Raw genomic sequence first — 53,287 nt, 5'->3', positions numbered from 1 at the left:
CGCCAACGAGGCGGGGCTGGAAAGCCGCTACATCGGCCGCCTCAGCATCCGCGGCGACTACAGCCTGGTCGACCTGCCCGAGGGCATGCCGAAGGAGATCTTCGAGCACCTGAGGAAGGTGTGGGTGAGCCAGCAGCAGCTGCGCATCCGCGAGTGGGACGGCGGGGACGACGGCGGCTCCGCGCCGCCGACGCGCAAGCCGGGCGGCTTCAAGCGCCCGGGCGGGAAGAAGGGACCACCGCGCAAGCGCTGAACGCGCGGCGCGGCCTGACGCGACGGCGCCGTTCGCCCGCGTCTTCCCCGAGGTTCCCGGTGACGCGCCGCGTGGCGTGCCTGCCCGCCGTCGGGAGGGCTTGATGCCCTGCCCGTCGTCCCGGCGAAGGCCGGGACCTGGAGTTCCTTGGCCTTCCGGGGCCGGAAGCAAGGACGCTGGATTCCCGCTTTCGCGGGAATGACGACCGGGGCGATGCGCCAGGGGCCGTCCCCCGCGCCGACGGCCGCGTGCAACGGGAAAGTCGCGCGCAGCGGGAAGAAAGCGGACGCGAGGCCAACGTCGCCAAGGCCTATCCCTGCAACGCCCGCACCCTTGCCAGCACTTCCCCGGCCAGCTGCTCGACCCGGTGGCCGTCGGCGCGCAGGTGCAGCTCCGGCCGCTGCGGCGGCTCGTAGGGCGAGTCGATGCCGGTGAAGTTGCGGATCTCGCCGGCGCGCGCCTTGCGGTAGAGGCCCTTGGGATCGCGCCGCTCGCACTCGGCCAGCGGCGTGTCCACGAACACCTCCACGAACTCGCCCTCGGCGAAGCGTCCGCGCGCGAACTCGCGCTCGCTGCGAAACGGCGAGATCACGCACACCAGCACGATCAGCCCCGCGTCCACCATCAGGCTGGCCACCTCGGCCACGCGGCGCACGTTCTCCACGCGCGCCTCGGCGGTGAAGCCCAGGTCCACGTTGAGGCCGTGACGCAGGTTGTCGCCGTCCAGCAGGTAGGTGTGGAAGCCCTGCGCGGCGAGCTGGCGCTCGACCAGGTTGGCGACGGTGGACTTGCCCGCGCCGGACAGGCCGGTGAACCACAGGCACAGCGGCTTCTGTCCCTTGGCGTGGGCGCGCATGGCCTTGTCCACGTCGGTGTGCTGCCAGTGGATGTTGGCGGCGCGGCGCAGCGCGAAGTCGATCATGCCGCAGGCCACGGTGGCGTTGCTCTGCCGGTCGACCAGCACGAAGCCGCCCAGCGTGCGGTCGTCGGCATAGCGCTCGAACGGCACCGGCTGGTCCAGGTCGATGTTGCAGTAGCCGACCTCGTTGAGCTCGAGCCGGCGCGCGGCCAGCTCGGCCTGCGTGTTCACGTCCACCTTGTGCTTGATCGCGGTGACGCGCGCGTTGACCGTGCGCGTGCCCAGCCGCAGCAGGTAGCTGCGGCTGGGCAGCAGCGGCGCCTCGTCCATCCAGATCAGGTGGCAGCCGAACTGGTCGGCCACCGGCGCGGGCTGCGCGGCGGCGCTGACGACGTCGCCGCGGCCGGCGTCCACCTCGCGGTCCAGGCACAGGGTGACCGCCTGGCCGTGCGCGGCGGCGGCGAGGTCGCCGTCGGCAGTGACGATGCGCGCCACCCGCGCCCGCTGCATGCCCGGCTGCACCACCACCTCGTCGCCGCGCGCGACGCGCCCGCCGCTCACCGTGCCGGCGTAGCCGCGGAAGTCCGCATCGGCCCGGTTCACCCACTGCACCGGCAGGCGGAACCGCGCCGGCGGCGCCCACTCGGCCTCGACCGATTCCAGCAGCTCCAGCAGGCAGGGGCCGCCGTACCAGGGCATGCGCGCCGAGCGCGCGCCCACGTTGTCGCCCGCCGGCGCCACCACCGGCAGCGCGTGCACGGCGGCGATGCCGAGCTTCGCCGCCAGCTCGCGGTAGGGCCCGACGATGGACGCATAGACGTCCGCGTCGAAGCCCGCCAGGTCCATCTTGTTCACCGCCAGGATCACCTGGCGGACGCCCATCAGCGCGCAGATGTAGCTGTGCCGCCGGGTCTGCGGCAGCAGGCCCTTGCGCGCGTCCACCAGCACCACCGCCGCCTGCGCCTGCGAGGCGCCGGTGGCCATGTTGCGGGTGTACTGCTCGTGGCCGGGGCAGTCGGCGACGATGAAGTGCCGGCGCGGCGTGTGGAAATGGCGCCAGGCCACGTCGATGGTGATGCCCTGCTCGCGCTCGGCGTCGAGGCCGTCGGTGAGCAGCGCGAAGTCCAGCGCCGCGTCACCCTCGTGCAGGCGGCGGCTGTCGCGGCGCAGCGCGGCGAGCTGGTCGTCCGGCACGCAGCCGGCGTCGTGCAGCAGGCGGCCGAGCAGCGTGCTCTTGCCGTCGTCCACGCTGCCGCAGGTGATGAAGCGCAGCAGGGAGGCCATCAGAAGTAGCCCTCCTGCTTCTTCTTCTCCATCGAGCTGGAAGCGTCGTGGTCGATGAGGCGGCCCTGCCGCTCGGAGACGCGCGAGCGCTCCATCTCGTCGATGATCTTGTCCAGCGTGTCGGCCTCGGACTCGATCGCGCCGGTGAGCGGGTAGCAACCCAGCGTGCGGAAGCGCACCCTGCGCATCTCCACGCGCTCGCCCTCGCGCAGCGTGAAGCGCCCGTCGTCCACCAGGATCAGCGCGCCGTCGCGCGCCACCACCGGGCGCTCGGCGGCGAAGTACAGCGGCACCACCTCGATGCCCTCGCGGCGGATGTAACGCCACACGTCCAGCTCGGTCCAGTTGGACAGCGGGAACACGCGCGCGTTCTCGCCCGGCGACAGGCGCGTGTTGTAGGCCCGCCACAGCTCCGGCCGCTGCCGCCTGGGGTCCCAGCGGTGCTGCGCGCTGCGGAAGGAGAACACGCGCTCCTTGGCGCGCGACTTCTCCTCGTCGCGCCGCGCGCCGCCGATCGCCGCGTCGAAGCCGTACTTGTCCAGCGCCTGCTTCAGCGCCTGCGTCTTCATCACGTCGGTGTGCAGCGCCGCGCCGTGCAGCAGCGGTGAGATGCCCCGGCGCACGCCATCCTCGTTGACGTGCACCAGCACCTCCACGTCGCCCCGCGCGGCGACGCGCTCGCGCAGCGCGATCATCTCGCGGAACTTCCACAGCGTGTCGACGTGCAGCAGCGGCACCGGCGGCTTCGCGGGGAAGCTGGCCTTGCGCAACAGGTGCAGCAGCACCTGCGAGTCCTTGCCCAGCGAGTACAGCATGACCGGGCGGCGGAAGCAGGCGAACACCTCGCGCAGGATGTGGATGCTCTCGGCTTCCAGTTCGTCGAGGTGGCCAAGGGACGGCAAAGCGCAACTCCTGGATCGGTCAACGGCCCGCCTTCCGCGGAAGCCATCGCGCAAACGTAGCAGACCCGTTCCCGGTTTACCCCTTCGGCCGCCGCGCGCCTCGCCACGCCCGGCGGGGCGACGTAGCATCGGCGGGACAGCCCCGTTGCGAGCACCGCATGTCCGAGCCTGCCGCCGCCCCGCCGCACCGCCGTGCCGAGCCCTGCCTCGACGGCCTGCCCGCCGCGGCCGTGGCGCGGCTGCAGGCCGCCGCGCGGGCGATCCGCGACGGCGACGAGCACGCGGCGCGGCAGGCGCTGGACGCGGCCCTGGGGCTGGCGCCGGAGCACCCCGAGACGCTGCGCCTGTACGGCGTCCTGCACCTGCGCCGGCAGCGGCCGGCCGAGGCGCAGGCATGGCTGCGCCGCGCGCTGGCGCGGTGGCCCGACTACGCGCTGGCGCATTCCGACCTGGGCACCGCGCTGCAGGCGACGGGCGACGGCGAGGCCGCGCTGGCGAGCTGGCGGCGCGCCTGCGCGCTGGCGCCGGACGCGCCGATGCCGTGGTTCAACCTGGGCCGCAACCTGCAGCAGGCCGGCGCCACGGCGGAGGCGGCCGAGGCGCTGCAGCGCGCCGCCGCGCTGGCGCCGGACCTGCTGCCCGCGCAGGTGCTGCTCGGCGACGCGCTGGCGCACCTGGGCCGCCTCGACGAGGCGGACGCGCGCTACCGCGCCGCGCTGGCGCTGCATCCGGCCTGCGGCGACGCCTGGCGCGGGCTGGCCAACCTGAAGACGCGCCCGCTCTCCGCCGACGAGCGCACGCGGCTCGCCGGCCTGCTCCGGCGCGACGACCTGGCGCCGCCGGACCGCATCGCCCTCGGCTTCGCGCTGGGCAAGGCGTGCGAGGACCAGGGCGACTACGCGGCGGCCTTCGCCGCGCTGGGCGAGGCCAACGCGCAGCAGCGCCGGCTGGCGCCGTGGCAGGCCGGGGCCTTCCACGCGCTGGTGGAAGCGGTGCGCGCCGCCGACGCGGCGCTGCCGGAGCCGGCCGATCCCGCGCTGGGCCGCGAGGCGATCTTCATCGTCGGCCTGCCGCGCTCGGGCTCCACCCTGTTCGAGCAGATCCTCGCCGCGCACCCGCAGGTGGAGGGCGCCAGCGAGCTGCCGGACCTTCCCGAGACGCTCGCCGAGGAATCGCGCCGGCGCGGCCAGCCGTTCCCGCAGTGGCTTGCCCGGGCCAGCGCGGCCGACTGGCTCCGGCTGGGCAAGCGCTACCTCGAGCGCACCGCGCGCTGGCGCGCGCAGCGGCCGCGCCACACCGACAAGCTGCCGGAGAACTGGCTTTACGCCGGGCTGCTGCGCGCGATGCTGCCGGGCGCGCGCATCGTCGACGCGCGGCGCGACGCGCTGGAGGCCGGCTGGTCCTGCTACAAGCAGCAGTTCTACCGGCTGCCGCACTTCGCCTGCGCGCTCACCGACATCGCCGCCTACATCCGCGACTACGAACGCGCGATGGACGCCTGGCGCGCGGCCGGTCCGGCGCGCATCCGCACGCAGTGCTACGAGGCGCTGCTGGCCGACCCGGAGCGGGAGATCCGCGCCCTGCTCGACTTCTGCGGCCTGCCGTTCGACCCGGCCTGCCTGGACTTCCACCGCGCCGAGCGCAGCGTGCGCACCGCCAGCGCCGCGCAGGTGCGCCAGCCGCTGCGCCGCGATACCGCGCGTGCGGAGCGTTACGGCGCGCTGCTCGATCCGTTGCGGCTCGGGCTCGGGTTGCCGCCGTTGGGCGGTTGAGGCGGGGTTCCATCGCGGCCCGGCTCCGCCGACGGATGCCCGGGCCCGGCTCACGACGCCAGCCGCGGCGCCGCCCAGTCCTCCGGCGTCAGCGGCGCCAGGCCGTGCGCCAGGCGCGCCCTGTCGCACTGCGGGCTGGCCGCGCCGAACTCCCACGACGGCGCCACCTCGCGGCACACCGAGGGCCGGCGCGGATAGATGCCGCAGCGCGCCGCCGTGCCCACCGTGCCTTCCAGCGCCACGCAGCGCGGGCGCGAGGCCTGCGTGCCGCGCATCGCCAGCCGGTGCGGGTCGAGCTTCTCGGCCAGCTCCGGTGGCACCACGCCGCCCAGGTCCGGCTCGGCCTCCGACCAGTGGAAGGCGACGCGGTAATGGGCGCAGCAGGCGCCGCAGCGCAGGCAGGGATGCTCCATGGGAAACCGGGCGAAGCGCACCCCAGGGCGCGCAGCGCGCGGATTCTAGAACGGCCAGGGCCCGGCCGCAGCAGGCGTCAAGGTTCGCCGGCGAAGGTGTCGCAGCTGCCGATGTCGCCGCTCTGGAAGCCGGTCTTGAACCACTTCACGCGCTGCGCCGAGGTGCCGTGGGTGAAGGAGTCGGGCATCACCGTGCCGCGCGCCTCGCGCTGCAGGGTGTCGTCGCCGATCTGGCTGGCGGCGTTGAGCGCCGATTCCACGTCGCCCTCCTGCAGCCAGTTCAGGCTCCGCTGGCTGCGGTTGGCCCACACGCCGGCGAAGCAGTCGGCCTGCAGCTCCTGGCGCACCGAGAGGCCGTCGGCCCCCTCCATCGGCGCGCCCTGGCGGCGCGCCTGCTCGACCTTGTCGAACACGCCGATCAGCTTCTGCACGTGGTGGCCGACCTCGTGCGCGATCACGTAGGCGCGGGCGAAGTCGCCGGCGGCGTGGAAGCGGTCCTGCAGTTCCTGGAAGAAGGACAGGTCCAGGTATACCTTCTGGTCGCCCGGGCAGTAGAACGGGCCCACCGCGGTGGAGGCCGCGCCGCAGGCGGTGCCCACGCTGCCGGTGAACAGGTGCAGCCTGGGCCGCGCGTACTGCGCGCCGTGCTCGGCGAAGACCTGGCCCCAGGTGTCCTCGGTGGCGCCGAGGATCTTGCACACGAACTGGGTCTGCTCGTCGCGGTCGCAGCTCACCGCCTGCGTCGGCTGCGAGCTGGCCTGGCCCGGCGCGCCGCCCTCGCCGGCGAGGAACGGCGTGATCAGGTCGCGCTTGAAGATCAGGCTGAGCACGCCGAGCAGGATCAGGCCGCCGATGCCCAGCCCGCGGCCGCCGCCGGGGATGAACCCGCCGCCACCGCCGCCGCTGCCTTCCTCCACGTTGTCGCTGGAGCGACCCTTCTGCCAGTCCATAACGGCTTCCCCGCGCGGCGACCGGCCGCGATGGGCGGACGATAGCGCCGCGCACCGCTCCCGCCAACTGCGCGCGCCGCTAGAGTAGGCGCACCGTCCGCTCCAGGAATCCCGCGCATGCTCCAGCACCTGCCCGCCATCGTCGTCCTGCTCGCCGTGCTGCTGCAGTTCGGCACCATGTACGCCGCCGGCCGCGCGCGCTACCGCTACGGCGTGAAGGCGCCGGCCACCACCGGGCACCCGGCCTTCGAGCGCGCGTTCCGTGTGCAGATGAACACGCTGGAGGCCACCCTGCTGTTCCTGCCCACGCTGTGGCTGGCGGCGCGCTACGGCTTCCCGGCCTGGGCCGGCCTGGCCGGGCTGGTCTGGATCGCCGGGCGCGTGTGGTACGCGCTGGCCTACCTCAAGGACGCCGGCAAGCGCGGCGGCGGCTACCTGCTCGGCTCGATCGGCTGGGCCGCCACGCTGCTGCTCGGCGTGGTCGGCCTGGGGCGCGCCCTGCTCGCCGGCTGAGCCGCCCGCGCGGCACGCAGGCCGCCACGCCCCTGCCGGAGGACAGGATTGCGCCCCTCCCGGGGCGCGGCTAGCGTGATCCCAGGCGGCTCGCGGGCCGTTGCAGCAGCGAGACACGACGCACCCCCAGGGGCCCCGATGAGCCAGGCCACTCCCTTTCCTCCCGCCCCGCCGCGCCTGCCCGGCATCGGCGGCGCGCTGGCGGTGATCGTGCTGTACTTCGCCCTGCAGGTGGGCATCGGCAGCGCGCTGTACCTGCTGGCGCCGCGCCTGCCGGGCATGAACGGCGCGGACCTGCGCGCGCTGCTGGTGATCCTCACCGTGCTCGCCTCCACCGGCCTGGTCGCCTGGACGGTCCGCGCGCTGTGGCCGTTCGCCTGGCGGCAGGCCGCGCCGCCCGGCTTCGGCCTCAGCCGCGCCGGCGCCGCGCCCTACTACGCGCTGGCCGTGCTGCTGGGGCTGGCGCTGCCGGTGTTCGGCAGCTGGCTGACGCAGTGGCTGGCACGCGGCCACGCGGTGAGCCAGGACATCAAGGAGCTGGGCGGCACCGTCTCGCTCGGCCTGCGCCTGCCGCTGGCGCTGCTGGTGGCCACGGTGGGGCCGCTGGTGGAGGAGCTGCTGTTCCGCGGCCTGCTGCTGTCGGCGCTGCTGCGCCGCGTGCCGGCCGGCTGGGCGGTGGCGGCCAGCTCGCTGCTGTTCGCGCTGGTGCACCTGCCGGACCTGGGCTTCCTCTGGTACGCGGTGCCCAACCTCGCCCTGCTCGCCGCGGTGCTGGCCTGGCTGCGGCTGCGCTCCAGCTCGCTGTGGCCGGCGGTGCTGGCGCACGGGGTGAACAACCTGCTGGCGCTGGCGGCCTGGTTCACCGGCTGAGCGCTCGGCCCGGGGCCAGCCCGAAGCCGCGCAGCAGGCGCGCCGTCTCGAACAGCGGCAGGCCCATCACGCCGGAGTAGCTGCCCTCCAGGTATTCGACCAGCGCCGCGCCGCGGCCCTGGATGGCGTAGCCGCCGGCCTTGCCGAACGGCTCGCCGGTGGCGACGTAGGCGGCGATGGCGGCCTCGTCCAGCGGCGCGAAGCGCACCCGCGAGACGCACAGCGCGCGCTCGGCCTGGGTCGCGCCGGCCGCCCACACCGCCGAGACCACCGCGTGGGTGCGCCCGGACAGCCGGCGCAGCATCGCCGCGGCATCCTCGTCGCCGGCCGGCTTGCCGAACACCTCGTCGTCCAGCACCACCTCGGTGTCGGCACCCAGCACCACCGCGTCGCCCCGCGCGCCGAGCGCGGCCAGGCCGGCGCGCGCCTTGTCCAGCGCCACGCGGCTCACGTAGTCCTGCGGCGGCTCGCCGGCCGCGCGCAGCTCCGGCACGTCGACGTCGACGACCTCGAAGCGGTAGCCGAGCTGGGCGAGCAGCTCGCGGCGGCGCGGCGACTGGGAGGCGAGGTAGAGCATGCGGCGGTTCCGGGCGTGGTCAGGGCTTCATGCTGCCGGTGTCGAGGTAGCGCTGGTGCCAGGACAGCGCCTCGTTCAGCAGGTGCGGCGTGTGCTTGCCGCGGCTGTCGCGCAGCGCGCGGTCGAAGTAGTCCTGCAGCAGCGGCCGGTAGTCCGGGTGCGCGCAGTGCGCGATCACCTGCCGCGCGCGCTGCTTGGGCGAGAGCCCGCGCAGGTCGGCCAGGCCCTGCTCGGTGACGAGCACCGCCACGTCGTGCTCGGTGTGGTCGACGTGGCTGACCATCGGCACGATGGTCGAGATCGCGCCGCCCTTGGCCGTGCTCGGCGTGACGAAGCAGGACAGGAAGCCGTTGCGCGCGAAGTCGCCCGAGCCGCCGATGCCGTTGATGATGCTGGTGCCGGCCACGTGGGTGGAATTGACGTTGCCGTAGAGGTCCGCCTCCACCATGCCGTTCATCGCGATGCAGCCCAGCCGCCGCACCAACTCGGCGTGGTTGGAGATCTCCTGCGGGCGCAGCACGATGCGCTTGCGGTACGTGTCGATGTCGCGCACGAAGCGCTCCACGCCCTCGGGGCTGAGCGAGAGCGCGGTGGCCGAGGCGGTCTGGATGATGCCCTCGCCGATCAGGTCGAGCATGCCGTCCTGGATCACTTCGGTGAACGCGGTGAGCCCGCCGAAGCCGCCCTCGCGCAGGCCGGCGAGCACCGCGTTGGCGATGTTGCCCACGCCGGACTGCAGCGGCAGCAGGTGCTCGTGCAGGCGCCCCGCCCGGATCTCGTGACGGAAGAACTCGACCAGGTGGCCGGCGATGCGCCGCGAGGTCTCGTCCGGCGGCGCGAAGCGGCCGAGGCGGTCGGGCCCGTCGGTCTCCACCACCGCCACCACCTTGGCCGGGTCCACCTTGAGGTACGGCTCGCCGATGCGGTCGCCCGGGTGCAGCAGCGGGATCGGCTTGCGCTCGGGCGGCAGCGCGGTGCCGTAGTAGATGTCGTGCATGCCGTCCAGGCCGGGCGGCTGGCGGCGGTTGACCTCCAGGACGACCTTGTCGGCCAGGTCCAGCCAGGTCTTGTTGTTGCCCACCGAGGTGGAGGGCACCAGCCGGCCGTCGGGCAGGATGCCGGCGACCTCGATCACCGCGACGTCGATCCTGCCGAGGAAGCCGAACCAGGCGTACTGCGCCACCTGGCCCAGGTGGATGTCCATGTACTCGATCAGCCCGGCGTTGATGCGCGCGCGCAGCTCGGGGTCGGACTGGTACGGCAGGCGGAAGTCGATGCCGCCGACCTTGGCCAGCGCGCCGTCCAGCTCCGGCGCGGTGGAGGCGCCGGTGAGGATGCGCAGGCCAAACGCCTCGCCGCGCCCGTGCGCCGCCAGGATGCGCTGCGCCAGCGCCTGCGGCACCGCCTTCGGGTAGCCCGCGCCGGTGAAGCCGCTCATGCCCACCGTCATGCCGGGCGCGATCAGCGCGGCGGCCTCGTCGGCCGGCATGCGCCGCGCGGCCAGGGCGGGATGGGCGATGCGCGCATCGGTCACGGGGCGTGCTCCACGGTCGGGGAAGGCCTCATGTTAACCGCGCGGTGCGGCGGATCGACCCGCGTCCGAACGCCGCAGCCAGGCCCTCACAGGGCCAGCGTGTACTCGCAGAACTGCCGCTCGCGCTGCCAGCCCAGCGACTCGTACAGGGCCTGCGCCGGCCGGTTGTCCAGCCCGGTGGAGAGCGACAGGCCGGCCGCGCCCAGCGCGCGCGCATGCCCGGCGGCGGCGAGCAGCAGCGCCTTCGCCACGCCCCGCCGGCGCGCCGCCGCTGCCACGAACAGGTCGTTGAGCAGATAGGTGCGCGCGGTGCGCACCGAGGAGAACAGCGGGTACAGCTGGGTGAAGCCCAGCCCCTCGCCCGCCGCGCCGCGCGCCAGCAGCAGCAGCGACTCGTGGTGCGCGAAGCGCGCGGCGAGGAAGTCGCGCGCCCGCGCCAGATCGGGCGGCTGGCCGTAGAACTGGCGGTAGCCGTCGAACAGCGGCGCCAGCGCGTCGAGGTCGTGGATGGTGGCCTGCTGGATCTGGAAGCTCATGGCGGTGCCGGCTCGCGGGGACGGGCGGCCAGCCTAAGCCAAGGCTGCCGCGCCGCGACAGTGGCCGCCCGCGCCGACGTTGCGGCAGGCGGCGGCGGGCGGCATGCTGCAAACGCCCGCCCGTCCCGCGCGACACCCGGCGGGCGGCCGCCGCTGCTGGAGCCTTTCATGCGCAATCTGGATTTCAGTTCCTGGCAGGCGCTCCTCTCGACGCTGGTCGGGCTGGCCGTGATCACCCTGATCGGCGTGGGCATCCGCCTGATCGCGATGCAGACCCTGCAGCAGCGCCGCGAGCGCGAGAACCGGCAGATCAACGAGCGCCTGCGCACGCTGATCGCCGCCTACAAGACGCTGGGCGGCTCCTTCACCGGCACCCTCGCGGTCGATCCCACCCACCTGCGCGACCTGCGGCGCCGGGCCGAGGCACCCGCCGCCCCCGCCGCGGAGGCGGACGCCGCCGCGCCCGCGTCGCCGCAGGACGGCTTCCCCGGCGGCAGCGACCGCGCGCGGCGCATGCGCGACGCGGTGGAGGCCGCGCTGTCGGACATCATCCTGCTCGGCACCGAGGAGCAGGTGCGGCTGGCGGCGCGGGCCGCCGCCGACCTCGCCGCGGGCCGCCCCACGCACACCGACGAGCTGGTGGTCTCGCTGCGCGACTTCATCCGCCGCGTACTCGACCTGGAGCCGGTGCCGGCCGGCCTGCCGATCCCGAAGCAGGGTCCGGCGCGGCCGTCCGGCAACCGGGGCAAGGGCGAGGGCGGCGCGCGCGAGGGCGGCAAGGCCGGCGGCGGCCGCGGCATGGGCGGCGGTGGCATGGCCGCCGGCGCGGGTCTTGGGCTGGGCGGCGCGCTCGGCGCCGACGACGAGCACGAGCACCACCACTAGGGTGCGCGCGTTCGACATGCCCCCGTCGGGGCATTGGCTTTCACGCCTTCCTTCCGACCTGCCCCTCCGTCATTCCGGCGCAGGCCGGAATCCAACTCCGACACGTTCCGCGCAGCGGGCCGAAACCCGGTGAGGCGTGCTCGGCCAAAAACCCGATACACGCGCCGGTCGAAACCGCCGCGGCCATCGCGCGGCTACGCTCAGGCGCGATGGTAGGGATGCCCCGCCACGATGGTCGCGGCGCGGTACAGCTGCTCGGCCAGCACCAGGCGCACCAGCATGTGCGGCAGGGTCAGCGGGCCGAGCGACCAGCGCTGGTCGGCGCGGGCCAGCACCTCGGGCGCGTGACCGTCCGGGCCGCCGATCAGGAAGGCGAGGTCGCGCCCGGCCATGCGCCAGCGGCGCAGCTGCTCGGCCAGCTCCTCGCTGGACCAGGGCTTGCCGCGCCCGTCCAGGGCGACCGCGTGGCCGTCGCGCGGCAGCGCGGCGAGGATCGCCGCGCCCTCCTCCTGCATCGCCCGCGCGTCGTCGCGGCCCTTGCCGCGCGCGCCGGGCTTGAGCTCGACGAGTTCCAGCGGCAGCTCGTGCGCCAGCCGCTTGCGGTACTCGGCGAAGCCCTCGGCCACCCAGCCGGGCATGCGCTCGCCGACGGCGATGATGCGCGCGCGCATCATCGCCGTCGAACGATGGAAACGGGCGCGCAGCGCCCACCTTCGCCTCCTCTCCCCTGCGGGGAGAGGATCGAGGTGAGGGGGCGGGGCTTGCGATGGCGCACATCGAAGCGCGCTTCGCAACGGCAAGCGCGTCGCAGGGTCGGCCCCTCACCCCGCTCTCCCCGCAGGGGAGAGGGAGAAGGCCCGGCGCTCACCCCGCGCTCGCCGCGCCCAGCTCCTGCTCGCGGTCGCCCACCGTCCACAGCCGCTCCAGGCCGTAGAACTCGCGGATGCGCGGCAGCATCACGTGCACGATCACGTCGCCGAGGTCGACCAGCACCCACTCGGCTTCCTGCTCGCCTTCCACGCCCAGCGGCATCACGCCCGCCTTCTTGGCGAACTTCACCACTTCGTCGGCAATGGATTTCACGTGGCGGGCCGAGGTGCCGGAGGCGATCACCAGCAGGTCGGCGATGGAGGTCTTGCCGCGGACGTCGATTTCGCGGATGTCCTTGGCCTTCAGTTCTTCCAGCGCGTCGATGACGGACTTGCGCAGGGCGGCCGTGCTGACGGCCTTGGCGGTACGGGTAGGGCTCAAGAGAGGGTGGCCTCGCGGCGTCGGGGCGCGCCGGACTGGCGCGGGCGCAGTATAGCGCCGCCGCGCGAAGGTCCCATCAACCCGCCAGCGCCTGCCTGGCCGCCCGGTACTCGTCCGCCAGCGTGCCCGCCAGCGCGGCCGCCGGCATCGGCCGGACCCGCGCGGCGGCCTGGCCGCACCATTCCGACAGCAGGTCGCCGCGCCCGGCCGCCGCCGCGGCGCGCCGCAGCGGGGCGGTGAGCGCGTTGAGCACGGGGTACGGCGGCAGCTCGTGCTCGAACGGCCGCATCGCCTCGACGAAGCGGTTGACCAGGCCGCGCGCGGCGCGGCCGGAGAAGCTGCGGATGGTGCCCACGCGGTGCTCGGCGGCCCGCGGCAGGTCGTCCTTCCATGCCTGCGCCGCGGCGGACTCGGGACAGACCAGGAAGGCGGTGCCGAGCTGGCTGGCCGCCGCGCCCAGCACCTCCGCGGCGAGCATGCCGCGGCCGTCCATGATGCCGCCGGCGGCGATCACCGGGATGCGCACCGCGCGCACGGCCAGCGGGACCAGCGCAAACAGGCCCACCAGCGTCTCCTCCGGCGGATGCAGGAAGCCGCCGCGGTGGCCGCCGGCCTCGGCGCCCTGCACGCACACCGCGTCGGCGCCCAGCGCCTCCCAGGCGCGCGCCTCGTCCACCGTGGTGGCGGTGCCGACCACGCGGATGTCGCGCCGGCGCAGCTCGCGCATCCGCGCCTGGTCGAGCAGGCCGAAGGCGAAGCTGGCCACCGCCGGCCGCGCCTCGCACAGCGCGGCGAACTGGTCGGCGAACGAGGGCGCCCAGCGCGCCGGCCGGGTGGTGCGCACGTCCAGCCCCTCGGCCGCCATCAGCGCGTCGAGCCGCTCGCGGATGCGCGCCACCGCCGCCTCGTCCACCGCGAAGCTCTCCGGCAGCACGAACAGGTTGAGCGCGAACGGGCGGTCGGTGCTGGCGCGGACCTGCGCGGCCCGCGCCAGCAGGTCTTCCGGCTCCAGGTAGCCGCAGCCAAGCGAGCCGAGCGCGCCGGCGCCGCTCACCGCGGCGGCCAGCGCCGGCGTGTCGGAGCCGGCCATCGGCGCCTGGACCAGCGGGTGCTCGACGCCGAGCGGAGCGAGGAAGGGGACCGGCATGGCGGGACTCCGGAAACGGCGGCCGGCGGATTTTATCCGGCCTCCCGCGCGAGGCCGGCGGGCCGCCCGATCAGTCGACCGGCGTATGCCGGTAGGCGGCCACGTCGCGCTCCTGCACCGCGCCGGCATGGTTCGACCAGGCCTGGCGGATGTAGCTCACCACCGCCGCCACCTCGCGGTCGCTGAGCTGCTGGGCGAACGGCGGCATCGAGTACGGGCGCGGGTTGTCCTTGGTGAGCGGCGCGAAGCCGCCCAGCAGCACCACGCGGATCGCGTTGACCCCGGTCGGCTCGTCCACCGAGGAATTGCCGTCCAGCGGCGGATACACGCCGGCCACGCCCTTGCCGTCCTTGCCGTGGCAGGCGGCGCAGCGGTCGGCGTAGAGCTTGCCGCCGGCATCGACCAGCGCGGAGGTGTCCAGCAGCGGCTTCTGCGCGGCCGGCGGCGGCCGCGGCGGCAGCGACCTGAGGTAGGTGGCGATGGCGCGCAGGTCGGCCTCGTCCATGTGCTGGGTGCTCTGCGTCACCACCTCGGCCATCGGGCCGAAGGCGCTGCCCCTGGCGGACCGGCCGGTCCTGAGCAGGTCCACGAGGTCCTGCTCGCTCCAGCCCTGCAGCCCGCCGTTGGCCTGCATGCCCAGGTCCGGCGCGTACCAGTTCTGCGCCGGGATCTGGCCGCCGGTGAGGGTGGCCTGCTTCGGCAGCCCGCCCAGCGCGTCGCGCGCGACGTGGCACTCGTTGCAGTGGCCCAGCCCTTCGACCAGGTAGGCGCCGCGGTTCCACTCCGGCGACTGGGCGGGATCGGGGCGGAACTCGCCCGGATTGAAGTACAGCGAGCGCCACGCCGACAGGCTGGCCCGCAGGTTGTACGGGAAGCCCACGCCCGCCGCCGCGTTGGGCTGGCGCACCGGCGGCAGCGACTGCAGGTAGGCGAAGAGCGCCAGCGCGTCGTCGCGGCTCACCTTGGTGTAGGAGGTGTACGGGAAGGCCGGGTACAGCAGGCGGCCGTCGCGGCCTTCGCCCTGGTGCAGCGCGCGCCAGAAGTCCTCGAAGCTCCACGCGCCCAGGCCGGTCTCGCGGTCCGGGGTGAGGTTGGGCGCCGGGATGTCGCCGAACGGCGTGGGCAGGCGGCGCCCGCCGGCGTAGGGCGCGCCGCCCTGCGCGGTGTGGCAGCTGGCGCAGTCGCCCACCCTGGCGAGATAGGCGCCGCGGGCGACCAGCGCGGGGTCTTGCAGGCGCGCGGCGCTCACCGCGCTGTCCGCGCGCGGCACCGGCGCGTGGCCGCGCTCGCGCAGCAGCAGCCAGCCGACGGCGAGCACGGCGACGACTGCCGCGGCGACCAGGAAACGCGACAGCAGCTTCATCGCGCGGCCTCCTTCGCGCCGAGCACGCCGCAGGCCAGCGGCGGGTTCACCGAGCCGGCCGGCTGCGCGTGCATGTCGGCCGGCAGCTCGCGGCTGGCCAGCCAGGCGGCCACCGCGGTGATGTCCTCGGCGCTCAGCCGGTTGGCGATCTCGGCCATGCAGTCCGGCGCCACGGTGGCGCGCGTCCTGGTGCGCCAGGAGCCCAGCTGCGAGCTGATGTAGTCGTACGGCAGGCCGACCAGGCCCGGGATGTCCGGCTGCACGCCGGTGAGCTGGCTGCCGTGGCAGGCCTGGCAGGCGGGCAGCTTGCGATCCGGATCGCCCTGGGTGACCAGCCGCTCGCCGCGCGCCAGCGCGTCGGCCGGCAGCCGCGGCACCGGCGAGCGCTCGTAGGGCACCTGCTGGGCGGCGAAGTAGTCGGCGATCTCGCGCATGTAGGCGGGGCTGAGGCCGCGCACGGTGTACTCCATCGGCGCGTACTTGCGCAGGCCGTTCTGGAAGTCCTGCAGCTGGCGCGCCAGGTAACCGGCGGGCTTGCCGGCCAGGCGCGGGAAGAAGCCGCTCTGCGGCGTGCCCTCGCCGTGCACGCCGTGGCAGGCGGTGCAGGCGGCGATGCGCTGCCGCAGGGTGTCCGGCACCACGGGTGCGGCCTCCTGCGCGCGCGGGGCGAAGGGGAAGGCCAGCAGCACCAGCAGGGCGCTGGCGTGCAGGGCTGGGCGCAACCGGTCGGGGGGTTTCATCCACGCATTATAGGCGGCGGAGTGTCGCGCCTTCGTCGCCGTCCCGGCTAAGCTGGGCCGTCCGCGACAACGTGTCGCATGCCCTCGGGGAAAGCCGCCGTGCCACGCCCGTGTTCCCGACTCGCCCTCGCCTTCGCCCTGCTGCTGGCCGGCCGCGCCGGCGCCGCGGACGTCCGGACGTCCGACGCCTATGCGTCCATCGCCGAGCTGCACCGGCGCATGGCCGCCGGCCAGCTGGACAGCCGCGCGCTGGCGCGGCAGTTCCTGGACCGCATCCGGCGGATCGACCAGGGCGGCCCGGCGCTGCGCTCGGTGATCGAGACCAACCCCGACGCGCTGCGCCTGGCCGGCGAGCTGGACGCCGGGCGCAAGGCCGGCGCCCGCGGCGCGCTGTACGGCATCCCGGTGCTGCTGAAGGACAACATCGACACCGGCGACCGCATGCTCACCACCGCCGGCTCGCTGGCGCTGGCCGGTGCGCCCGCGCCGCGCGACGCCTTCGTGGTGGAGCGCCTGCGCGCGGCCGGTGCGCTGGTCCTGGGCAAGACCAACCTCAGCGAGTGGGCCAACTACCGCTCCAACCACGCCAACAGCGGCTGGAGCGCGCGCGGCGGGCAAACGAAGAATCCCTACGTGCTGGACCGCAATCCGTGCGGCTCCAGCGCCGGCTCGGGCGCGGCGGTCGCCGCCGGGCTGGCCACGGTGGCGCTCGGCACGGAGACCGACGGCTCGATCATCTGCCCGGCCTCGTTCAACGGCCTGGTCGGCATCAAGCCCACGCTCGGCCTGGTCAGCCGCAGCGGCATCGTGCCGATCAGCCACGACCAGGACACCGCCGGCCCGATGGCGCGCAGCGTGGCCGACGCGGCCGCCGTGCTGGGCGTGATCGCCGGCAGCGACCCGCGCGACCCGGCCACCGCCGAGGCCGACGCGCACGCCACCGACTACACCCGTTTCCTCGACCCGGACGGCCTGAAGGGCAGGCGCATCGGCGTGGTGCGCCAGCTCGCCGGCGCCGAGCCCAACGCCGACCGCGTGCTGGAGCAGGCCATCGCGCTGATGAAGGCGCAGGGCGCGGTGATCGTCGACCCGGTGCGGATCCCGCACCTGGGCGAACTCGGCGAGCCCGAGCTCACCGTGCTGTCGTACGACTTCAAGCACGACATCGACGCCTACCTCGCCGGCCGTCCCGGCCTCGGGGTGAAGTCGCTGGCCGACCTGATCGCCTTCGACAGGCAGCACGCCGCGGAGGAGATGCCGTGGTTCGGGCAGGAGCTGTTCGAGCAGGCGCAGGCGCGCGGGCCGCTGACCGACAAGGCCTACCTCGACGCGCAGGCCAGGGCCCGGCGCCTGGCCGGCCCGGAGGGCATCGACGCCGCGCTGGCGAAGGACCACCTGGACGCCCTGCTCGCGCCGTCCTGGGGCCCGGCCTTCGTCACCGACCCGGTGCTGGGCGACCACATCGTCAGCGGCGACCCCACCGTGGGCGGCGCCTCGCAGCCGGCGGCGGTGGCCGGCTACCCGTCGATCACCGTGCCGGCCGGCTTCGCGCACGACCTGCCGGTGGGCATCGTGCTGTTCGGCGCGAAATGGAGCGAGCCCACGCTGATCGCCATCGCCTACGGCTTCGAACAGCACGCCCGGGCCTGGCAGCCGCCGCGCTTCCTCGACACGGTGGGCGGCCAGCCGGTGGCGCCGGCCGGCGCGCCCTGATGCCGCCGCCCCGGGAACGCGGGCATGGCCGAGCCGCTGCTGGCGCGCCCGCTGGCCCATGGCGACGATTCCGCCTGGAAGCCGGCTACAACGCCTTCTACGGCCGCAGCGGCCCGACCGAGGTGGCCCGCTGCACCTGGCGGCGCTTCTTCGACGGCTATGAGCCCGTGCACGCCCCGGTCGCCGCGCGCGGCGGCGCGCTGCCGGACCTGGCCCACTACCCGTTCCACCGCAGCGCCATCCCGCTGGGCCCCAGCTGCTACCTGCAGGACCTGTTCACCGCCGAGGCCGCGCGCGGCCAGGGCGTGGGCCGCGCCCTGATCGAGACGGCCTGCGCGCAGGCGCAGCGCGCGGGCGCGGAGCGGGTCTACTGGCAGACCCACGCGAGCCATGCCGCCGCCATGCGGCTGCATGGCCGGGTGGCGACGCGCTCGGGCCTCCCCGTGTACCGCCGCCCGCCCCGACCGCCCGGCGGGTCGCGCCGGCGTGCGGCGGACGGGCTCAGCCCTGCCCGCCCGCCGACTTGCGCACGATCAGCATCGCCAGTTCCAGCGACTGCTCGTAGTTGAGGCGCGGGTCCACGGTGGACTTGTAGGCGCGCTCCAGGTCGAGCTCGGACAGGTCGCGCGCGCCGCCCATGCACTCGGTGACGTTCTCGCCGGTCAGCTCCAGGTGCACGCCGCCCAGCCGGGTGCCGGCCGCGGCGTGGATGTCGAAGGCCTGGTCCAGCTCGCCGCGGATGTTGTCGAAGCGGCGGGTCTTGAAGCCGTTGGAGGTGCTCTCGGTATTGCCGTGCATCGGGTCGGCCACCCACAGCACGCGGCGGCCCTCGCGCCTGACCGCCTCCAGCAGCGGCGGCAGCGCCTGGGCGATCTTCGCGTTGCCCATGCGGGTGATCAGGGTGAGCCGGCCGGGCTCCTCGTCGGGATTCAGCGCGTCGATCAGCGGCAGCAGCTGGTCCGGCGTCACCGAGGGACCGATCTTCACCGCGACCGGGTTGCGGATGCCGCGGAAATACTCCACGTGCGCGCCGTCCAGCGCGGCGGTGCGCATGCCGATCCACGGGAAGTGCGTGGACAGGTTGAACCAGCCCTTGTGCCGCGGCACCTGCCGGGTCAGCGCCTGCTCGTAGTGCAGCAGCAGCGCCTCGTGCGAGGTGAAGAAGTCGACCCGGGTGAAGCCGGCGATCGGCCCGGCCAGGGTTTCCATGAAGCGCAACGAGTCGCCGATGCCGGCCACCATGCGACGGTACTCGGCGGCCAGCGGCGAGTGCTCCACCCAGGCCAGGTCCCAGTACTCCGGGTGGTGCAGGTCGGCGAAGCCGCCGTCGATCAGCGCGCGCACGAAGTTCATGGTCAGCGCCGAGTGCGCGTGCGCCTGGATCAGCCGCTGCGGGTCGGCGCGCCGCGCTTCCGGTGTGAACTCGGGGCTGTTGACCAGGTCGCCGCGGAAGCTCGGCAGGGTCACGCCGTCGCGCGTCTCGGTGTCGGCCGAGCGCGGCTTGGCGTACTGCCCGGCGAAGCGGCCCACGCGCAGCACTGGCTTCTTCAGGCCGTGCACCAGCACCAGGCTCATCTGCAGCAGCACCTTGAGCCGGTTGGAGATGATCGGGCTGGTGCAGTCGGCGAAGCTCTCCGCGCAGTCGCCGCCCTGCAGCAGGAAGCGCCGGCCCTCCTGCGCCTCGGCCAGCGCCTGCTTGAGCGCCAGCACCTCCCACGAGGTGACCAGCGGCGGCAGCCGGGCCAGTTGCGCGGTGGCCCGCGCCAGCTCGGCGGCGTCCGCGTACTGCGGCTGCTGCAGCGCCGTGCGCCGCTGCCACGAGTCCGGCGACCAGCCGGCGGCTTCGTGGAAAGGCGTGGAGGCGACGTTCATGACGCGGTATCCGGAAGAGGCGGGAGCCAGCATGTCACGCGCGCCTGCGCAGCGCGGCGCGGAGCGCCCAGGCGGCGAGCAGCACGTACCACAGCAGCGTCCACGCCGGCATCGGCAGGCCGAGCACCGGCTCCACCTTGGCGCACTCGCCCGAGCCGGTGAACACCAGCCGCAGCACCTTGGCCAGCGGGAAGGCGCTGAACATGTAGTCCAGCGGCGGCCCGCACGAGGGCACCTGATCGGCCGGCAGCGACTGGATCCACAGGTGCCGCGCGGCCACCGCGATGCCGCCCAGCGCGCCCAGCAGCACGCCGCCGGCGTAGACCCAGCGCCCGCCCGCGCGCGGCGCGTGCAGGCCGCCGAGCAGGAAGAACACCGCCATCACCATGAAGGCGATGCGCTGGAAGATGCACAGCGGGCACGGGATCAGCCCCCAGAAGTACTCGGTGTACAGCGCGAAGCCCAGCAGCGCCGCGCAGGCCGCGAAGCCGGCGAGGTAGCTGACACGGAACGACCAGCGGAGAGGATTCATGGCGGGCGTGTCGCGTTGCGGAACGCCGACATTACCCGCTCGCTGGCGCGCTGTCAGCCGTCTGGGGTGTTTGGACTTCCAAACGGGGTTGGCCTTGGCTCCGCCCCAGGTGCACTTGGGCCCGATGTGGCCACTGGGGGCTCGGCCATCGCGGCCGGAGGCCGCTCCCACAGGGGGCTCGGCAGGTTTTTGTGGGGAGCGGCCTCCGGCCGCGATGGCCACGATCCCCGGCCGCGCCCTCCGAAGGCGGCCGACTTCCGCGGAAACCCGGGCCGCCGAAACGAAAAACCCCGGCAGGTCGCCCTGCCGGGGTCTCGTGTCTTGCCCTGCGAGGGCGCTTACTCGGCGTCGGCCGCCTCGGCGCGCGGACGGTCCACCAGCTCGACGTAGGCCATCGGCGCGTTGTCGCCCGGGCGGAAGCCGCACTTGAGGATGCGCAGGTAGCCGCCGGGACGCTCGCGGTAGCGCGGCCCCAGCTCGACGAACAGCTTGCCCACGGCCTGCTTGTCGCGCAGGCGCGCGAAGGCCAGGCGGCGGTTGGCGACGCCGTCGGTCTTGGCCAGGGTGATCAGCGGCTCGGCCACGCGGCGAAGCTCCTTCGCCTTGGGCAGGGTGGTGCGGATCAGCTCGTGCTTGATCAGCGACGCGGCCATGTTCTTGAACATGGCTTCGCGGTGGCTGCTGGTCCGGTTGAGCTTGCGTCCGGATTTCATGTGGCGCATGGCGAATACTCTCTATGTAGGTCTGTTGTTATGAAGCGCTGGCACCTATGTCCAACGCCCCGCGGTTACCCGCTTTTATGGCCTCATCGAAGCAAGGCTCTTTTTAAAATCCCCAACCGAAGCGAAAGCTCTTGCGAGGAGTGCGGCCATGGATGGCCGCTTTTGGTGTTCGGCCAAGGCGCTATACACGCCCTGGCCGATGTCCTGCTACACGGCGATCAAGGACGATCGCACCAGTAACTCATCAACCCAACTGCATGCCGTGCGAGAGACCCGGCGGCGGCCAGTTCTCCAGCTTCATGCCCAGAGCCAGGCCGCGCGAGCCAAGGACGTCCTTGATCTCGGTGAGCGACTTCTTGCCCAGGTTCGGCGTCTTCAGCAGCTCGACCTCGGTCTTCTGCACCAGGTCGCCGATGTAGTAGATGCTCTCGGCCTTCAGGCAGTTCGCCGAACGCACGGTGAGCTCCAGGTCGTCGATCGGGCGCAGCAGCAGCGGGTCGAAGCCGCCCTTCTCGGCCTTGTCGGTGGCGCTCTCGCGGCGGGCGAAGTCGCCGAACACCGACAGCTGGTCGTTGAGGATCTCGGCGGCCTTGCGCACCGCGTCCTCGGCGCCGATGGTGCCGTTGGTCTCGATGTCCAGCACCAGCTTGTCGAGGTTGGTGCGCTGCTCCACGCGGGCCGCGTCCACCTCGTAGGCGACGCGCAGCACCGGCGCGAAGGAGGCGTCCAGCTGCAGGCGGCCGATCGGGCGCGCCTCGTCGTCCGGATGCTGGCGCGCGCTGGCCGGCTGGTAGCCGACGCCGCGGCGCACCTTCAGGCGCATGTTGAGCGCGATGTCCTTGGTCAGGTGGCAGATCACGTGGTCGGGGTTGACGATCTCGACCGTGTGGTCCACCACGATGTCGCCGGCGGTGACCACGCCCTTGCCCTTCTTGGACAGGGTGAGGGTCACCTCGTCGCCGGAATGCTGACGGATCGCCACGTCCTTGAGGTTGAGCAGGACCTCGATGATGTCCTCCTGCAGGCCCTCGAGGGTGGTGTACTCGTGCAGCACGCCGTCGATCTCCACCTCGACGATGGCGCTGCCGGGGATGGACGAGAGCAGCACGCGGCGCAGCGCGTTGCCCAGGGTGTGGCCGAAGCCACGCTCGAGCGGCTCGACCACCACCTTCGCGCGGTTCGGTCCGAGCTGCTCGACGCTGAGGCCGCGAGGCCGCAGCACGCTAGTTGACGAAACTGCCATGCAGGGCTCCGGTGATTACTTCGAATAAAGCTCGACGATCAGGGCTTCGTTGATGTCGGACGGCAGGTCGCCGCGGTCCGGCACCGACTTGAAGGTGCCGGCGAACTTCTTCGCGTCCACCTCGACCCAGATCGGACGCAGGTCCATGGTGTCGAACACCGTCGCCGCTTCCTGCACGCGCAGCTGGTTGCGCGCGCGCTCGGTCAGCGCGATCTCGTCGCCCGGCTTGACCTGGTAGGACGGGATGTTGACCTTCTTGCCGTTGACCAGCACCGCCTTGTGGCTCACCAGCTGGCGGGCCTGGGCGCGGGTGACCGCGAAGCCCATGCGGTAGACGACGTTGTCCAGGCGGCTCTCGAGCAGGCGCAGCAGGTTCTCGCCGGTGTTGCCCTTGAGGGTCGACGCCTTGGCGTAGTAGTTGCTGAACTGGCGCTCGAGCACGCCGTAGATGCGCTTGACCTTCTGCTTCTCGCGCAGCTGCACGGCGTAGTCGGACATGCGCATGCGCTTGTTGGCGCCGTGCTGGCCGGGCTTGTTCTCCAGCTTGCACTTGGAATCGATCGCGCGTGCCGGGCTCTTCAGGCTGAGGTCCGCGCCCTCGCGGCGGGCGAGCTTGCAGGTAGCTCCACGATAACGGGCCATGGGGGACTCCTTAGACTCGACGCTTCTTGGGGGGACGGCAGCCGTTGTGCGGGATCGGCGTGACGTCGATGATGTTGAGCACCTTGTAGCCCAGCGCGTTCAGCGAACGCACGGCCGACTCGCGGCCGGGGCCCGGGCCCTTGATGCGCACTTCCACGGTCTTCACGCCGTAGTCGCTGGCGGCGCGGCCGGCCTTCTCGGCGGCGACCTGCGCGGCGAACGGGGTCGACTTGCGCGAGCCGCGGAAGCCCGCGCCGCCGGCGGTCGCCCACGACAGGGCGTTGCCCTGGCGGTCGGTGATGGTGACGATGGTGTTGTTGAAGGAGGCCTGCACGTGCGCCACGGCATCCGTGACGACGCGCTTGATCTTCTTCTTGGTCTTGACAGCTGGCTTGGCCATGTTCGGAATCCGTTACTTCTTGATCGCGCGGCGCGGGCCCTTGCGGGTACGCGCGTTGGTACGCGTGCGCTGGCCGCGCACCGGCAGGCCACGGCGGTGGCGCAGACCGCGGTAGCAACCCAGGTCCATCAGACGCTTGATGGCGATGCCGACCTCGCGGCGCAGGTCGCCCTCGACGACGTACTTGCCGACCTCGTGGCGGAGCTTCTCCACCTCGCCCTCGCTGAGGGACTTGATCGGCGTGGTGGGGACCACGCCAGCGTCCGCGCAGACCTTCTTGGCCCGGCTGCGGCCGATGCCGTAGATGCTCTGCAGGCCGACCCACACGTGCTTGTGGACCGGCAAATTGACACCCGCGATGCGCGCCATGATGTGCTTTCTCCGATGCGATTCGTGCGCGGTAAACGCGCAATTCTAACCTTAAATACCCCGACAGGAAAGCCCTGCGGCGCCAGGCGCCGCCGGATCCCGTTTCAAGGCCTTCTCTCCCGCAGCCCCAGCAGCCATCAGTTGCGGCGGAGATTGGCCTTCTTGAGCAGACTTTCGTACTGGTGACTGACCAGATGCGCCTGCACCTGGGCAGTGAAATCCATCACCACGACCACCACGATCAGCAGAGAGGTGCCGCCGAAGTAGAACGGGACGTGCCAGGCCTTCTGCATGAACGACGGCACCAGGCAGACCAGCACCAGGTACAGCGCGCCCACGCCGGTCAGGCGCGTCATCACGTTGTCGATGTACTCCCCGGTGGCGCGGCCCGGGCGGATGCCGGGGATCAGCGCGCCGGAGCGCTTGAGGTTGTCCGCGGTCTCCTGCGAGTTGAACACGATCGCCGTGTAGAAGAAGGCGAAGGTGATCACCAGCACGGAGAACACGATGTCGTACAGCGGCTCGCCCGGCGTCAGCGCCTGGGTCAGCTCCTGCAGCCAGCGCGCCTGGTGACCGGCGCCGAACCAGTTGGCGGCGGTGGCCGGGAACATCAGCAGGCTGGAGGCGAAGATCGGCGGGATCACGCCCGACATGTTGATCTTCAGCGGCAGGTGCGAGGTCTGGTTCATGTAGGCCCGCTGGCCGCCGGACTTGCGCGCGTAGTTCACGGTGATGCGCCGCTGGGCGCGCTCCATGAACACCACGAACGCCGTCACGCCGAGGATCAGCGCCACCACCAGGATCAGCCGCAGCACCGAGAGCTCGCCGTTGCTGGCCATGCCCAGGGTATGCGCCACCGCGCCCGGCAGGCCGGCGACGATGCCGGCGAAGATCAGCAGCGAGATGCCGTTGCCGATGCCGCGCTCGGTGATCTGCTCGCCCAGCCACATCAGGAACATGGTGCCGGCGGTCAGGCCGACCACCGAGGCCATCACGAAGCCCATGCCCGGGGTGTACACCACCGGCGCGCCGCCCGCGGCCACCTGCTTCTGCAGCGCCATGGCGATGCCGAAGCCCTGGAAGGCCGCCAGCGCCACCGTGCCGAAGCGGGTGTACATGGTCATCTTGCGCCGGCCGGCCTCGCCCTCCTTGCGCAGGTTCTGCCAGCTCGGGATCACCGAGCCCATCATCTGCACCACGATGGACGCCGAGATGTACGGCACCACGCCCAGCGCGAACACCGAGAAGCGGGACAGCGAGCCGCCGGAGAACATGTTGAACATGTTCAGCAGGCCGCCGCCCTGCTCGATCAGCCGCGTCATCGCCTCCGGGTTCACGCCCGGCACGGGGATGAACGAGCCGAGGCGGAACACGATCAGCGCACCGATCACGAAGAAGATGCGCTGACGCAGTTCGGTCAGCTTGCCGAGCGCACCGAGCGAATTGCCCTGGCCTGCCGCCACGTGCTTACTCCACGCTGCCGCCGGCAGCTTCGATCGCCGCCTTGGCGCCGGCCGTGGCCAGCACGCCGGACAGCTTCACCGCGCGGCCGATCTCGCCCTTGGCGACGACCTTGACCTTCTTGGCGCGGCTGTCGATCAGGCCGGCCTTGTGCAGGGCGACCACGTCGATCACCTCGTCCTTCAGACCGGCGAGCTGGTACAGGAACACCTGCTGGCTCTCGGCCTTCTTCTGCGAGCGGAAACCGACCTTCGGCAGGCGGCGCTGCAGCGGCATCTGGCCGCCCTCGAAGCCGAACTTGTGGGTGCCGCCGGCGCGGGCGTGCTGGCCCTTGTGGCCGCGGCCCGCGGTCTTGCCCAGGCCCGAGCCGATGCCGCGACCGACGCGCAGGCGCGTCTTGCGCGAACCGGCGGCCGGCTTGATGTCGTTCAGACGCATGATGATTACTCCTCGACCCGCACCAGGTAGTAGACCGTGTTGATCAGGCCGCGCACCTGCGGGCTGTCCTTCAGTTCACGGACGTCGTTGCGCTTGTTCAGGCCGAGCGCCTTCACGCTCAGGCGATGACGGTTCTGCACGCCGCGCAGGCCCTTGACCAGGCGGACGCGGACGGTCTTGTCGTTGTTAGCCATTGCCGAGCACCTCTTCCACGGTCTTGCCGCGCTTGGCGGCGATGCGCTTGGGCGAGGCGATCGCCTGCAGGCCCTTGATGGTGGCGCGCACCAGGTTGATCGGATTGCGCGAGCCGACCGCCTTGGCCAGCACGTTCTTCACGCCGACCACTTCCAGCACGGCGCGCATCGCGCCGCCGGCGATCACGCCGGTACCTTCGGCGGCCGGCTGCATGAACACGCGCGCGGCGCCGTGGTTGGCCTTGATGGCGTACCACAGCGTGCCGTTGTTCAGGTCGATGCTCACCATGTTGCGGCGGGCGCGCTCCATCGCCTTGGAGATGGCGACCGGCACCTCGCGCGCCTTGCCGTAGCCGAAGCCGACCTTGCCCTCGCCGTCGCCAACCACGGTCAGCGCGGTGAAGCTCATCTGGCGGCCACCCTTGACGGTCTTGGCCACGCGGTTGACGGCGATCAGCTTCTCGAGCAGGCCGTCGGAATTTTCGCGATCGGTAGAAGACATTGTTCGTTTCCGTGTGCCCGGACCATCCGGGACTTTTGCTTGCGGCTGCTGCCGCTTGGAGTTGTTTTTGCCTTGCGGGCGGGAATCGGGAATGGTGAATAGTGAAAGCCGCGGAACCGGCGCTTTTGCTATTCCCTACTCCCTAATTCCCCATTCCCTGATCTCAGAACTTCAGTCCGGCCTCGCGGGCCGCGTCGGCCAGCGCCTTGATGCGGCCGTGGTAGCGGAAGCCGGAGCGGTCGAACGCGACCGACTCCACCCCCGCGGCCAGCGCGCGCTCGGCGACGGCCTTGCCCACTGCCGCGGCGGCGGCCAGGTTCTTGGTGCCCTTCAGGCCCTCGGCGACCGACTTCTGCACGGTCGAGGCGGCGGCAACCACCTTCTCGCCGGAGGCGTCGAACACCTGGGCGTACAGGTGCTGGCCGCTGCGATGCACCGACAGGCGCGCCACGGCGAGCTTGCGGATGTGCGCGCGGGTGGCCTTGGCGCGGCGCAGACGGGCTTCTTTCTTGTTCATCGTCATGTTCCTCGAAAGCGGATCGGCTATAGGGATCTGGCTCTTTTGAGAAGTCCGGCCATGGATGGCCGGGCTTTTCGCGGAGGGACCCGCATCAGGCCTTCTTGGCTTCCTTCAGGGTGATCTTCTCGCCGGCATAGCGCACGCCCTTGCCCTTGTAGGGCTCCGGCGGGCGGAAGCCGCGGATCTTCGCGGCCACTTCGCCGACGCGCTGCTTGTCCGAGCCCTTGACCAGGATCTCGGTCTGCGACGGCGTCTCCAGGGTGATGCCTTCCGGGGCCTCGAACACCACCGGGTGCGAGAAGCCCAGGCTCAGGTTCAGCGCCTTGCCGGCCATCGATGCGCGGTAACCCACGCCGACCAGCTCCAGCTTGCGCTCGTAGCCCTCGGACACGCCCTTGACCAGGTTGGCCAGCAGCGCGCGCGCGGTGCCGCCGAACTTGTCGTCGGCGCCCTCGGCCACGGTGATGTTCGCCACGCCGTTGTCCACCGCGACCGACACGCCCGGCAGGGCATGGATCGACAGCGTGCCCTTCGGGCCCTTCACGGAGATGGCTTCCTCGGCGACCTTGATTTCCACGCCCTTGGGCAGGGAGATCGGTTTCTTAGCAACGCGGGACATGGGGACTCCTTACGCCACCTGGCCGATGACTTCGCCGCCGATGCCCCTGGCGCGCGCCTGGGCGTCGGTCAGCAGGCCGGCGGAAGTCGAGATGATCGAGATGCCCATGCCGCCGAGCACCTTCGGCAGCTGGTCCTTGCCGCGGTAGACGCGCAGGCCCGAGCGGGACACGCGGGAGATGCTCTCGATGGCCGGGCGGCCTTCGAAATACTTCAGCTTGATCTCGAGCACCGGCTTGCCCTCCGCGGTGGAGGTCTTGACGTCGAGAACGTAGCCTTCGTTCTTGAGGAGGTTGGCGATCGCCAACTTCAGCTTGGACGACGGCATGCTTACGGTCTGCTTGCCCGTGAGCTGGGCATTGCGGATACGCGTGAACATGTCGGCGATGGGATCAGTCATGCTCATGAATACATCCTTCAGAGTGCACCGATATCCGATAAACCGGAGATCAATCTAGATTGTGAGCCGCCGTGGCAGCCGGCCTGCGTTGCGCAGACAGACGACTATAGCAGCTTTTCCGGCCCATGGCGAACATCGGCGCGGGCGATCGTCGGCGGCGGGTCCGCCGCCGGAAATCCGTCCGGGCGGGACCGGCCCGCCCGGCGAGGTCGGGTCGCTTACCAGCTGGCCTTGCGCAGGCCCGGCACGTCGCCGCGCATGGTCGCCTCGCGCAGCTTGTTGCGGCCCAGGCCGAACTTGCGGTACACGCCGCGCGGACGGCCGGACAGCTCGCAGCGGTTGCGCTGGCGCACCGGGCTGGCGTCGCGCGGCAGCTTCTGCAGCTTGCCCTGGGCCTCCATCTTCTCGTCGTAGGAGGCGGTGGGGCTCAGCACGATCGCCTTCAGTTCGGCGCGCTTGGCGGCGTACTTCTTGACGAGCTTGGTCCGCTTCAGGTCGCGGTTAATCATCGAGGTCTTGGCCATGGATTCTCTCGCGGCTCTCAGTTGCGGAACGGGAAGCTGAAGGCTTCCAGCAGCGCCTTGGCTTCTTCGTCGGTCTTGGCGGTGGTGGTGATGGAGATGTCCATGCCACGCATCGCGTCGATCGCGTCGAAGTCGATCTCCGGGAAGATGATCTGTTCCTTGATGCCGAAGTTGTAGTTGCCCCGGCCGTCGAAGGCGCGGCCCGACACGCCGCGGAAGTCGCGCACGCGGGGCAGCGAGATGTTGATCAGGCGGTCCAGGAACTCCCACATGTTGGCGCGGCGCAGGGTGACCTTGCAGCCGATCGGCCAGCCGTCGCGGATCTTGAACGAGGCCACGGAGACGCGCGCCTTGGTCGTGACCGGCTTCTGGCCGGCGATCTTGGCCATGTCGGCCACGGCGTTCTCGAGCACCTTCTTGTTGCCCGCGGCTTCGCCCACGCCCATGTTCAGCGTGATCTTGGTGATGCGGGGAACCTGCATCACGTTGGTGTAGCCGAAGCGCTCGGTGAGCTTCGGGACTACCTGCTCTTTGTAAATCTTTTCAAGGCGCGTCATGACTGTGTTCCTTACGCGTCCACGACCTCGCCAGAGGAGCGGAACACGCGCACCTTGCGCCCATCGGAGAGCGTCTTGGCGCCAACGCGTTCACCCTTGCCCGTGGCGGGGTTGAACAGCTGCACGTTGGAGATATGGATCGAGGCCTCGCGCTCGACGATGCCGCCGGGCTGGTTGGCCTGCGGATTCGGCTTGGTGTGGCGCTTGACCAGGTTCACGTTGGAGACGACCACGCGGTCGCCGTCCACGCGCAGCACGTCGCCGCGCTGACCCTTGTTCTTGCCGGCGATCACGATGACCTGATCGCCCTTGCGGATACGGTTCATGGCTTCAAGTCTCCGCTTTCAGAGCACTTCGGGCGCGAGGGAGACGATCTTCATGAACTTCTCGCCGCGCAGCTCGCGCGTGACCGGCCCGAAGATGCGGGTGCCGATCGGCTCGAGCTTGTTGTTGAGGAGCACGGCCGCATTGCCGTCGAAACGGATCAGCGAGCCGTCCGGGCGGCGCACGCCCTTGGCGGTGCGCACCACCACGGCGTTGTACACCTCGCCCTTCTTCACCTTGCCGCGCGGGATGGCATCCTTCACGGTGACCTTGATCACGTCACCGATCGCGGCGTAGCGGCGCTTGGAGCCGCCGAGCACCTTGATGCACATCAGTTCCTTCGCGCCGCTGTTGTCGGCGGCCGAGAGCGTGCTTTGCATCTGGATCATGTCTGCACCCTCCCTTAGACGTTCGCGCGCGTGACGATTTCGACCACGCGGTGATGCTTGGTCTTGGACAGCGGACGGCACTCCGCGATGCGCACCACGTCGCCCTCGTTCGCGCCGATGTCGTCCTGCGCGTGGAGCTTGGTGGAACGGCGCACGATCTTGCCCAGCAGCGGATGCTGCACCTGGCGCTCGATCAGCACGGTGACCGTCTTGTCCATCTTGTTGCTGATGACGCGGCCCTCGAGGGTGCGCGCCTGCTTGTTGTTGTCGCTCATGTCGGCCGTCCCTTACTTCTTGCCGCCGAGCACGAACTTCGTGCGGGCGATGTCGCGCCGCACGCGGCGCAGCTGGTGCGGCTGGCTGAGCTGGCCGGTGCCCTTCTGCATGCGCAGGTTGAACTGCTCCTTGCGCAGGTCCAGCAGGTGCTGCTTCAGCTCTTCGGCCGACTTGGTGGTCAGATCTTTGATGGCCATGTCACATCACCGCCCGGGTCACGAACTGGGTCTGCACCGAGAGCTTGGCGGCGGCCAGGCGGAACGCCTCGCGCGCCGTGGCTTCGTCGACGCCCTCGATTTCGTACAGCATGCGGCCCGGCTGGATCGGCGCGACCCAGTACTCGACGCCGCCCTTGCCCGCGCCCATGCGGACCTCGATCGGCTTCTTGGTGATCGGCTTGTCCGGGAACACGCGGATCCACAGCTTGCCGCCGCGCTTCACGAAGCGGGTGATGCAGCGGCGCGCCGCCTCGATCTGGCGCGCGGTGAGCGCGCCGTGGGTGGTCGCCTTCAGGCCGTACTCGCCGAAGCTGACGAGGTTGGAGTTGAAAGCCAGGCCTTCGTTGCGGCCCTTGAACTGCTTGCGGAATTTGGTTCGCTTGGGTTGCAGCATGGCAACTCTCCTTACTTCGCCGCCCGCTCGCGACGGCCTTCGCCGTCACGGCGGCCTTCGCGCCGGCCCTCGCCGCCTTCGCGGCGCGGCTGCGACGGCTGCTCTTCCTTCGACTCCTGGCCGGCTTGCGCCAGGTCGAAGATCTCGCCCTTGTAGATCCACACCTTGATGCCGATCACGCCGTAGGTGGTACGGGCCTCGGCCACGCCGTAGTCGATGTCGGCGCGCAGGGTGTGCAGCGGCACGCGGCCCTCGCGGCTCCACTCGGAGCGCGCGATCTCGGCGCCGTTCAGGCGGCCGGACACGTTGATCTTGATGCCCAGCGCGCCCAGGCGCATCGCGTTGCCGACCGCGCGCTTCATCGCGCGGCGGAACATGATGCGGCGCTCCAGCTGCTGCGCGATCGACTCGGCCACCAGCTGCGCGTCGAGCTCGGGCTTGCGCACCTCGCTGACGTTGATGTGCGCCGGGACGCCCATCAGGTCGGACACTTCCTTGCGCAGCTTCTCGATGTCCTCGCCCTTCTTGCCGATCACCACGCCCGGGCGGGCGGTGTGGATCGTCACGCGCGCGGTCTTGGCCGGGCGCTCGATCTGGATCTTCGAGATGCCGGCGGCGGCCAGCTTCTTGCGCAGCATCTCGCGGACCTTGAGGTCGGCCGCGAGGTACTGGGCGTACTCGCCCTTGTTGGCGTACCACTTCGAGTTCCAGTCCTTGGCGATGCCGAGGCGGATACCGGTGGGATGAACTTTATGACCCATCGTCTGCTGTCCTCTTACTCGCCAACGACCACGGTGATGTGGCTGGTGCGCTTCAGGATGCGCGAGCCGCGACCCTTGGCGCGGGCGTACATGCGCTTCATCGCCGGGCCCTCGTCCACGAAGATGCGCGCGACCTTCAGCTCGTCGACGTCGGCGCCGAGGTTGTTCTCGGCGTTGGCGACGGCCGACAGCAGCACCTTGCGGACCAGGTGCGCGGCCTTCTTGTTGGTGAAAGCGAGCACGTCGCTGGCGCGGCCCACGGGCATGCCGCGGACCAGGTCAGCCACCAGGCGTGCCTTCTGCGCCGAGATGCGGGCGCCGCGCAGGATCGCTTTGGCTTCGGTGCTCATCTTACTTGCCCTTCTTGTCGCCGCCGTGGCCCTTGAAGGTGCGGGTCACCGCGAACTCGCCGAGCTTGTGCCCGACCATGTTCTCGTTGACGAGCACCGGCACGTGCTGGCGACCGTTGTGGATGGCGATGGTGAGGCCCACCATCTCCGGCAGGATCATCGAGCGGCGCGACCAGGTCTTGATCGGGCGCTTGTTGTTGGTGGAAACCGCGGTTTCCACCTTCTTCAGCAGATGAAGGTCGACGAACGGACCTTTCTTGAGAGAACGCGGCATGACGGTTTCCTGTTACTTGCGGCGGCGCACGATGAACTGCTGCGTGCGCTTGTTGTTGCGGGTCTTGTAGCCCTTGGTCGGCGTGCCCCACGGGCTGACCGGGTGGCGGCCGCCGGAGGTGCGGCCCTCGCCGCCGCCGTGCGGATGGTCGACCGGGTTCATCGCCACGCCGCGGACGGTCGGGCGGATGCCCTGCCAGCGCTTGGCGCCGGCCTTGCCGAGCTTCTTCAGGCTGTGCTCGCTGTTGCCGACCTCGCCGATGGTGGCGCGGCAGTCCACCGGTACCTTGCGCATCTCGCCGGAGCGCAGGCGCAGGGTGGCGTAGCCGGACTCGCGGGCGATCAGCTGCACCGAGGCGCCGGCCGAGCGGGCGATCTGCGCGCCCTTGCCCGGCTTCATCTCCACGCAGTGCACGGTGGAACCCACCGGGATGTTGCGCAGCGGCAGGCTGTTGCCCACCTTGATCGGCGCGTCGTGGCCGGAGACCACGCGGTCGCCCACCGCCACGCCGGCCGGCGCGATGATGTAGCGGCGCTCGCCGTCGGCGTAGCACAGCAGCGCGATGTGCGCGGTGCGGTTCGGGTCGTACTCCAGGCGCTCGACGCGGGCGGCGATGCCTTCCTTGTCGCGCTTGAAGTCGATGATGCGGTAGTGCTGCTTGTGACCGCCGCCGCGGTGGCGGGTGGTGATGCGGCCGAAGTGGTTGCGGCCGCCGGTCTTCGACTGCGCCTCGGTCAACGCCGCGTAGGGCGCGCCCTTGTGCAGCCCCTCGGTGCGGACGCTCACCGCGTCGCGGCGCCCGGCGGAGGTCGGCTTGTGGGTGATCAGTGCCATCTCAATTCAACTCCTGGCTCAGGCCTTGGCCGCCACGTCGATGGTCTGGCCTTCGGCAAGGCGGACGTAGGCCTTGCGCTTGCCCTGGCGGCTGCCCGCGCGGAAGCGGAAGGACTTGACCTTGCCCTTGGCGTTGACGAGGTTCACCTGCTCGACCTTGACGTCGAACAGCTGCTCCACCGCCGCGCGGACGTCGGCCTTGGTCGCCTCGGGGGCGACCACGAATACGTACTGGTTGCCCTCGGCGAGACGGGCCGCCTTCTCGGAGATGTACGGCGCGCGCAGCGTGTTCAGGATGCGTTCGTTGCTCATGCCAGCCACTCCTCGATCTTCTTGATCGCCTCGGTGGTCGCCACGACGTAGTCGGAGCCCACCAGGGCGACCGGGTTCAGCGCCAGCACGTCCAGCACATGCAGGTACGGGATGTTGCGCGCGGCCAGGAACAGCGCCTCGGAGGCGTCCTCGGACACCAGCAGCACGCGGCCCGACACCTGCAGCTCGGCCAGCTTGGCGACCATGGCCTTGGTCTTGGGCTCCTCGATGCCGAAGCCCTCGACCACCTTCAGGCGGCCCTGGCGGTTCAGCTCGGCAAGGATCGAGCGGATCGCCACGCGGTAGGCCTTGCGGTTGACCTTCTGCTCGTAGCTGCGGGGCTTGGCCGCGAAGGTGACGCCGCCGCCCACGAAGATCGGGGCGCGGTAGTCGCCGTGGCGGGCGCCGCCGCCCTTCTGCTTCTTGAACTTCTTGGTGGTGCCCGACAGCTCGCCGCGGGACAGCTGCGCCTTGGTACCGGCGCGGCCGCCGGCCTGGTAGGCCACGACCACCTGGTGGACCAGGGCCTGCTTGAACTCGGCGCCGAACACCTCGTCCGACACGCTGAGCGGCTTGGCGCCAATGACATTCAGTTCCATGGCGTCTCTCCTCAACCCTTGGTGGTCGGACGGATCACGACGTCGCCGCCGGTGGCGCCCGGCACCGCGCCCTTCACCGCGATCAGGTGGCGCTCGGCGTCGACCTTGACCACTTCCAGGCCCTGCTGGGTGCGGTTCACCGCGCCCATGTGGCCGGCCATGCGCTTGCCCGGGAACACGCGGCCCGGCGTCTGGCGCTGGCCGATCGAGCCCGGCGCGCGGTGCGACAGCGAGTTGCCGTGCGTGGCGTCGCCCATGGTGAAGTTGTGGCGCTTGATGGTGCCCTGGAAGCCCTTGCCCTTGGACACGCCGGCCACGTCGACGATCTGGCCGACCTGGAACACTTCCTCGGCCTTGATCTCGGCGCCCACGGCGTACTTGCCCGCCTCGGCGGCGTCCACGCGGAACTCCCACAGGCCGCGACCCGGCTCCACCTTGGCCTTGGCGTAATGGCCCTTCAGCGGCTGCGTCAGCAGGCTGGCGCGCTTGGCGCCCACCGTGACCTGCACGGCGCTGTAGCCGTCGTTGTCTTCCGTCTTCACCTGGGTCACGCGGTTCGGCGTCGCCTCGATCAGCGTCACCGGGATCGAGCGCCCGTCTTCGGTGAAGAGCCGGCTCATGCCGCACTTGCGGCCAACCAGTCCGATGCTCATCTTCGTATCCTGTCTCTACGCTCAGCCCAGCTTGATCTGCACGTCCACGCCGGCGGCGAGATCGAGCTTCATGAGCGCGTCCACGGTCTTGTCGTTGGGGTCGACGATGTCGAGCACGCGCTTGTGGGTACGGGTCTCGTACTGGTCGCGCGCGTCCTTGTCGACGTGAGGCGACACCAGGATGGTGTAGCGCTCGATCTTGGTCGGGAGCGGGATCGGGCCGAGCACCGTGGCGCCGGTGCGCTTGGCCGTCTCGACGATCTCGCTGGCCGAACGGTCGATCAGGCGATGATCGAACGCCTTGAGCCGAATGCGAATCTTCTGGTTCGCCATAAACCGTGTCCTGTTATCGAAAGAACGATTTCTGTGATCCGGCAGGGCTTCTCGCCGCGCCGCACAACCCTGAAACGCCTCGGGGCGAACCGCCCCCGGAGACTCCAAAACGCCGGGCAGGCCGCAAATCGGCCTGCCCAGGCATTGAAACCAGCGTCGGAAAGCCCGGAACGAACCGGAATTCCGGCGAACCATCCCTGGATGCGAACTCGAAGCGCTCCCTGCGCCTCATTTCGCGGTGAGGCCCGTGCCGGAACCTGATCCGGCAGGGCAACTTGTCAACTATAGCCTATTCACTTGCCGTGAACAAGCCTCCGGCGAAGCCGCCGCGGGGACGGCTTCGCCGGTCCGCTTACTTGATGATCTTGGCGACGACGCCGGCGCCGACGGTGCGGCCGCCCTCGCGGATCGCGAAGCGCAGGCCCTCGTCCATCGCAATCGGCGCAATCAGCGACACCACCATCTTCACGTTGTCGCCCGGCATCACCATCTCCACGCCCTCCGGCAGCTGCACCGCACCCGTCACGTCCGTCGTGCGGAAGTAGAACTGCGGCCGGTAGCCCTTGAAGAACGGCGTGTGGCGACCGCCCTCCTCCTTGCTCAGCACGTACACCTCGGCCTCGAAGTCCGTGTGCGGCGTGATCGAGCCCGGCTTGGCCAGCACCTGGCCACGCTCCACCTCGTCACGCTTCGTGCCGCGCAGCAGCAGACCCACGTTGTCGCCCGCCTGCCCCTGGTCCAGCAGCTTGCGGAACATCTCCACGCCCGTCACCGTGGTCTTCGTCGTCGGACGAATGCCCACGATCTCGATCTCGTCGCCGACCTTGATGATGCCCCGCTCCACGCGTCCGGTCACCACCGTGCCGCGCCCGGAGATCGAGAACACGTCCTCCACCGGCATCAGGAACGGCTTGTCGATGTCGCGCTGCGGCTCCGGAATGTACGTGTCCAGCGCATCCACCAGCTGGATGATCGCCGGCACGCCGATCTCCGACTGGTCGCCCTCCAGCGCCTTCAGCGCCGAGCCCTTGATGATCGGCGTGTCGTCGCCAGGGAAGTCGTACTTGGAGAGCAGCTCGCGCACCTCCATCTCCACCAGTTCCAGCAGCTCGGCGTCGTCCACCATGTCCGCCTTGTTCAGGAACACCACGATGTACGGCACGCCCACCTGCCGCGACAGCAGAATGTGCTCGCGCGTCTGCGGCATCGGACCGTCCGCCGCCGACACCACCAGAATCGCACCGTCCATCTGCGCCGCACCCGTGATCATGTTCTTCACGTAGTCCGCATGGCCCGGGCAGTCCACGTGCGCGTAGTGCCGCGTCGGCGACTCGTACTCCACGTGCGCCGTCGAGATCGTGATCCCGCGCGCCTTCTCTTCCGGCGCCGCGTCGATCTGGTCGTACGCCTTGAACTCACCGCCGAAACGCTCGGCCCCGATCTTCGTCAGCGCCGCCGTCAGCGTCGTCTTGCCGTGGTCCACGTGACCGATCGTGCCCACGTTCACGTGCGGCTTGGTGCGTTCGAACTTTCCCTTTGCCATGACTTGAGACCTCTAGATAGAACTATTCGTCAGTGCGGCTCGGCCGCGTCTTTTCAATTACGCGACCACTGGGATCGCACTGCCTTACTTTAAGAGTGCGGCCATGGATGGCCGCTTTTTGATCTTCTTTTGCGATCACGGATGATCGCACCAACCATGCACGCGGCCATGGATGGCCGCTTCTTGATTCTTGCGATCTAAGGATGATCGCAAGAATCAGGCCTTCTTCATCACCTGCTCGGCGATGTTGGTCGGCGCTTCCGCGTAGTGGTCGAACTCCATCGTGAAGGTGGCGCGACCCTGGGTCAGCGAGCGAATGGTGGTGGCGTAGCCGAACATCTCGCCCAGCGGCACCATCGCGTTGATGGTCTTGCCCGACGGCGTGTCGTCCTGGCCCTGCAGCAGGCCGCGGCGGCGGCTCAGGTCGCCCATCACGTCGCCGACGTACTCCTCGGGCGTCACCACCTCGACCTTCATGATCGGCTCGAGCAGGACCGGATCGGCCTTGCGGAAGCCTTCCTTGAAGGCCATCGACGCGGCGAGCTTGAACGCCATTTCGGACGAGTCCACGTCGTGGTAGGAGCCGAACACCAGCTTGACCTTCACGCCCACCACCGGGAAGCCGGCCAGCGGACCGCCCGTGATGGTCTCGCGCAGGCCCTTCTCGACCGACGGGATGAATTCCTTCGGGATCACGCCACCGGTGATCTCGTTGATGAACAGGAAATCGTCCTTGGTGTCCGGGTTCTTCTTGTCCTCTTCCGTCATCGGCGACAGCTCGATCACCACGTGACCGTACTGGCCCTTGCCGCCCGACTGCTTGGCGTGCTTGTAGTCCGACTTGACGTCGCTCTTGCGGATCGTCTCGCGGTAGGCCACCTGCGGCTTGCCGACGTTGGCCTCGACGCCGAACTCGCGCTTCATGCGGTCGACGATGATGTCCAGGTGCAGCTCGCCCATGCCGGAGATGATGGTCTGGCCCGACTCCTCGTCGGTGCGCACGCGGAAGGACGGGTCCTCCGCGGCCAGGCGGCTCAGCGCGACGCCCATCTTCTCCTGGTCCGACTTGGTCTTCGGTTCCACCGCCATCGAGATCACCGGCTCCGGGAACGTCATGCGCTCCAGGGTGATCACGTGGTCCTGCGCGCACAGCGTGTCGCCGGTGGTGACGTCCTTCAGGCCCACGGCCGCGGCGATGTCGCCGGCGCGCACTTCCTTGATCTCCTGGCGCTCGTTCGCGTGCATCTGCAGGATGCGGCCGATGCGCTCCTTGCGGGACTTGACCGGGTTGTAGACCTGGTCGCCGGCGTTGAGCGTGCCCGAGTAGACGCGGAAGAAGGTCAGCGAGCCGACGAACGGGTCGGTCATGATCTTGAACGCGAGCGCGGAGAACGGCGCGTTGTCGTCGGCCTTGCGGGTGGCCTCCTTGTCGTTCTCGTCGACGCCGGCCACCGGCGGGCGGTCGGCGGGCGACGGCAGCAGGTTGATCACCGCGTCGAGCATCGCCTGGACGCCCTTGTTCTTGAACGCGGTGCCGCAGTAGACCGGGATGATCTCGCTCGCGAGCGTGCGCTGACGCAGGCCGGCGATGATCTCGGCCTCGGAGAGGTCGCCCTCCTCGAGGTACTTGTTCATCAGCTCCTCGGACGCCTCGGCGGCCGACTCGACCATGAAGCTGCGCGCCTCCTCGGCCTTCTCCTTGAGGTTGGCCGGGATGTCGCGGTACTCGAACTTCATGCCCTGGGATTCCATGTCCCAGATGATCGACTTCATCTTGAGCAGGTCGACCACGCCCTCGAAGTTGTCCTCGGCGCCGATCGGCACCTGCATCGGCACCGGGTGCGCGCCCAGGCGCGACTTCAGCTGGTCGATGACCTTGTAGAAGTTGGCGCCGGTGCGGTCCATCTTGTTGACGAACGCGAGGCGCGGCACGTTGTACTTGTTGGCCTGGCGCCACACCGTCTCGGACTGCGGCTGCACGCCGCCCACGGCGCACAGCACGAACACCGCGCCGTCGAGCACGCGCAGGCTGCGCTCCACCTCGATGGTGAAGTCCACGTGCCCCGGGGTGTCGATGATGTTGAAGCGGTGCTCCGGCATGGAACGGTCCATGCCCTTCCAGAACGCCGTGGTCGCCGCCGAGGTGATGGTGATGCCGCGCTCCTGCTCCTGCTCCATCCAGTCCATCGTCGCCGCGCCGTCGTGCACTTCGCCGATCTTGTGGCTGACGCCGGTGTAGAACAGGATGCGCTCCGTGGTGGTGGTCTTGCCGGCATCGATGTGGGCCATGATGCCGAAGTTGCGGTAGCGCTCGATGGGAGTGGTGCGTGCCATGGGTGTTTACCTGTTCCGGGCTGCCTGCCCTGATCCTGAGCAGCCGTCCGGGCCGCGCTTTTCATGAAATAACCCGCCATGCGGGATGGCGGGGAACGTCCTCGCCGCCCCGGCAGGGGCGGCACGGGAACTCTCTTACCAGCGGTAGTGCGAGAAGGCCTTGTTGGCCTCCGCCATGCGGTGGGTCTCTTCGCGCTTCTTGATCGCGCCGCCGCGGTTCTCGGAGGCCTCCAGCAGCTCGGCGGCCAGCTTGCGCGGCATCGAGGTCTCGCCGCGCTTGCGGGCGGCCTCGATCACCCAGCGCATCGCCAGCGCCATGCGGCGGCCGGGACGCACTTCCACCGGCACCTGGTAGGTGGCGCCGCCGACGCGGCGGGACTTCACCTCGACGGCTGGGGCGACGTTGCCCAGGGCCTTCTCGACCAGGGCGACCGGCTCGGCGTTCTTCTCGCCCAGGTGCTCGAGCGCGCCGTAGACGATGCCCTCGGCGACGGACTTCTTGCCGCTCTTCATCACCATGTTGATGAAGCGGGCGATCAGCTGGCTGCCGTGCTTGGGATCGGGCAGCACCAGGCGGGCGGGATGGGAACCTTTACGCGACATGAGTTATTTCCTAGGGATCAGGACTTCGGGCGCTTGGCGCCGTACTTGGAGCGGGCCTGGCGGCGCTTGGCGACGCCGGCGCAGTCGAGGCTGCCGCGCACGGTGTGGTAGCGCACGCCCGGCAGGTCCTTGACGCGGCCGCCGCGGATCAGCACCACCGAGTGCTCCTGCAGGTTGTGGCCTTCGCCGCCGATGTAGCTGATGACCTCGTAGCCGTTGGTCAGGCGCACCTTGGCGACCTTGCGCAGGGCCGAGTTCGGCTTCTTCGGGGTGGTGGTGTAAACGCGCGTGCAGACGCCACGGCGCTGCGGGCTGCTCTGCAGGGCCGGCGAAGCGCTCTTGTAGCTCTTCGGGCTGCGGGACTTGCGCACCAACTGGTTGACTGTCGTCATGCGGAACTATTCCTGGGAAACATAAAGGCAGACCGATACGTCTCGGTCTGCCAAGAAGCGGGAATTTAACATGGGCAGCCCGCCACAGGCAAGCCGAAGCCCTGCCGTCCCTGACCCGAACACGAGGCGCGTTCCCTGCGCCTCATTTCGTATGTCGGCGAGCCGGGCCCGGAGGCCTACTCGCCATCGACCCCGGCCGGGGCCTCCGCAAAGGTGACCGCGGAGGAGGAGCCGGAGAGAGTCTCCAGCTCCGAGGCGGTGAGCCCGCCCTGGCGACGACGCTGCGCGTGGTACGCCAGACCCGTGCCCGCCGGGATGAGACGGCCGACAATAACATTTTCCTTCAGGCCACGCAAGGTGTCGCGGGTGCCGCGGACCGCCGCCTCGGTGAGGACGCGGGTGGTCTCCTGGAAGGACGCCGCCGAGATGAACGACTCGGTGGCCAGCGAGGCCTTGGTGATGCCCAGCAGCACCGACTGGTACTCGGCCGGACGCTCGCCGCGCTTGACCGCGCGCTCGTTCTCCTCGTTGATGCGCACGCGCTCGACCTGCTCGCCGCGCAGGTAGTGGCTGTCGCCCGGCTCGGTGATCTCGACCTTGCGCAGCATCTGGCGAATGATTGCCTCGATGTGCTTGTCGTTGATCTTCACGCCCTGCAGCCGGTAGACGTCCTGGATCTCCTTGACCAGGTAGGCCGCCAGCGGCTCCACGCCGAGCAGGCGCAGGATGTCGTGCGGGTTGGGCTCGCCGTCCACCACGGTCTCGCCCTTCTCCACGTGCTCGCCCTCGAACACGATCACCTGGCGCCACTTCGGGATCAGCTCCTCGTGCTCGTTGCCGTCGGAGTCCTTGATGATCAGGCGCTGCTTGCCCTTGGTGTCCTTGCCGAAGCTGACCACGCCCGAGCGCTCGGCCAGGATCGCCGGCTCCTTGGGCTTGCGCGCCTCGAACAGGTCGGCCACGCGCGGCAGGCCGCCGGTGATGTCGCGGGTCTTGGAGGTTTCCTGCGGGATGCGGGCCACCACGTCGCCCACGCCCACCTCGGCGCCGTTCTGGATCGACACGATGGCGCCGGCCGGCAGGAAGTACTGCGCCGGCACGTCGGTGCCCGGCAGCTTGAGCTCGCGGCCCTTGCTGTCCTCCAGGCGCACGATCGGGCGCAGGTCCTTGGCCGCGGTGCCGCGGCGCTTCGGATCGGTGACCACCGCCGACTCCAGGCCGGTCAGCTCGTCGGTCTGGCTCTGCACGGTGACGCCATCGATGAAGTCGATGAAGCGCACGGTACCGGCCACCTCGGACACGATCGGGTGGGTGTGCGGGTCCCAGTTGGCGACCGTCTGGCCGGCCTTCACCGGCGCGCCGTCCTTGACCGAGATGGTGGCGCCGTAGGGCACCTTGTAGCGCTCGCGCTCGCGGCCGTTGGCGTCGATCACCGACACCTCGCCCGAGCGCGACACCGCCACCAGGTGGCCCTGCGCGTGCTGCACGGTCTTGAGGTTGTTGAACTTCAGCGTGCCGGTGGTCTTCACCGTCACGTTGTCCACCGCGGCCGCGCGCGAGGCCGCGCCGCCGATGTGGAAGGTCCGCATGGTCAGCTGCGTGCCCGGCTCGCCGATCGACTGCGCGGCGACCACGCCCACGGCCTCGCCCATGTTGACCAGGTGGCCACGGGCCAGGTCGCGGCCGTAGCACAGCGCGCACACGCCGTGGTGGGCCTCGCAGGTGATCGGCGAACGCACCTTCACCGACTGCACGCCGGCCTTGTCGAGCTTCTCGACCAGCGCTTCGTCCAGCAGGGTGTTGCGGGTGACGATCGGCTGGTCGTCGTCGCCGGGGGCGTAGACGTCCTCGGCCGCCACGCGGCCCAGCACGCGGTCGCGCAGCGGCTCGACCACGTCGCCGCCCTCGACGATCGGCTGCATGGTCAGGCCGGCCTCGGTGCCGCAGTCCTGCTCGGTGATCACCACGTCCTGCGCCACGTCGACCAGGCGGCGGGTCAGGTAGCCGGAGTTGGCCGTCTTCAGCGCCGTGTCCGCCAGGCCCTTGCGGGCGCCGTGGGTGGAGTTGAAGTACTGCAGCACGTTCAGGCCTTCGCGGAAGTTGGCCTTGATCGGCGTCTCGATGATCGAGCCGTCCGGACGGGCCATCAGGCCGCGCATGCCGGCCAGCTGGCGGATCTGCGCCACGCTGCCGCGCGCGCCGGAATCGGCCATGATGTACAGCGAGTTCATCGACTTCTGCGCGACCGTCTTGCCCTCGGCGTCGGCCACCTTCTCGGTGCCGATGCCGTCGATCATCGCCTTGGCGACCTGCTCGTTGGTGCGCGACCAGATGTCGACCACCTTGTTGTAGCGCTCGCCGGCGGTGACCAGGCCCGACTGGTACTGCTCCTGGATCTCGACCACTTCCTTCTCGGCCTCTTCCAGGATCGCCTTCTTCTCGGCCGGGATGATCATGTCGTCGATGCCGATCGAGATGCCCGCGCGGGTGGCGAAGCGGAAGCCGGTGTACATCAGCTGGTCCGCGAAGATCACCGTCTCCTTCAGGCCCAGGCGGCGGTAGCAGGCGTTGATCAGGCGCGAGATGGCCTTCTTGGTCAGCTCGGTGTTGGCCAGCTCGAACGGCAGGCCCTCGGGCATGATCTCCAGCAGCAGCGCGCGGCCCACGGTGGTGTCGACCAGCGAGGTCTCGGTGCGGCGCGTGCCGTCCTCGGCGAGGTGCACCTGCTTGATGCGCACCTTCACCTTGGCGTGCAGCTCGGCCACGCGGTTGTCGTAGGCGCGGCGCACCTCGCCGATGCCGGAGAACACCATGCCGGTGCCCTTGGCGTTCACCAGCTCGCGGGTCATGTAGTACAGGCCCAGCACCACGTCCTGGGTCGGCACGATGATCGGCTCGCCGTTGGCGGGCGACAGGATGTTGTTGGTCGCCATCATCAGGGCGCGCGCCTCCAGCTGCGCCTCGATCGACAGCGGCACGTGCACGGCCATCTGGTCGCCGTCGAAGTCCGCGTTGAAGGCGGTGCAGACCAGCGGGTGCAGCTGGATCGCCTTGCCCTCGATCAGCTTGGGCTCGAACGCCTGGATGCCGAGGCGGTGCAGGGTCGGCGCGCGGTTGAGCAGCACCGGATGCTCGCGGATCACCTCTTCCAGGATGTCCCACACCATCGGCTCTTCGCGCTCGACCAGCTTCTTGGCGGCCTTGATGGTGGTCGCCTCGCCGCGGCTCTGCAGCTTGGCGAAGATGAAGGGCTTGAACAGCTCCAGTGCCATCTTCTTGGGCAAGCCGCACTGGTGCAGGCGCAGCGTCGGGCCGACCACGATCACCGAGCGGCCGGAGTAGTCCACGCGCTTGCCGAGCAGGTTCTGGCGGAACCGGCCCTGCTTGCCCTTGATCATGTCGGCCAGCGACTTCAGCGCGCGCTTGTTGGTGCCGGTGATGGCGCGGCCGCGGCGGCCGTTGTCCAGCAGCGCGTCCACCGACTCCTGCAGCATGCGCTTCTCGTTGCGCACGATGATGTCGGGCGCGTTGAGCTCGAGCAGGCGCTTCAGGCGGTTGTTGCGGTTGATGACGCGGCGGTACAGGTCGTTGAGGTCGGAGGTGGCGAAGCGGCCGCCGTCCAGCGGGACCAGCGGGCGCAGGTCCGGCGGCAGCACCGGCAGCACGGTCATCACCATCCACTCCGGCTTGTTGCCGGACTCCAGGAACGCCTCGATCAGCTTGACGCGCTTGGTCAGGCGCTTGAGCTTGGTCTCGGAGTTGGTGGAGGCGATCTCCTCCTTCAGGCGCACCACCTCGCCCTGCAGGTCCAGGCTCTTGAGCAGCTCGTAGACCGCCTCGGCGCCCATGCGCGCGTCGAACTCGTCGCCGTGCTCCTCGACCGCCTCCAGGTACTGGTCCTCGCTGAGCAGCTGGCCGCGCTCGAGCGCGGTCAGGCCCGGATCGATCACCACGAAGGCCTCGAAGTACAGGATGCGCTCGATGTCGCGCAGGGTCATGTCCAGCATCAAGCCGATGCGCGAGGGCAGCGACTTCAGGAACCAGATGTGCGCGACCGGGCTGGCCAGCTCGATGTGGCCCATGCGCTCGCGGCGCACCTTGGCCAGGGTGACCTCGGTGCCGCACTTCTCGCACACCACGCCGCGGTGCTTCATGCGCTTGTACTTGCCGCACAGGCACTCGTAGTCCTTCACCGGGCCGAAGATGGCGGCGCAGAACAGGCCGTCGCGCTCCGGCTTGAAGGTGCGGTAGTTGATCGTCTCGGGCTTCTTCACCTCGCCGTACGACCAGGAACGGATCAGCTCCGGCGACGCCAGCGCGATCTTGATCGAGTCGAAGTCGGGCGTGGCGCGCTGCTGGTTGAACAGGTTGAGCAAATCTTTCATTGCAAGTCTCCGATAGGAGCCATTTCATGGTCGGGGTCCGCGCTTGCCGGCGAATCCCTGTCGGGGGAACGGGGAACAGGGCACGGGGAACCTCGCCCCGTCCCTGCCCCGACCATCACTTGATTTCTTCCAGGTCGATGTCGATGCCGAGCGAGCGGATTTCCTTCACCAGCACGTTGAAGGACTCCGGCATGCCCGCCGCCATCTCGTGGTTGCCGTCGACGATGTTCTTGTACATCTGGTTGCGGCCCTGCACGTCGTCGGACTTCACCGTCAGCATCTCCTGCAGGGTGTAGGCCGCGCCGTAGGCTTCCAGCGCCCAGACTTCCATCTCGCCGAAGCGCTGGCCGCCGAACTGCGCCTTGCCGCCCAGCGGCTGCTGGGTGACCAGCGAGTACGGGCCGGTGGAGCGCGCGTGCATCTTGTCGTCGACCAGGTGGTTGAGCTTCAGGTAGTGCATGTAGCCCACGGTGACCGGGCGGTCGAACGCCTCGCCGGTGCGGCCGTCGTACAGCGTGGTCTGGCCCGACTCGGGCAGGCCCGCCAGCTTCAGCATCGCCTTGATCTCGGACTCCTCGGCGCCGTCGAACACCGGCGTGGCCATCGGCACGCCTTCCTGCAGGTTCTTCGCCAGCGCCAGGATCTCCTCGTCGGTCAGCGACTTCAGGTCCACGTGCTGCACCGCGCCGGCGACGTGGTGGTTGTAGATCTGGTCGAGGAACTCGCGGACCTGCTTGACCTTGGCCTGGGCCTCCAGCATCTGCTGGATCTTCTTGCCCAGCCCCTTGGCCGCCCAGCCCAGGTGCACCTCCAGGATCTGGCCGATGTTCATGCGGCTCGGCACGCCCAGCGGGTTCAGCACGATGTCGATCGCCGTGCCGTCCGCCATGAACGGCATGTCCTCCACCGGCACCACGTTGGACACCACGCCCTTGTTGCCGTGGCGGCCGGCCATCTTGTCGCCCGGCTGGATGCGGCGCTTCACGGCCAGGAACACCTTGACCATCTTCAGCACGCCCGGCGCGAGGTCGTCGCCCTGGGTGATCTTGGCCTGCTTCTCCTTGAAGCGCTTGTCGAACTCCTCCTTGTGGCGCTTGACCTGCTCGGCCGCGCGCTCGAGGAACTCGACGGTCGCCTCGTCCTTGACGTTGATCTTGAACCAGTCGTCCTTCTTCAGGCCGTCCAGGTAGGCGTCGGTGATCTCGGCGCCGCGCTTCAGGCCGCCCGGGCCGCTGTTGGCGACCTTGCCGACCAGCTGGGCGCGCATGCGGTTGTAGATCGCGCCCTCGAGGATGCGGAACTGGTCGTCGAAGTCCTTGCGGATCCGCTTGATCTCCATTTCCTCGATCTGGCGGGCGCGCTTGTCCTTCTCGATGCCGTCGCGGGTGAACACCTGCACGTCGATCACGGTGCCGTCCATGCCGGGCGGCACGCGCAGCGAGCTGTCCTTCACGTCGGACGCCTTCTCGCCGAAGATCGCGCGCAGCAGCTTCTCCTCCGGCGTCAGCTGGCTCTCGCCCTTGGGCGTGACCTTGCCGACCAGGATGTCTCCCGCCTTCACCTCGGCGCCGATGTACACGATGCCGCTCTCGTCCAGGCGCGCCAGCGCCTGCTCGCCCACGTTCGGGATGTCGGCGGTGATCTCCTCGGCGCCCAGCTTGGTGTCGCGCGCGACGCAGGCCAGCTCCTCGATGTGGATCGAGGTGTAGCGGTCCTCCTGCACGACGCGCTCGGAGAGCAGGATCGAGTCCTCGAAGTTGTAGCCGTTCCACGGCATGAAGGCGATCAGCATGTTCTGGCCGAGCGCGAGCTCGCCCAGGTCGGTCGAGGAGCCGTCGGCCAGCGTGTCGCCCTTGGCCACCACGTCGCCCACGTTCACCAGCGGGCGCTGGTTGAGGTTGGTGTTCTGGTTGGAACGGGTGTACTTGGTCAGCGTGTAGATGTCGACGCCGGCGTCGTTGTCGCCGACCTCCTCCTCGTTCACGCGCACCACGATGCGCGCCGCGTCGACCTGGTCGATCACGCCGCCGCGCCTGGCGGTGACGATCACGCCGGAGTCGCGCGCCACCGCGCGCTCGATGCCGGTGCCGACCAGCGGGGTCTGCGAGCGCAGCGTCGGCACGGCCTGGCGCTGCATGTTCGCGCCCATCAGTGCGCGGTTGGCGTCGTCGTGCTCCAGGAACGGCACCAGCGCCGCCGCCACCGACACGGTCTGCATCGGCGAGACGTCCATGTAGTCCACCTCGGACGCCGGGCGCAGCTCGGACTCGCCGCGGAAGCGGCAGGACACGAAGTCCTCGACGAAGCTGCCGTCCTTGTTGAGCGGCGAGTTCGCCTGGGCGATCACATGGTCGCCCTCCTCGATCGCGGACAGGTAGTCCACCTGGTCGGTGACCTTGCCGTTCACCACCTTGCGGTACGGCGTCTCCAGGAAGCCGTACTGGTTGGTGCGCGCGTACACGGCCAGCGAGTTGATCAGGCCGATGTTCGGGCCTTCCGGGGTCTCGATGGTGCAGACGCGGCCGTAGTGGGTCGGGTGCACGTCGCGCACCTCGAAGCCGGCGCGCTCGCGGGTCAGGCCGCCCGGGCCCAGCGCCGAGACGCGGCGCTTGTGGGTCACTTCGGACAGCGGGTTGTTCTGGTCCATGAACTGCGACAGCTGCGAGGAGCCGAAGAACTCCTTCACCGCCGCCGCCACCGGCTTGGCGTTGATCAGCTCCTGCGGGGTCAGGCCCTCGGACTCGGCCAGGCTCAGGCGCTCGCGCACGGCGCGCTCCACGCGCACCAGGCCGATGCGGAAGGTGTTCTCCGCCATCTCGCCCACCGAGCGCACGCGGCGGTTGCCCAGGTGGTCGATGTCGTCCACCGTGCCGTGGCCGTTCTTGATGTCGATCAGCACCTTCAGCACGTCGAGGATGTCGGACTGGTCGCCCTGCGCGGCCACCAGCGCCTGCGCCTCCTCGCTCTTGAGCTCGCCGAAGTACTTGCGGTCGTACAGCACGCCCGGGCCGGTGATCTCCTTGCGGCCGACGCGACGGTTGAACTTCATGCGGCCGACCGCCGACAGGTCGTAGCGGTCGAAGGTGAAGAACAGGTTGTAGAACAGGTTCTGCGCGGCGTCCTTGGTCGGCGGCTCGCCCGGGCGCATCATGCGGTAGATCTCGACCAGCGCCTCCAGCTGGGTGCGCGTGTTGTCGATGCGCAGCGTGTGCGAGATGTACGCGCCGCGGTCGAGGTCGTTGACGTACAGCGTGGGCAGGCGCTCGATGCCGGCCTTGCGGAACTTCTCCAGCTGCTCGGCGGTGATCTCGTCGTTGGCCGAGGCCAGCAGCTCGCCGGTCTTCGGGTCGACCACGTCGATCGCCAGGATGCGGCCCACCGGGTAGTCGGCCGGCACCTCCAGCGCGGTGATGTTCTCGGCGGCGAGCTGGCGCACGTGGCGCGCGGTGATGCGCTTGCCGGCCTCGACCAGCACCTTGCCGCCCACCGTCAGGTCGAAGGAGAGCGTCTCGCCGCGCAGGCGCTCGGCGACCAGCTCCAGCGTCACGCTGTCCTTCTTGCCCAGGTGGAACACGTTGTGCTCGAAGAAGATGGCCAGCATCTCCTCGTTGGTGTAGCCGAGCGCGCGCAGCAGCACCGTCACCGGCAGCTTGCGGCGGCGGTCGATGCGGGTGAACAGCGCGTCCTTCGGGTCGAACTCGAAGTCCAGCCAGGAGCCGCGGTAGGGGATCACGCGGGCGGAGAACAAGAGCTTGCCCGAGCTGTGCGTCTTGCCGCGGTCGTGGTCGAAGAACACGCCCGGCGAGCGGTGCAGCTGCGAGACGATCACGCGCTCGGTGCCGTTGATGATGAAGGTGCCGGTGTCGGTCATGAGCGGGATCTCGCCCATGTAGACCTCCTGCTCCTTGACGTACTTCACCGCTTTCTTCGAGGCCGGGCTGTCCTTGTCGTAGATCACCAGGCGCACGGTCACGCGCAGCGGCGCGCCGAAGGTCATGCCGCGGTTGCGGCACTCGCGCTCGTCGAACGGCGGCTCGCCCAGGCGGTAGTCCACGTACTCCAGCGCGGCGTTGCCCGAGTAGCTCGTGATCGGGAACACCGACTTCAGGGCGGCGTGCAGACCCTTGTCCTCGCGCTGCTTCGGAGCGACGTGCTCCTGCAGGAACTCCCGGTAGGAGTCGGTCTGGATCGTCAGCAGGTTGGGCACGCCCAGCACGGGCGGACGCTTGCCGAAATCCTTGCGGATGCGCTTCTTCTCGGTAAACGAGTAGGTCATGGTCGGTGACGCCTCGGTTCGCAGTGGCGCCGGTGGTGCACACACCGGCAAAAGGGAAAATGCAGGGAATCGAGAATAGGGAATCGTCAATCGGCGGCAGGCTCCGCCGGGGTTACGATTCCCTATTCTCCATTCCCTATTCCTGCCCGCCGTAAGCAGGCAAAGCCCGGGGGCTTACGCCCCCAGGCTTGCGTGACGCTCGATCAAACTGACGGCGCGCAAGGGCGCCAATTACTTCAGTTCGACCTTGGCGCCGGCGGCTTCCAGGTCCTTCTTGAACTTCTCGGCGTCTTCCTTCGACACGCCTTCCTTCACGGTCTGCGGAGCACCCTCGACGAGGTCCTTCGCTTCCTTCAGGCCCAGGCCGGTGATCGCGCGGACGGCCTTGATCACTTCGACCTTCTTGTCGCCGGCGGCGGCCAGGATCACGTTGAACTCGGTCTGCTCCTCGGCGGCGGCCGCGGCGGCGACCGGGCCGGCGGCCACGGCGACCGGGGCGGCGGCGGAGACGCCGAACTTCTCTTCGATGGCCTTCACCAGGTCCATCACTTCCATCAGGGACTTCGAAGCGACGGCCTCGACGATCTGCTCGTTGGTCAGGGACATTGTGTTCTACCTCTGGAAATGGATTCGTTACGGAAAGACGTCGGGCTTCAGGCTTCGGCCGGGGCTTCGGCGGCGACTTCGCCACCGCCCTGCTTGTCGGCCACCGCCTTGACGGCGCGGGCGAACATCGCGGCCGGCTCGGCCAGCACGCGGGCCAGCATCGCCAGCGCCTGCTCGCGGGTCGGCAGCGAGGCCAGCACGTCGACGTGAGCGGGCGGCAGCAGCTTGCCTTCCACCGAGACGACCTTCGCCTTCAGCTTGTCGTTGGTCTTGGCGAATTCCTTGATCAGGCGACCGGCAGCGCCGGGCTCCTCGGTCGAGAACGCATACAGCAGCGGACCGGTCAGGGCGTCCTTGACGACCTCGAACCCGGTACCGGCCACGGCGCGCGCGGCCAGCGTGTTCTTGACAACCTTCAGGAACACGCCGGACTCGCGGGCCTTCTTGCGCATCGCGGTCATCTGCTCGACCGTGGTGCCCGCGTACTCGGCGGCGACCAAGGAGTGCGCCTTCGCGGCAACCTCTGCCAGCTCGGCGACGACTTCTTGCTTCTGGGACAGATTGAGAGCCATTGCACTCCTCCAAATGAATTCCGCTCACGGCTCCTGCCGCTCGCGGTCCTGGGCGACGCCTTCCCTGACGTCGGGGACGCGGGGCGTCCCGGGTGGTGGCCTTTCCAGAACGAAACGATCCAGAAGGGGCGACACCATCTGCGCAGGCGGGGCCCCAAGGGACCCGGATTAAGCGGCTTCGCGGGCGTCGACGGCGATTCCGTGCCAGAACGGGCTCCCTGCCCGCCGTCGCCGCGCGCTTGCCGCGCCTGCGGTCTTTGACGGCGGCCCCGCCGCGGAAGGCGCGGGGCTACCCTCAAAAACGTGCCCGCGCGGCAGCCGCCGCGCGGGGCTTGAACTCGTCTTACTTGGCCGCGGTGACCAGGGTCGAGGTATCGACCGGCACGCCCACGCCCATGGTGCTGGACAGCGCGACCTTCTGCAGGTACTGGCCCTTGGCCGCGGCCGGCTTGGCCTTCAGCAGGTCGGCGATCAGCGCGTTCAGGTTGTCGGCGAGCTGGCCCGCCTCGAAGGTGACCTTGCCGATGCTGGCGTGGACGATGCCCGCCTTGTCGTTGCGGAACTTCACCTGGCCGGCCTTGGCGTTCTTCACCGCGGTGACCACGTCGGCGGTGACCGAGCCGTCCTTCGGGTTCGGCATCAGGCCGCGCGGGCCGAGCAGCTGGCCCAGCTTGCCGACCACGCGCATCGCGTCCGGCGTGGCGATCACCCGGCCGAAGTCGAGCTCGCCGGCCTGCATGCGCTCGGCCAGGTCGTCCATGCCGACCGCGTCGGCGCCGGCGGCCTTGGCCGCCTCGGCCTTCTCGCCGGCCGGGCAGAACACCGCCACCTTGACGGTCTTGCCGGTGCCGTGCGGCAGCAGCGAGGAGCCGCGCACGCCCTGGTCGGACTTCTTCGCGTCGATGCCGAGGCGGACGGCGACGTCCACGGACTCGGCGAACTTCGCCTTGGCGTTGGCCTTGACGATGGTCAGGGCCTCTTCCAGGCCGTAGAGCTTGCCCGGCTGCACCGCGGCCTGGGCCGCCTTCATACGCTTCGTGAGCTTCGCCATGTCTTAGCCCTCCACCACCAGGCCCATGCTGCGCGCGCTACCGGCGATGGTGCGCACCGCGGCGTCAAGATCCGCAGCCGTCAGATCCGGCTCCTTCTGCTTGGCGACGTCCTCCAGCTGCTTGCGGGTGATCTTGCCGACCTTGTCGGTGTTCGGCTTGGACGAGCCCTTGGCGACGCCGGTGACCTTCTTGATCAGCACGGTGGCCGGCGGGGTCTTGGTGACGAAGGTGAAGCTGCGGTCGGAGTAGGCCGTGATGATGACCGGGATCGGCAGGCCCGGCTCCATCTTCTGCGTGGCGGCGTTGAACGCCTTGCAGAACTCCATGATGTTCAGGCCGCGCTGGCCCAGCGCCGGGCCGACCGGCGGCGACGGGTTGGCCTGGCCGGCCTTGACCTGCAGCTTGATGTAACCGACGACTTTCTTTGCCATGTGGATTTTCCTCGCGAGTGCAAGCGCCTTGCGGCTCCTCGCAGCAGAACGTCGATCCCTGACCGTGACGGGCCCGCCGTCCTGGGGGCCGCCGAAAAACGCGGGCACGCCGGGCGCAAACCCCCAGCGTGAACCGCGTAGTCTAGAGACTGCTCACGTTTTAAGCAAGCCCCGTGCCGTACTTCCTTCTCCCCGCCGGGGAGAAGAGCCTGCCCCGGACCCGATCCGGGGTGGCCCGAAGGGCCGGATGAGGGGCCAACCTGGCGATGACGCCGGACCAGGCAGGGGGGCGCTTCGAATCAGCCTCTGCGCAAGTCCCGGCCCCTCACCTCAATCCTCTCCCCGGAGGGGGGAGGAAGCGAGCGCGCGATGCGGTACCGCTCCGCTCAAACACTTCGGCCGGATCAAGCCTTTTCGACCTGGCCGAATTCCAGCTCCACAGGCGTGGAGCGGCCGAAGATCAGCACCGCCACGCGCAGGCGGTTCTTCTCGTAGTTGACTTCCTCGACCACGCCGTTGAAGTCGTTGAACGGGCCGTCGGTGACGCGGACCATCTCGCCCGGCTCGAACAGCACCTTGGGCTTGGGCTTCTCCACGCCCTCGCGGACGCGGCTCAGGATGACGTCGGCCTCGCTGTCCTTGATCGGCAGCGGGCGGTCGGCGGTGCCGCCGATGAAGCCCATCACCTTCGGGGTTTCCTTCACCAGGTGCCAGCACTCGTCGTCGATGCGCGGCGCCTTGCCCTCGGTGTTGGTCTCGATCTGCACCAGCACGTAGCCGGGGAAGAACTTGCGGTCGCTGCGGCGCTTCTGCCCGCCGCGCATCTCGATCACTTCCTCGGTCGGCACCAGCACCTCGCCGAACTTCTCCTCCATGCCGGCGCGGGCGATGCGCTCGACCAGCGAGCGCTTGACCTGGTTCTCGAAGCCCGAATAGGCGTGCACCACATACCAACGCTTGCTCATGGGCTTAACCTCACAGCTTGAGCAGCCAGTCGAGCACGACCGACTTCAGGATCAGGTCGATCAGCCCCAGCAGCAGCGACAGGACGATGACCACGGCGATGATGACGAGCGTGGTCTTGAGGGTCTCGTCGCGGGTGGGCCAGACCACCTTGCGCAATTCGAACTGCGACTCGGCCACGAAACCCTTCACGCGGCGGCCGGGGGCGGTGAAGGCGGCGATCGCCAGCGACACCACCAGCGCGGCCAGCACGCCGAGCAGGCGCACCGATTGCGACACGTTGCCGCTGGCGCCCAGCACCGAATAGCCGACGATGCCCGCCGCCAGGATCGCGGCGGCCAGCACCAGCAAGACGACATCGACCGCGCCTACGCCCTTGGACTGTTCTGCCTTGGTATTCATGCGCCGTGGTCGGTACGGGCCGGCATCACCGGCCGCGCGGCCGATCATGCCATCCGTGCCCGACGGATTTCCTCGGGAAGATGGCACGCCAGGAGGGACTCGAACCCCCAACCTGCGGTTTTGGAGACCGCTGCTCTGCCAATTGAGCTACTGGCGTACGAAAAATGGGAATCGGGAATGGAGAACCGGGAACGGGGAAAGCGTAGCACGCTGGGCGAGCCGCTTCCGGTTCCCTGTTCCCCGCTCCCGACTCCCGGCTTGCTTACTTGATGATCTTGGCGACGACGCCGGCGCCGACGGTGCGGCCGCCCTCGCGGATCGCGAAGCGCAGGCCCTCGTCCATCGCAATCGGCGCAATCAGCGACACCACCATCTTCACGTTGTCGCCCGGCATCACCATCTCCACGCCCTCCGGCAGCTGCACCGCGCCCGTCACGTCCGTCGTGCGGAAGTAGAACTGCGGCCGGTAGCCCTTGAAGAACGGCGTGTGGCGACCGCCCTCCTCCTTGCTCAGCACGTACACCTCGGCCTCGAAGTCCGTGTGCGGCGTGATCGAGCCCGGCTTGGCCAGCACCTGGCCACGCTCCACCTCGTCACGCTTCGTGCCGCGCAGCAGCAGACCCACGTTGTCGCCCGCCTGCCCCTGGTCCAGCAGCTTGCGGAACATCTCCACGCCCGTCACCGTGGTCTTCGTCGTCGGACGAATGCCCACGATCTCGATCTCGTCGCCGACCTTGATGATGCCCCGCTCCACGCGTCCGGTCACCACCGTGCCGCGCCCGGAGATCGAGAACACGTCCTCCACCGGCATCAGGAACGGCTTGTCGATGTCGCGCTGCGGCTCCGGAATGTACGTGTCCAGCGCATCCACCAGCTGGATGATCGCCGGCACGCCGATCTCCGACTGGTCGCCCTCCAGCGCCTTCAGCGCCGAGCCCTTGATGATCGGCGTGTCGTCGCCAGGGAAGTCGTACTTGGAGAGCAGCTCGCGCACCTCCATCTCCACCAGTTCCAGCAGCTCGGCGTCGTCCACCATGTCCGCCTTGTTCAGGAACACCACGATGTACGGCACGCCCACCTGCCGCGACAGCAGAATGTGCTCGCGCGTCTGCGGCATCGGACCGTCCGCCGCCGACACCACCAGAATCGCACCGTCCATCTGCGCCGCACCCGTGATCATGTTCTTCACGTAGTCCGCATGGCCCGGGCAGTCCACGTGCGCGTAGTGCCGCGTCGGCGACTCGTACTCCACGTGCGCCGTCGAGATCGTGATCCCGCGCGCCTTCTCTTCCGGCGCCGCGTCGATCTGGTCGTACGCCTTGAACTCACCGCCGAAACGCTCGGCCCCGATCTTCGTCAGCGCCGCCGTCAGCGTCGTCTTGCCGTGGTCCACGTGACCGATCGTGCCCACGTTCACGTGCGGCTTGGTGCGTTCGAACTTTCCCTTTGCCATGA

Annotated in this window: 61 protein-coding genes and 1 tRNA gene (1 of these 62 only partly in view); 7 read left to right on the top strand and 55 right to left on the bottom strand. The window is 69.8% G+C overall.

The annotated features are described in order from the left end of the window. Window positions 1-253, top strand: partial view of a DEAD/DEAH box helicase gene (locus C7456_RS09095; protein ID WP_109723430.1) — the 3' end only. 1,550 nt of this gene lie to the left of the window's left edge; 253 of the gene's 1,803 nt are visible here — the last part of the coding sequence; the start codon falls outside the window, past its left edge; the stop codon is at window positions 251-253. 310 nt (window positions 254-563) lie between these two features. On the opposite strand, the gene cysC is transcribed toward C7456_RS09095, so the two are convergent. After that, a complete protein-coding gene (cysC, locus tag C7456_RS09090; RefSeq protein WP_109723429.1) occupies window positions 564-2,396 on the bottom strand; it encodes an adenylyl-sulfate kinase in 1,833 nt (610 codons plus the stop codon). Further along, on the bottom strand, window positions 2,396-3,298 hold the full coding sequence (gene cysD, locus C7456_RS09085) for a sulfate adenylyltransferase subunit CysD (protein ID WP_245889814.1): 903 nt from the start codon (window positions 3,296-3,298) through the stop codon (window positions 2,396-2,398). The genes cysC and cysD overlap by 1 nt, the downstream gene beginning before the upstream one ends. 158 nt (window positions 3,299-3,456) lie before the next feature. Between cysD and C7456_RS09080 the strand changes: the two genes are divergently transcribed. After that, entirely contained in the window at window positions 3,457-5,070 is a 1,614-nt protein-coding gene (locus C7456_RS09080) for a tetratricopeptide repeat-containing sulfotransferase family protein (RefSeq protein ID WP_109723427.1), read from the top strand. A 50-nt stretch (window positions 5,071-5,120) separates the two neighbouring features. On the opposite strand, the gene C7456_RS09075 is transcribed toward C7456_RS09080, so the two are convergent. Next, the gene (locus tag C7456_RS09075; protein WP_109723426.1) at window positions 5,121-5,483 is read right to left on the bottom strand and encodes a YkgJ family cysteine cluster protein; all 363 of its coding nucleotides are present in this window, start codon (window positions 5,481-5,483) and stop codon (window positions 5,121-5,123) included. A 77-nt stretch (window positions 5,484-5,560) separates the two neighbouring features. After that, window positions 5,561-6,433, bottom strand: coding sequence for a KPN_02809 family neutral zinc metallopeptidase (ypfJ, locus tag C7456_RS09070; protein ID WP_109723425.1), 873 nt, complete (start codon window positions 6,431-6,433; stop codon window positions 5,561-5,563). Window positions 6,434-6,550: 117 nt separating this feature from the next. On the opposite strand from ypfJ, the gene C7456_RS09065 reads away from it, so the two are divergent. Beyond that, window positions 6,551-6,946, top strand: a complete 396-nt coding sequence (locus C7456_RS09065; RefSeq protein WP_109723424.1) for an MAPEG family protein — start codon at window positions 6,551-6,553, stop codon at window positions 6,944-6,946. 138 nt (window positions 6,947-7,084) lie between these two features. Next, window positions 7,085-7,816 (top strand): CPBP family intramembrane glutamic endopeptidase, encoded by a 732-nt coding sequence (locus tag C7456_RS09060; RefSeq protein WP_109723423.1) that lies wholly within the window; start codon window positions 7,085-7,087, stop codon window positions 7,814-7,816. Here the strand turns inward: C7456_RS09060 and C7456_RS09055 are convergent. The 3 genes from C7456_RS09055 to C7456_RS09045 all read right to left on the bottom strand — a co-directional run bounded on the left by C7456_RS09055 (window position 7,806) and on the right by C7456_RS09045 (window position 10,463). Next, on the bottom strand, window positions 7,806-8,393 hold the full coding sequence (locus C7456_RS09055) for a Maf family protein (protein WP_109723422.1): 588 nt from the start codon (window positions 8,391-8,393) through the stop codon (window positions 7,806-7,808). The genes C7456_RS09060 and C7456_RS09055 overlap by 11 nt on opposite strands. A gap of 19 nt (window positions 8,394-8,412) precedes the next feature. Then, entirely contained in the window at window positions 8,413-9,927 is a 1,515-nt protein-coding gene (gene scpC / locus C7456_RS09050) for a succinyl-CoA:acetate CoA-transferase ScpC (protein WP_211306299.1), read from the bottom strand. Between the two features lie 86 nt (window positions 9,928-10,013). After that, on the bottom strand, window positions 10,014-10,463 hold the full coding sequence (locus C7456_RS09045) for a GNAT family N-acetyltransferase (protein ID WP_109723421.1): 450 nt from the start codon (window positions 10,461-10,463) through the stop codon (window positions 10,014-10,016). 168 nt (window positions 10,464-10,631) lie between these two features. Here C7456_RS09045 and C7456_RS09040 point away from each other — a divergent pair, with 168 nt between their 5' ends. Next, window positions 10,632-11,348: a hypothetical protein gene (locus C7456_RS09040; protein WP_109723420.1), complete on the top strand. Its 717-nt coding sequence runs from the start codon at window positions 10,632-10,634 to the stop codon at window positions 11,346-11,348. A 200-nt stretch (window positions 11,349-11,548) separates the two neighbouring features. On the opposite strand, the gene rlmH is transcribed toward C7456_RS09040, so the two are convergent. The 5 genes from rlmH to C7456_RS09015 all read right to left on the bottom strand — a co-directional run bounded on the left by rlmH (window position 11,549) and on the right by C7456_RS09015 (window position 15,849). Further along, window positions 11,549-12,019, bottom strand: coding sequence for a 23S rRNA (pseudouridine(1915)-N(3))-methyltransferase RlmH (rlmH, locus tag C7456_RS09035; protein WP_109723606.1), 471 nt, complete (start codon window positions 12,017-12,019; stop codon window positions 11,549-11,551). Between the two features lie 193 nt (window positions 12,020-12,212). Beyond that, a complete protein-coding gene (rsfS, locus tag C7456_RS09030) occupies window positions 12,213-12,599 on the bottom strand; it encodes a ribosome silencing factor (RefSeq protein WP_109723419.1) in 387 nt (128 codons plus the stop codon). A gap of 76 nt (window positions 12,600-12,675) precedes the next feature. Next, complete coding sequence (locus tag C7456_RS09025; RefSeq protein ID WP_109723418.1) at window positions 12,676-13,746, bottom strand: NAD(P)H-dependent flavin oxidoreductase; 1,071 nt, start codon at window positions 13,744-13,746, stop codon at window positions 12,676-12,678. Window positions 13,747-13,816: 70 nt separating this feature from the next. Further along, entirely contained in the window at window positions 13,817-15,109 is a 1,293-nt protein-coding gene (locus C7456_RS09020; protein WP_109723417.1) for a cytochrome c, read from the bottom strand. Beyond that, window positions 15,106-15,849, bottom strand: coding sequence for a c-type cytochrome (locus C7456_RS09015; protein WP_109723416.1), 744 nt, complete (start codon window positions 15,847-15,849; stop codon window positions 15,106-15,108). Before C7456_RS09015 ends, C7456_RS09020 begins: the two co-directional genes overlap by 4 nt. 78 nt (window positions 15,850-15,927) lie before the next feature. Between C7456_RS09015 and C7456_RS09010 the strand changes: the two genes are divergently transcribed. Continuing rightward, window positions 15,928-17,562 (top strand): amidase, encoded by a 1,635-nt coding sequence (locus C7456_RS09010; protein WP_109723415.1) that lies wholly within the window; start codon window positions 15,928-15,930, stop codon window positions 17,560-17,562. Further along, on the top strand, window positions 17,562-18,131 hold the full coding sequence (locus C7456_RS09005) for a GNAT family N-acetyltransferase (protein WP_109723414.1): 570 nt from the start codon (window positions 17,562-17,564) through the stop codon (window positions 18,129-18,131). Before C7456_RS09010 ends, C7456_RS09005 begins: the two co-directional genes overlap by 1 nt. Here C7456_RS09005 and C7456_RS09000 read toward each other — a convergent pair. From C7456_RS09000 to tuf (C7456_RS08790), 43 genes are all read right to left on the bottom strand, one after another. Continuing rightward, window positions 18,064-19,434 carry a class II 3-deoxy-7-phosphoheptulonate synthase gene (locus tag C7456_RS09000; protein WP_109723413.1) on the bottom strand — a complete coding sequence of 457 codons (1,371 nt, stop codon included), beginning with the start codon at window positions 19,432-19,434 and terminating at the stop codon, window positions 18,064-18,066. The two genes, C7456_RS09005 and C7456_RS09000, sit on opposite strands and share 68 nt — an antisense overlap. A 34-nt stretch (window positions 19,435-19,468) precedes the next feature. Then, the gene (locus tag C7456_RS08995) at window positions 19,469-19,966 is read right to left on the bottom strand and encodes a disulfide bond formation protein B (RefSeq protein ID WP_109723412.1); all 498 of its coding nucleotides are present in this window, start codon (window positions 19,964-19,966) and stop codon (window positions 19,469-19,471) included. 338 nt (window positions 19,967-20,304) lie between these two features. Continuing rightward, a complete protein-coding gene (rplQ, locus tag C7456_RS08990) occupies window positions 20,305-20,688 on the bottom strand; it encodes a 50S ribosomal protein L17 (RefSeq protein ID WP_109723411.1) in 384 nt (127 codons plus the stop codon). A gap of 244 nt (window positions 20,689-20,932) precedes the next feature. Beyond that, on the bottom strand, window positions 20,933-21,931 hold the full coding sequence (locus tag C7456_RS08985; protein WP_109723410.1) for a DNA-directed RNA polymerase subunit alpha: 999 nt from the start codon (window positions 21,929-21,931) through the stop codon (window positions 20,933-20,935). Between the two features lie 15 nt (window positions 21,932-21,946). After that, complete coding sequence (gene rpsD / locus C7456_RS08980) at window positions 21,947-22,573, bottom strand: 30S ribosomal protein S4 (RefSeq protein ID WP_109723409.1); 627 nt, start codon at window positions 22,571-22,573, stop codon at window positions 21,947-21,949. Window positions 22,574-22,583: 10 nt separating this feature from the next. Further along, window positions 22,584-22,973, bottom strand: coding sequence for a 30S ribosomal protein S11 (gene rpsK, locus C7456_RS08975; RefSeq protein WP_109723408.1), 390 nt, complete (start codon window positions 22,971-22,973; stop codon window positions 22,584-22,586). Between the two features lie 12 nt (window positions 22,974-22,985). Beyond that, on the bottom strand, window positions 22,986-23,342 hold the full coding sequence (gene rpsM, locus C7456_RS08970; protein ID WP_109723407.1) for a 30S ribosomal protein S13: 357 nt from the start codon (window positions 23,340-23,342) through the stop codon (window positions 22,986-22,988). A 137-nt stretch (window positions 23,343-23,479) separates the two neighbouring features. Next, the gene (gene secY, locus C7456_RS08965) at window positions 23,480-24,805 is read right to left on the bottom strand and encodes a preprotein translocase subunit SecY (RefSeq protein ID WP_109723406.1); all 1,326 of its coding nucleotides are present in this window, start codon (window positions 24,803-24,805) and stop codon (window positions 23,480-23,482) included. A 4-nt stretch (window positions 24,806-24,809) separates the two neighbouring features. Beyond that, on the bottom strand, window positions 24,810-25,247 hold the full coding sequence (rplO, locus tag C7456_RS08960) for a 50S ribosomal protein L15 (RefSeq protein ID WP_211306304.1): 438 nt from the start codon (window positions 25,245-25,247) through the stop codon (window positions 24,810-24,812). Continuing rightward, window positions 25,247-25,435, bottom strand: coding sequence for a 50S ribosomal protein L30 (gene rpmD / locus C7456_RS08955; RefSeq protein WP_109723404.1), 189 nt, complete (start codon window positions 25,433-25,435; stop codon window positions 25,247-25,249). The genes rplO and rpmD overlap by 1 nt, the downstream gene beginning before the upstream one ends. Beyond that, window positions 25,428-25,937, bottom strand: coding sequence for a 30S ribosomal protein S5 (rpsE, locus tag C7456_RS08950; protein WP_109723403.1), 510 nt, complete (start codon window positions 25,935-25,937; stop codon window positions 25,428-25,430). The genes rpmD and rpsE overlap by 8 nt, the downstream gene beginning before the upstream one ends. Window positions 25,938-26,100: 163 nt before the next feature. Then, window positions 26,101-26,460, bottom strand: a complete 360-nt coding sequence (gene rplR / locus C7456_RS08945) for a 50S ribosomal protein L18 (RefSeq protein WP_211306298.1) — start codon at window positions 26,458-26,460, stop codon at window positions 26,101-26,103. An 88-nt stretch (window positions 26,461-26,548) separates the two neighbouring features. Beyond that, complete coding sequence (gene rplF, locus C7456_RS08940; RefSeq protein ID WP_109723401.1) at window positions 26,549-27,076, bottom strand: 50S ribosomal protein L6; 528 nt, start codon at window positions 27,074-27,076, stop codon at window positions 26,549-26,551. Window positions 27,077-27,085: 9 nt separating this feature from the next. Next, complete coding sequence (gene rpsH, locus C7456_RS08935; protein ID WP_109723400.1) at window positions 27,086-27,481, bottom strand: 30S ribosomal protein S8; 396 nt, start codon at window positions 27,479-27,481, stop codon at window positions 27,086-27,088. A 212-nt stretch (window positions 27,482-27,693) separates the two neighbouring features. Next, the gene (gene rpsN, locus C7456_RS08930) at window positions 27,694-27,999 is read right to left on the bottom strand and encodes a 30S ribosomal protein S14 (protein ID WP_109723399.1); all 306 of its coding nucleotides are present in this window, start codon (window positions 27,997-27,999) and stop codon (window positions 27,694-27,696) included. Window positions 28,000-28,016: 17 nt separating this feature from the next. Continuing rightward, window positions 28,017-28,556, bottom strand: a complete 540-nt coding sequence (rplE, locus tag C7456_RS08925) for a 50S ribosomal protein L5 (RefSeq protein WP_109723398.1) — start codon at window positions 28,554-28,556, stop codon at window positions 28,017-28,019. 11 nt (window positions 28,557-28,567) lie between these two features. After that, entirely contained in the window at window positions 28,568-28,882 is a 315-nt protein-coding gene (rplX, locus tag C7456_RS08920) for a 50S ribosomal protein L24 (RefSeq protein WP_109723397.1), read from the bottom strand. A gap of 18 nt (window positions 28,883-28,900) precedes the next feature. After that, window positions 28,901-29,269, bottom strand: coding sequence for a 50S ribosomal protein L14 (gene rplN / locus C7456_RS08915; protein WP_017461864.1), 369 nt, complete (start codon window positions 29,267-29,269; stop codon window positions 28,901-28,903). 14 nt (window positions 29,270-29,283) lie between these two features. Further along, the gene (gene rpsQ, locus C7456_RS08910) at window positions 29,284-29,544 is read right to left on the bottom strand and encodes a 30S ribosomal protein S17 (protein WP_109723396.1); all 261 of its coding nucleotides are present in this window, start codon (window positions 29,542-29,544) and stop codon (window positions 29,284-29,286) included. Window positions 29,545-29,556: 12 nt separating this feature from the next. Beyond that, entirely contained in the window at window positions 29,557-29,742 is a 186-nt protein-coding gene (gene rpmC / locus C7456_RS08905) for a 50S ribosomal protein L29 (RefSeq protein ID WP_109723395.1), read from the bottom strand. A gap of 1 nt (window position 29,743) precedes the next feature. After that, complete coding sequence (gene rplP / locus C7456_RS08900; protein ID WP_109723394.1) at window positions 29,744-30,157, bottom strand: 50S ribosomal protein L16; 414 nt, start codon at window positions 30,155-30,157, stop codon at window positions 29,744-29,746. A gap of 11 nt (window positions 30,158-30,168) precedes the next feature. Beyond that, on the bottom strand, window positions 30,169-30,918 hold the full coding sequence (rpsC, locus tag C7456_RS08895) for a 30S ribosomal protein S3 (RefSeq protein ID WP_109723393.1): 750 nt from the start codon (window positions 30,916-30,918) through the stop codon (window positions 30,169-30,171). Window positions 30,919-30,932: 14 nt separating this feature from the next. Next, complete coding sequence (gene rplV / locus C7456_RS08890) at window positions 30,933-31,268, bottom strand: 50S ribosomal protein L22 (protein ID WP_109723392.1); 336 nt, start codon at window positions 31,266-31,268, stop codon at window positions 30,933-30,935. Between the two features lies 1 nt (window position 31,269). Then, window positions 31,270-31,542, bottom strand: a complete 273-nt coding sequence (rpsS, locus tag C7456_RS08885) for a 30S ribosomal protein S19 (RefSeq protein WP_109723391.1) — start codon at window positions 31,540-31,542, stop codon at window positions 31,270-31,272. A gap of 12 nt (window positions 31,543-31,554) precedes the next feature. Next, entirely contained in the window at window positions 31,555-32,376 is an 822-nt protein-coding gene (rplB, locus tag C7456_RS08880; protein WP_109723390.1) for a 50S ribosomal protein L2, read from the bottom strand. 18 nt (window positions 32,377-32,394) lie between these two features. Continuing rightward, the gene (rplW, locus tag C7456_RS08875; protein WP_109723389.1) at window positions 32,395-32,688 is read right to left on the bottom strand and encodes a 50S ribosomal protein L23; all 294 of its coding nucleotides are present in this window, start codon (window positions 32,686-32,688) and stop codon (window positions 32,395-32,397) included. Continuing rightward, window positions 32,685-33,287, bottom strand: a complete 603-nt coding sequence (rplD, locus tag C7456_RS08870) for a 50S ribosomal protein L4 (RefSeq protein WP_109723388.1) — start codon at window positions 33,285-33,287, stop codon at window positions 32,685-32,687. The genes rplW and rplD overlap by 4 nt, the downstream gene beginning before the upstream one ends. A gap of 11 nt (window positions 33,288-33,298) precedes the next feature. Continuing rightward, on the bottom strand, window positions 33,299-33,940 hold the full coding sequence (rplC, locus tag C7456_RS08865; RefSeq protein WP_109723387.1) for a 50S ribosomal protein L3: 642 nt from the start codon (window positions 33,938-33,940) through the stop codon (window positions 33,299-33,301). 21 nt (window positions 33,941-33,961) lie between these two features. After that, on the bottom strand, window positions 33,962-34,273 hold the full coding sequence (gene rpsJ, locus C7456_RS08860) for a 30S ribosomal protein S10 (protein ID WP_014402136.1): 312 nt from the start codon (window positions 34,271-34,273) through the stop codon (window positions 33,962-33,964). A gap of 352 nt (window positions 34,274-34,625) precedes the next feature. After that, window positions 34,626-35,816 (bottom strand): elongation factor Tu, encoded by a 1,191-nt coding sequence (gene tuf, locus C7456_RS08855; RefSeq protein ID WP_109723376.1) that lies wholly within the window; start codon window positions 35,814-35,816, stop codon window positions 34,626-34,628. Between the two features lie 216 nt (window positions 35,817-36,032). Further along, on the bottom strand, window positions 36,033-38,150 hold the full coding sequence (fusA, locus tag C7456_RS08850; RefSeq protein WP_109723386.1) for an elongation factor G: 2,118 nt from the start codon (window positions 38,148-38,150) through the stop codon (window positions 36,033-36,035). A gap of 135 nt (window positions 38,151-38,285) precedes the next feature. After that, window positions 38,286-38,753: a 30S ribosomal protein S7 gene (gene rpsG / locus C7456_RS08845; protein ID WP_109723385.1), complete on the bottom strand. Its 468-nt coding sequence runs from the start codon at window positions 38,751-38,753 to the stop codon at window positions 38,286-38,288. Window positions 38,754-38,770: 17 nt separating this feature from the next. Beyond that, window positions 38,771-39,145 (bottom strand): 30S ribosomal protein S12, encoded by a 375-nt coding sequence (rpsL, locus tag C7456_RS08840; protein WP_049621827.1) that lies wholly within the window; start codon window positions 39,143-39,145, stop codon window positions 38,771-38,773. 176 nt (window positions 39,146-39,321) lie between these two features. Then, window positions 39,322-43,530 carry a DNA-directed RNA polymerase subunit beta' gene (gene rpoC / locus C7456_RS08835; RefSeq protein WP_109723384.1) on the bottom strand — a complete coding sequence of 1,403 codons (4,209 nt, stop codon included), beginning with the start codon at window positions 43,528-43,530 and terminating at the stop codon, window positions 39,322-39,324. A gap of 115 nt (window positions 43,531-43,645) precedes the next feature. After that, entirely contained in the window at window positions 43,646-47,806 is a 4,161-nt protein-coding gene (gene rpoB, locus C7456_RS08830) for a DNA-directed RNA polymerase subunit beta (protein ID WP_109723383.1), read from the bottom strand. A 231-nt stretch (window positions 47,807-48,037) separates the two neighbouring features. Next, complete coding sequence (rplL, locus tag C7456_RS08825) at window positions 48,038-48,412, bottom strand: 50S ribosomal protein L7/L12 (protein WP_109723382.1); 375 nt, start codon at window positions 48,410-48,412, stop codon at window positions 48,038-48,040. Between the two features lie 47 nt (window positions 48,413-48,459). Further along, window positions 48,460-48,984 (bottom strand): 50S ribosomal protein L10, encoded by a 525-nt coding sequence (gene rplJ, locus C7456_RS08820; RefSeq protein WP_109723381.1) that lies wholly within the window; start codon window positions 48,982-48,984, stop codon window positions 48,460-48,462. A 343-nt stretch (window positions 48,985-49,327) separates the two neighbouring features. After that, entirely contained in the window at window positions 49,328-50,035 is a 708-nt protein-coding gene (gene rplA / locus C7456_RS08815; protein ID WP_109723380.1) for a 50S ribosomal protein L1, read from the bottom strand. A gap of 3 nt (window positions 50,036-50,038) precedes the next feature. After that, a complete protein-coding gene (gene rplK / locus C7456_RS08810) occupies window positions 50,039-50,467 on the bottom strand; it encodes a 50S ribosomal protein L11 (RefSeq protein WP_109723379.1) in 429 nt (142 codons plus the stop codon). A gap of 404 nt (window positions 50,468-50,871) precedes the next feature. Then, window positions 50,872-51,432 (bottom strand): transcription termination/antitermination protein NusG, encoded by a 561-nt coding sequence (nusG, locus tag C7456_RS08805; protein ID WP_109723378.1) that lies wholly within the window; start codon window positions 51,430-51,432, stop codon window positions 50,872-50,874. A gap of 10 nt (window positions 51,433-51,442) precedes the next feature. Next, window positions 51,443-51,832 carry a preprotein translocase subunit SecE gene (gene secE / locus C7456_RS08800; protein WP_109723377.1) on the bottom strand — a complete coding sequence of 130 codons (390 nt, stop codon included), beginning with the start codon at window positions 51,830-51,832 and terminating at the stop codon, window positions 51,443-51,445. Window positions 51,833-51,913: 81 nt separating this feature from the next. Further along, window positions 51,914-51,989: transfer RNA gene (locus C7456_RS08795), tRNA-Trp, on the bottom strand. Window positions 51,990-52,094: 105 nt separating this feature from the next. Beyond that, on the bottom strand, window positions 52,095-53,285 hold the full coding sequence (gene tuf / locus C7456_RS08790) for an elongation factor Tu (RefSeq protein ID WP_109723376.1): 1,191 nt from the start codon (window positions 53,283-53,285) through the stop codon (window positions 52,095-52,097). Window positions 53,286-53,287 lie beyond the last annotated feature (2 nt).

This window comes from Fulvimonas soli (genome assembly GCF_003148905.1).
Lineage (GTDB): Bacteria > Pseudomonadota > Gammaproteobacteria > Xanthomonadales > Rhodanobacteraceae > Fulvimonas > Fulvimonas soli.
This window is presented reverse-complemented; position numbering and strand designations above follow the sequence as displayed.

What these genes read in the sequence shown, in the direction of transcription:
- rpsD (WP_109723409.1), bottom strand. Translation starts at nt 22,573, where the DNA reads ATGGCCCGTTATCGTGGAGCTACCTGCAAGCTCGCCCGCCGCGAGGGC.
- rpsK (WP_109723408.1), bottom strand. Translation starts at nt 22,973, where the DNA reads ATGGCCAAGCCAGCTGTCAAGACCAAGAAGAAGATCAAGCGCGTCGTC.
- C7456_RS09040 (WP_109723420.1), top strand. Translation starts at nt 10,632, where the DNA reads ATGCGCAATCTGGATTTCAGTTCCTGGCAGGCGCTCCTCTCGACGCTG.
- rplN (WP_017461864.1), bottom strand. Translation starts at nt 29,269, where the DNA reads ATGATCCAGATGCAAAGCACGCTCTCGGCCGCCGACAACAGCGGCGCG.
- rplW (WP_109723389.1), bottom strand. Translation starts at nt 32,688, where the DNA reads ATGAGCAACGAACGCATCCTGAACACGCTGCGCGCGCCGTACATCTCC.
- rpoC (WP_109723384.1), bottom strand. Translation starts at nt 43,530, where the DNA reads ATGAAAGATTTGCTCAACCTGTTCAACCAGCAGCGCGCCACGCCCGAC.
- C7456_RS09000 (WP_109723413.1), bottom strand. Translation starts at nt 19,434, where the DNA reads ATGAACGTCGCCTCCACGCCTTTCCACGAAGCCGCCGGCTGGTCGCCG.
- C7456_RS08995 (WP_109723412.1), bottom strand. Translation starts at nt 19,966, where the DNA reads ATGAATCCTCTCCGCTGGTCGTTCCGTGTCAGCTACCTCGCCGGCTTC.
- C7456_RS09060 (WP_109723423.1), top strand. Translation starts at nt 7,085, where the DNA reads ATGAGCCAGGCCACTCCCTTTCCTCCCGCCCCGCCGCGCCTGCCCGGC.
- rplX (WP_109723397.1), bottom strand. Translation starts at nt 28,882, where the DNA reads ATGAACCGTATCCGCAAGGGCGATCAGGTCATCGTGATCGCCGGCAAG.
- C7456_RS09075 (WP_109723426.1), bottom strand. Translation starts at nt 5,483, where the DNA reads ATGGAGCATCCCTGCCTGCGCTGCGGCGCCTGCTGCGCCCATTACCGC.
- rplV (WP_109723392.1), bottom strand. Translation starts at nt 31,268, where the DNA reads ATGAGCACCGAAGCCAAAGCGATCCTGCGCGGCGCCCGCATCTCGGCG.
- rpsG (WP_109723385.1), bottom strand. Translation starts at nt 38,753, where the DNA reads ATGTCGCGTAAAGGTTCCCATCCCGCCCGCCTGGTGCTGCCCGATCCC.
- nusG (WP_109723378.1), bottom strand. Translation starts at nt 51,432, where the DNA reads ATGAGCAAGCGTTGGTATGTGGTGCACGCCTATTCGGGCTTCGAGAAC.
- rplC (WP_109723387.1), bottom strand. Translation starts at nt 33,940, where the DNA reads ATGAGCATCGGACTGGTTGGCCGCAAGTGCGGCATGAGCCGGCTCTTC.
- rplD (WP_109723388.1), bottom strand. Translation starts at nt 33,287, where the DNA reads ATGGAACTGAATGTCATTGGCGCCAAGCCGCTCAGCGTGTCGGACGAG.
- C7456_RS09010 (WP_109723415.1), top strand. Translation starts at nt 15,928, where the DNA reads ATGCCCTCGGGGAAAGCCGCCGTGCCACGCCCGTGTTCCCGACTCGCC.
- rplR (WP_211306298.1), bottom strand. Translation starts at nt 26,460, where the DNA reads ATGACGATGAACAAGAAAGAAGCCCGTCTGCGCCGCGCCAAGGCCACC.
- rplP (WP_109723394.1), bottom strand. Translation starts at nt 30,157, where the DNA reads ATGCTGCAACCCAAGCGAACCAAATTCCGCAAGCAGTTCAAGGGCCGC.
- rpsC (WP_109723393.1), bottom strand. Translation starts at nt 30,918, where the DNA reads ATGGGTCATAAAGTTCATCCCACCGGTATCCGCCTCGGCATCGCCAAG.
- cysC (WP_109723429.1), bottom strand. Translation starts at nt 2,396, where the DNA reads ATGGCCTCCCTGCTGCGCTTCATCACCTGCGGCAGCGTGGACGACGGC.
- rlmH (WP_109723606.1), bottom strand. Translation starts at nt 12,019, where the DNA reads ATGCGCGCGCGCATCATCGCCGTCGGCGAGCGCATGCCCGGCTGGGTG.
- rpmC (WP_109723395.1), bottom strand. Translation starts at nt 29,742, where the DNA reads ATGGCCATCAAAGATCTGACCACCAAGTCGGCCGAAGAGCTGAAGCAG.
- tuf (WP_109723376.1), bottom strand. Translation starts at nt 35,816, where the DNA reads ATGGCAAAGGGAAAGTTCGAACGCACCAAGCCGCACGTGAACGTGGGC.
- rpsN (WP_109723399.1), bottom strand. Translation starts at nt 27,999, where the DNA reads ATGGCCAAGACCTCGATGATTAACCGCGACCTGAAGCGGACCAAGCTC.
- C7456_RS09015 (WP_109723416.1), bottom strand. Translation starts at nt 15,849, where the DNA reads ATGAAACCCCCCGACCGGTTGCGCCCAGCCCTGCACGCCAGCGCCCTG.
- rplL (WP_109723382.1), bottom strand. Translation starts at nt 48,412, where the DNA reads ATGTCCCTGACCAACGAGCAGATCGTCGAGGCCGTCGCTTCGAAGTCC.
- rplJ (WP_109723381.1), bottom strand. Translation starts at nt 48,984, where the DNA reads ATGGCTCTCAATCTGTCCCAGAAGCAAGAAGTCGTCGCCGAGCTGGCA.
- C7456_RS09005 (WP_109723414.1), top strand. Translation starts at nt 17,562, where the DNA reads ATGCCGCCGCCCCGGGAACGCGGGCATGGCCGAGCCGCTGCTGGCGCG.
- rpsQ (WP_109723396.1), bottom strand. Translation starts at nt 29,544, where the DNA reads ATGAGCGACAACAACAAGCAGGCGCGCACCCTCGAGGGCCGCGTCATC.
- C7456_RS09045 (WP_109723421.1), bottom strand. Translation starts at nt 10,463, where the DNA reads ATGAGCTTCCAGATCCAGCAGGCCACCATCCACGACCTCGACGCGCTG.
- rplB (WP_109723390.1), bottom strand. Translation starts at nt 32,376, where the DNA reads ATGGCACTGATCACCCACAAGCCGACCTCCGCCGGGCGCCGCGACGCG.
- C7456_RS09065 (WP_109723424.1), top strand. Translation starts at nt 6,551, where the DNA reads ATGCTCCAGCACCTGCCCGCCATCGTCGTCCTGCTCGCCGTGCTGCTG.
- tuf (WP_109723376.1), bottom strand. Translation starts at nt 53,285, where the DNA reads ATGGCAAAGGGAAAGTTCGAACGCACCAAGCCGCACGTGAACGTGGGC.
- C7456_RS08985 (WP_109723410.1), bottom strand. Translation starts at nt 21,931, where the DNA reads ATGGCAGTTTCGTCAACTAGCGTGCTGCGGCCTCGCGGCCTCAGCGTC.
- ypfJ (WP_109723425.1), bottom strand. Translation starts at nt 6,433, where the DNA reads ATGGACTGGCAGAAGGGTCGCTCCAGCGACAACGTGGAGGAAGGCAGC.
- C7456_RS09020 (WP_109723417.1), bottom strand. Translation starts at nt 15,109, where the DNA reads ATGAAGCTGCTGTCGCGTTTCCTGGTCGCCGCGGCAGTCGTCGCCGTG.
- rpsE (WP_109723403.1), bottom strand. Translation starts at nt 25,937, where the DNA reads ATGTCTTCTACCGATCGCGAAAATTCCGACGGCCTGCTCGAGAAGCTG.
- rplA (WP_109723380.1), bottom strand. Translation starts at nt 50,035, where the DNA reads ATGGCGAAGCTCACGAAGCGTATGAAGGCGGCCCAGGCCGCGGTGCAG.
- rplE (WP_109723398.1), bottom strand. Translation starts at nt 28,556, where the DNA reads ATGACGCGCCTTGAAAAGATTTACAAAGAGCAGGTAGTCCCGAAGCTC.
- rplK (WP_109723379.1), bottom strand. Translation starts at nt 50,467, where the DNA reads ATGGCAAAGAAAGTCGTCGGTTACATCAAGCTGCAGGTCAAGGCCGGC.
- rpsJ (WP_014402136.1), bottom strand. Translation starts at nt 34,273, where the DNA reads ATGGCGAACCAGAAGATTCGCATTCGGCTCAAGGCGTTCGATCATCGC.
- rpoB (WP_109723383.1), bottom strand. Translation starts at nt 47,806, where the DNA reads ATGACCTACTCGTTTACCGAGAAGAAGCGCATCCGCAAGGATTTCGGC.
- rplF (WP_109723401.1), bottom strand. Translation starts at nt 27,076, where the DNA reads ATGTCCCGCGTTGCTAAGAAACCGATCTCCCTGCCCAAGGGCGTGGAA.
- secE (WP_109723377.1), bottom strand. Translation starts at nt 51,832, where the DNA reads ATGAATACCAAGGCAGAACAGTCCAAGGGCGTAGGCGCGGTCGATGTC.
- rpsH (WP_109723400.1), bottom strand. Translation starts at nt 27,481, where the DNA reads ATGAGCATGACTGATCCCATCGCCGACATGTTCACGCGTATCCGCAAT.
- rpsM (WP_109723407.1), bottom strand. Translation starts at nt 23,342, where the DNA reads ATGGCGCGCATCGCGGGTGTCAATTTGCCGGTCCACAAGCACGTGTGG.
- C7456_RS09025 (WP_109723418.1), bottom strand. Translation starts at nt 13,746, where the DNA reads ATGCCGGTCCCCTTCCTCGCTCCGCTCGGCGTCGAGCACCCGCTGGTC.
- rpmD (WP_109723404.1), bottom strand. Translation starts at nt 25,435, where the DNA reads ATGGCTAACAACGACAAGACCGTCCGCGTCCGCCTGGTCAAGGGCCTG.
- rpsS (WP_109723391.1), bottom strand. Translation starts at nt 31,542, where the DNA reads ATGCCGCGTTCTCTCAAGAAAGGTCCGTTCGTCGACCTTCATCTGCTG.
- rpsL (WP_049621827.1), bottom strand. Translation starts at nt 39,145, where the DNA reads ATGACGACAGTCAACCAGTTGGTGCGCAAGTCCCGCAGCCCGAAGAGC.
- C7456_RS09080 (WP_109723427.1), top strand. Translation starts at nt 3,457, where the DNA reads ATGTCCGAGCCTGCCGCCGCCCCGCCGCACCGCCGTGCCGAGCCCTGC.
- rplQ (WP_109723411.1), bottom strand. Translation starts at nt 20,688, where the DNA reads ATGCGCCACATGAAATCCGGACGCAAGCTCAACCGGACCAGCAGCCAC.
- fusA (WP_109723386.1), bottom strand. Translation starts at nt 38,150, where the DNA reads ATGGCACGCACCACTCCCATCGAGCGCTACCGCAACTTCGGCATCATG.
- C7456_RS09055 (WP_109723422.1), bottom strand. Translation starts at nt 8,393, where the DNA reads ATGCTCTACCTCGCCTCCCAGTCGCCGCGCCGCCGCGAGCTGCTCGCC.